This window comes from Rhodococcus sp. NPDC003318 (assembly GCF_042879035.1).
Lineage (GTDB): Bacteria > Actinomycetota > Actinomycetes > Mycobacteriales > Mycobacteriaceae > Rhodococcus_G.
In genome coordinates this window covers 119,066-171,071 of the sequence record NZ_JBIAOU010000002.1, presented here as the reverse complement: position 1 = coordinate 171,071, position 52,006 = coordinate 119,066, and the positions used below count along the sequence as shown (strand labels likewise).

56 protein-coding genes (1 of these 56 only partly in view) are annotated in these 52,006 nt (G+C 68.1%); 33 read left to right on the top strand and 23 right to left on the bottom strand.

The genetic code is table 11. The features are described 5' to 3' along the window. Positions 1-127: 127 nt before the first annotated feature. Both ACFYVR_RS06075 and ACFYVR_RS06070 read right to left on the bottom strand, forming a co-directional pair. Entirely contained in the window at positions 128-1,069 is a 942-nt protein-coding gene (locus ACFYVR_RS06075) for an SDR family oxidoreductase (RefSeq protein WP_387470724.1), read from the bottom strand. Then, complete coding sequence (locus ACFYVR_RS06070) at positions 1,066-1,842, bottom strand: SDR family oxidoreductase (RefSeq protein ID WP_387470722.1); 777 nt, start codon at positions 1,840-1,842, stop codon at positions 1,066-1,068. Before ACFYVR_RS06070 ends, ACFYVR_RS06075 begins: the two co-directional genes overlap by 4 nt. Positions 1,843-1,979: 137 nt before the next feature. On the opposite strand from ACFYVR_RS06070, the gene echA20 reads away from it, so the two are divergent. The 4 genes from echA20 to ACFYVR_RS06050 are packed head-to-tail and all read left to right on the top strand — an operon-like array spanning position 1,980 to position 5,467. After that, complete coding sequence (echA20, locus tag ACFYVR_RS06065; protein WP_387470720.1) at positions 1,980-2,759, top strand: (7aS)-7a-methyl-1,5-dioxo-2,3,5,6,7,7a-hexahydro-1H-indene-carboxyl-CoA hydrolase; 780 nt, start codon at positions 1,980-1,982, stop codon at positions 2,757-2,759. A gap of 7 nt (positions 2,760-2,766) precedes the next feature. Beyond that, positions 2,767-3,651, top strand: a complete 885-nt coding sequence (locus tag ACFYVR_RS06060; RefSeq protein ID WP_387471182.1) for a CoA transferase subunit A — start codon at positions 2,767-2,769, stop codon at positions 3,649-3,651. Beyond that, positions 3,648-4,406: a CoA-transferase subunit beta gene (locus ACFYVR_RS06055; RefSeq protein WP_387470718.1), complete on the top strand. Its 759-nt coding sequence runs from the start codon at positions 3,648-3,650 to the stop codon at positions 4,404-4,406. Before ACFYVR_RS06060 ends, ACFYVR_RS06055 begins: the two co-directional genes overlap by 4 nt. Next, positions 4,403-5,467: an NAD(P)H-dependent flavin oxidoreductase gene (locus ACFYVR_RS06050; RefSeq protein WP_387470716.1), complete on the top strand. Its 1,065-nt coding sequence runs from the start codon at positions 4,403-4,405 to the stop codon at positions 5,465-5,467. Before ACFYVR_RS06055 ends, ACFYVR_RS06050 begins: the two co-directional genes overlap by 4 nt. A gap of 54 nt (positions 5,468-5,521) precedes the next feature. On the opposite strand, the gene ACFYVR_RS06045 is transcribed toward ACFYVR_RS06050, so the two are convergent. Continuing rightward, a complete protein-coding gene (locus tag ACFYVR_RS06045; protein WP_387470714.1) occupies positions 5,522-5,800 on the bottom strand; it encodes a DUF2277 family protein in 279 nt (92 codons plus the stop codon). 85 nt (positions 5,801-5,885) lie between these two features. Between ACFYVR_RS06045 and ACFYVR_RS06040 the strand changes: the two genes are divergently transcribed. Continuing rightward, the gene (locus ACFYVR_RS06040) at positions 5,886-6,482 is read left to right on the top strand and encodes a TetR/AcrR family transcriptional regulator (protein ID WP_387470712.1); all 597 of its coding nucleotides are present in this window, start codon (positions 5,886-5,888) and stop codon (positions 6,480-6,482) included. A 19-nt stretch (positions 6,483-6,501) separates the two neighbouring features. On the opposite strand, the gene ACFYVR_RS06035 is transcribed toward ACFYVR_RS06040, so the two are convergent. Together ACFYVR_RS06035 and ACFYVR_RS06030 are read right to left on the bottom strand one after the other, a co-directional pair. After that, complete coding sequence (locus ACFYVR_RS06035) at positions 6,502-7,656, bottom strand: acetyl-CoA C-acetyltransferase (RefSeq protein ID WP_387470710.1); 1,155 nt, start codon at positions 7,654-7,656, stop codon at positions 6,502-6,504. A 19-nt stretch (positions 7,657-7,675) separates the two neighbouring features. Then, complete coding sequence (locus ACFYVR_RS06030; RefSeq protein WP_387470708.1) at positions 7,676-8,302, bottom strand: TetR/AcrR family transcriptional regulator; 627 nt, start codon at positions 8,300-8,302, stop codon at positions 7,676-7,678. A 41-nt stretch (positions 8,303-8,343) separates the two neighbouring features. Between ACFYVR_RS06030 and ACFYVR_RS06025 the strand changes: the two genes are divergently transcribed. Further along, positions 8,344-9,105, top strand: a complete 762-nt coding sequence (locus ACFYVR_RS06025; protein WP_387470706.1) for an SDR family NAD(P)-dependent oxidoreductase — start codon at positions 8,344-8,346, stop codon at positions 9,103-9,105. Here the strand turns inward: ACFYVR_RS06025 and ACFYVR_RS06020 are convergent. The 3 genes from ACFYVR_RS06020 to ACFYVR_RS06010 form a co-directional block, all read right to left on the bottom strand. Further along, positions 9,093-10,118 (bottom strand): hypothetical protein, encoded by a 1,026-nt coding sequence (locus tag ACFYVR_RS06020; RefSeq protein WP_387470703.1) that lies wholly within the window; start codon positions 10,116-10,118, stop codon positions 9,093-9,095. The genes ACFYVR_RS06025 and ACFYVR_RS06020 overlap by 13 nt on opposite strands. Before the next feature lie 195 nt (positions 10,119-10,313). Then, entirely contained in the window at positions 10,314-11,123 is an 810-nt protein-coding gene (locus tag ACFYVR_RS06015) for an SDR family oxidoreductase (protein ID WP_387470701.1), read from the bottom strand. Further along, positions 11,120-12,325, bottom strand: a complete 1,206-nt coding sequence (locus tag ACFYVR_RS06010; RefSeq protein ID WP_387470698.1) for an acyl-CoA dehydrogenase family protein — start codon at positions 12,323-12,325, stop codon at positions 11,120-11,122. Before ACFYVR_RS06010 ends, ACFYVR_RS06015 begins: the two co-directional genes overlap by 4 nt. Positions 12,326-12,370: 45 nt before the next feature. Here ACFYVR_RS06010 and ACFYVR_RS06005 point away from each other — a divergent pair, with 45 nt between their 5' ends. From ACFYVR_RS06005 to ACFYVR_RS05980, 6 genes are all read left to right on the top strand, one after another. After that, positions 12,371-13,924 carry a FadD3 family acyl-CoA ligase gene (locus ACFYVR_RS06005; protein WP_387470695.1) on the top strand — a complete coding sequence of 518 codons (1,554 nt, stop codon included), beginning with the start codon at positions 12,371-12,373 and terminating at the stop codon, positions 13,922-13,924. After that, positions 13,921-14,880: an enoyl-CoA hydratase gene (locus ACFYVR_RS06000; RefSeq protein ID WP_387470692.1), complete on the top strand. Its 960-nt coding sequence runs from the start codon at positions 13,921-13,923 to the stop codon at positions 14,878-14,880. The genes ACFYVR_RS06005 and ACFYVR_RS06000 overlap by 4 nt, the downstream gene beginning before the upstream one ends. Next, a complete protein-coding gene (locus ACFYVR_RS05995) occupies positions 14,880-16,043 on the top strand; it encodes an acyl-CoA dehydrogenase family protein (RefSeq protein WP_387470689.1) in 1,164 nt (387 codons plus the stop codon). The genes ACFYVR_RS06000 and ACFYVR_RS05995 overlap by 1 nt, the downstream gene beginning before the upstream one ends. After that, on the top strand, positions 16,040-16,996 hold the full coding sequence (locus ACFYVR_RS05990; protein WP_387470687.1) for an acyl-CoA dehydrogenase family protein: 957 nt from the start codon (positions 16,040-16,042) through the stop codon (positions 16,994-16,996). Before ACFYVR_RS05995 ends, ACFYVR_RS05990 begins: the two co-directional genes overlap by 4 nt. After that, on the top strand, positions 16,993-18,108 hold the full coding sequence (locus ACFYVR_RS05985) for an acyl-CoA dehydrogenase family protein (protein WP_387470683.1): 1,116 nt from the start codon (positions 16,993-16,995) through the stop codon (positions 18,106-18,108). The genes ACFYVR_RS05990 and ACFYVR_RS05985 overlap by 4 nt, the downstream gene beginning before the upstream one ends. A 108-nt stretch (positions 18,109-18,216) precedes the next feature. Beyond that, the gene (locus tag ACFYVR_RS05980) at positions 18,217-18,705 is read left to right on the top strand and encodes a nuclear transport factor 2 family protein (RefSeq protein WP_387470680.1); all 489 of its coding nucleotides are present in this window, start codon (positions 18,217-18,219) and stop codon (positions 18,703-18,705) included. A 4-nt stretch (positions 18,706-18,709) separates the two neighbouring features. On the opposite strand, the gene ACFYVR_RS05975 is transcribed toward ACFYVR_RS05980, so the two are convergent. Continuing rightward, positions 18,710-19,525, bottom strand: coding sequence for an HAD family hydrolase (locus ACFYVR_RS05975; protein WP_387470678.1), 816 nt, complete (start codon positions 19,523-19,525; stop codon positions 18,710-18,712). A gap of 37 nt (positions 19,526-19,562) precedes the next feature. After that, on the bottom strand, positions 19,563-19,901 hold the full coding sequence (locus ACFYVR_RS05970) for a winged helix-turn-helix transcriptional regulator (protein WP_387470676.1): 339 nt from the start codon (positions 19,899-19,901) through the stop codon (positions 19,563-19,565). 125 nt (positions 19,902-20,026) lie between these two features. Here ACFYVR_RS05970 and ACFYVR_RS05965 point away from each other — a divergent pair, with 125 nt between their 5' ends. Continuing rightward, the gene (locus ACFYVR_RS05965; RefSeq protein ID WP_387470674.1) at positions 20,027-20,374 is read left to right on the top strand and encodes a DoxX family protein; all 348 of its coding nucleotides are present in this window, start codon (positions 20,027-20,029) and stop codon (positions 20,372-20,374) included. A 32-nt stretch (positions 20,375-20,406) separates the two neighbouring features. Here the strand turns inward: ACFYVR_RS05965 and ACFYVR_RS05960 are convergent, their stop codons facing one another. After that, positions 20,407-21,579 (bottom strand): cytochrome P450, encoded by a 1,173-nt coding sequence (locus tag ACFYVR_RS05960; protein WP_387470671.1) that lies wholly within the window; start codon positions 21,577-21,579, stop codon positions 20,407-20,409. A 130-nt stretch (positions 21,580-21,709) separates the two neighbouring features. Here ACFYVR_RS05960 and ACFYVR_RS05955 point away from each other — a divergent pair, with 130 nt between their 5' ends. Both ACFYVR_RS05955 and ACFYVR_RS05950 read left to right on the top strand, forming a co-directional pair. Then, positions 21,710-21,865 (top strand): hypothetical protein, encoded by a 156-nt coding sequence (locus ACFYVR_RS05955; RefSeq protein ID WP_387470669.1) that lies wholly within the window; start codon positions 21,710-21,712, stop codon positions 21,863-21,865. Continuing rightward, positions 21,862-22,590, top strand: coding sequence for an acetoacetate decarboxylase family protein (locus ACFYVR_RS05950; protein ID WP_387470667.1), 729 nt, complete (start codon positions 21,862-21,864; stop codon positions 22,588-22,590). The genes ACFYVR_RS05955 and ACFYVR_RS05950 overlap by 4 nt, the downstream gene beginning before the upstream one ends. A gap of 75 nt (positions 22,591-22,665) precedes the next feature. Here the strand turns inward: ACFYVR_RS05950 and ACFYVR_RS05945 are convergent, their stop codons facing one another. The 5 genes from ACFYVR_RS05945 to hsaA all read right to left on the bottom strand — a co-directional run bounded on the left by ACFYVR_RS05945 (position 22,666) and on the right by hsaA (position 27,387). Continuing rightward, complete coding sequence (locus ACFYVR_RS05945) at positions 22,666-23,109, bottom strand: SRPBCC family protein (RefSeq protein WP_387470665.1); 444 nt, start codon at positions 23,107-23,109, stop codon at positions 22,666-22,668. Positions 23,110-23,840: 731 nt separating this feature from the next. Then, complete coding sequence (hsaB, locus tag ACFYVR_RS05940) at positions 23,841-24,419, bottom strand: 3-hydroxy-9,10-secoandrosta-1,3,5(10)-triene-9,17-dione monooxygenase reductase subunit (protein WP_387470663.1); 579 nt, start codon at positions 24,417-24,419, stop codon at positions 23,841-23,843. 2 nt (positions 24,420-24,421) lie between these two features. Next, positions 24,422-25,321: an iron-dependent extradiol dioxygenase HsaC gene (hsaC, locus tag ACFYVR_RS05935; RefSeq protein WP_387470661.1), complete on the bottom strand. Its 900-nt coding sequence runs from the start codon at positions 25,319-25,321 to the stop codon at positions 24,422-24,424. Further along, the gene (gene hsaD / locus ACFYVR_RS05930) at positions 25,321-26,202 is read right to left on the bottom strand and encodes a 4,5:9,10-diseco-3-hydroxy-5,9,17-trioxoandrosta-1(10),2-diene-4-oate hydrolase (protein ID WP_387470659.1); all 882 of its coding nucleotides are present in this window, start codon (positions 26,200-26,202) and stop codon (positions 25,321-25,323) included. Before hsaD ends, hsaC begins: the two co-directional genes overlap by 1 nt. Positions 26,203-26,211: 9 nt before the next feature. After that, positions 26,212-27,387: a 3-hydroxy-9,10-secoandrosta-1,3,5(10)-triene-9,17-dione monooxygenase oxygenase subunit gene (gene hsaA, locus ACFYVR_RS05925; RefSeq protein ID WP_387470657.1), complete on the bottom strand. Its 1,176-nt coding sequence runs from the start codon at positions 27,385-27,387 to the stop codon at positions 26,212-26,214. Positions 27,388-27,604: 217 nt separating this feature from the next. On the opposite strand from hsaA, the gene ACFYVR_RS05920 reads away from it, so the two are divergent. The 6 genes from ACFYVR_RS05920 (at position 27,605) to ACFYVR_RS05895 (ending at position 34,928) form a co-directional block, all read left to right on the top strand. Next, a complete protein-coding gene (locus tag ACFYVR_RS05920) occupies positions 27,605-28,798 on the top strand; it encodes a Rieske 2Fe-2S domain-containing protein (RefSeq protein ID WP_387470655.1) in 1,194 nt (397 codons plus the stop codon). A gap of 2 nt (positions 28,799-28,800) precedes the next feature. After that, positions 28,801-29,127 (top strand): hypothetical protein, encoded by a 327-nt coding sequence (locus tag ACFYVR_RS05915; protein WP_387470653.1) that lies wholly within the window; start codon positions 28,801-28,803, stop codon positions 29,125-29,127. Between the two features lie 182 nt (positions 29,128-29,309). Further along, positions 29,310-31,016 (top strand): 3-oxosteroid 1-dehydrogenase, encoded by a 1,707-nt coding sequence (gene kstD, locus ACFYVR_RS05910; protein ID WP_387470651.1) that lies wholly within the window; start codon positions 29,310-29,312, stop codon positions 31,014-31,016. A gap of 13 nt (positions 31,017-31,029) precedes the next feature. Further along, positions 31,030-31,890 (top strand): MaoC/PaaZ C-terminal domain-containing protein, encoded by an 861-nt coding sequence (locus tag ACFYVR_RS05905; protein WP_387470649.1) that lies wholly within the window; start codon positions 31,030-31,032, stop codon positions 31,888-31,890. A 90-nt stretch (positions 31,891-31,980) separates the two neighbouring features. Further along, complete coding sequence (locus ACFYVR_RS05900; RefSeq protein WP_387470646.1) at positions 31,981-33,747, top strand: cholesterol oxidase substrate-binding domain-containing protein; 1,767 nt, start codon at positions 31,981-31,983, stop codon at positions 33,745-33,747. Between the two features lie 329 nt (positions 33,748-34,076). Beyond that, a complete protein-coding gene (locus tag ACFYVR_RS05895; RefSeq protein ID WP_387470644.1) occupies positions 34,077-34,928 on the top strand; it encodes an IclR family transcriptional regulator in 852 nt (283 codons plus the stop codon). A gap of 104 nt (positions 34,929-35,032) precedes the next feature. On the opposite strand, the gene ACFYVR_RS05890 is transcribed toward ACFYVR_RS05895, so the two are convergent. Then, positions 35,033-35,449, bottom strand: coding sequence for a hypothetical protein (locus ACFYVR_RS05890; protein WP_387470642.1), 417 nt, complete (start codon positions 35,447-35,449; stop codon positions 35,033-35,035). A 187-nt stretch (positions 35,450-35,636) separates the two neighbouring features. Between ACFYVR_RS05890 and ACFYVR_RS05885 the strand changes: the two genes are divergently transcribed. Further along, positions 35,637-36,122: a cupin domain-containing protein gene (locus ACFYVR_RS05885; RefSeq protein WP_387470639.1), complete on the top strand. Its 486-nt coding sequence runs from the start codon at positions 35,637-35,639 to the stop codon at positions 36,120-36,122. 455 nt (positions 36,123-36,577) lie between these two features. On the opposite strand, the gene ACFYVR_RS05880 is transcribed toward ACFYVR_RS05885, so the two are convergent. Continuing rightward, positions 36,578-37,111, bottom strand: a complete 534-nt coding sequence (locus tag ACFYVR_RS05880) for a hypothetical protein (RefSeq protein WP_387470637.1) — start codon at positions 37,109-37,111, stop codon at positions 36,578-36,580. A gap of 250 nt (positions 37,112-37,361) precedes the next feature. Here ACFYVR_RS05880 and ACFYVR_RS05875 point away from each other — a divergent pair, with 250 nt between their 5' ends. From ACFYVR_RS05875 to ACFYVR_RS05865, 3 genes are all read left to right on the top strand, one after another. Further along, a complete protein-coding gene (locus tag ACFYVR_RS05875; protein ID WP_387470635.1) occupies positions 37,362-37,931 on the top strand; it encodes a VOC family protein in 570 nt (189 codons plus the stop codon). Between the two features lie 52 nt (positions 37,932-37,983). Further along, positions 37,984-39,573 carry an FAD-dependent oxidoreductase gene (locus tag ACFYVR_RS05870; RefSeq protein WP_387470633.1) on the top strand — a complete coding sequence of 530 codons (1,590 nt, stop codon included), beginning with the start codon at positions 37,984-37,986 and terminating at the stop codon, positions 39,571-39,573. A 165-nt stretch (positions 39,574-39,738) separates the two neighbouring features. Then, positions 39,739-40,269, top strand: a complete 531-nt coding sequence (locus tag ACFYVR_RS05865) for a hypothetical protein (RefSeq protein WP_387470631.1) — start codon at positions 39,739-39,741, stop codon at positions 40,267-40,269. Positions 40,270-40,348: 79 nt separating this feature from the next. Here ACFYVR_RS05865 and ACFYVR_RS05860 read toward each other — a convergent pair whose 3' ends face one another. Together ACFYVR_RS05860 and ACFYVR_RS05855 are read right to left on the bottom strand one after the other, a co-directional pair. Next, positions 40,349-40,858: a nuclear transport factor 2 family protein gene (locus tag ACFYVR_RS05860; protein ID WP_387470629.1), complete on the bottom strand. Its 510-nt coding sequence runs from the start codon at positions 40,856-40,858 to the stop codon at positions 40,349-40,351. A 51-nt stretch (positions 40,859-40,909) separates the two neighbouring features. After that, positions 40,910-41,893 (bottom strand): NAD(P)/FAD-dependent oxidoreductase, encoded by a 984-nt coding sequence (locus tag ACFYVR_RS05855; RefSeq protein WP_387470627.1) that lies wholly within the window; start codon positions 41,891-41,893, stop codon positions 40,910-40,912. A 483-nt stretch (positions 41,894-42,376) separates the two neighbouring features. Here ACFYVR_RS05855 and ACFYVR_RS05850 point away from each other — a divergent pair, with 483 nt between their 5' ends. The 4 genes from ACFYVR_RS05850 (at position 42,377) to ACFYVR_RS05835 (ending at position 46,670) form a co-directional block, all read left to right on the top strand. After that, complete coding sequence (locus tag ACFYVR_RS05850) at positions 42,377-42,658, top strand: ferredoxin (RefSeq protein ID WP_387470625.1); 282 nt, start codon at positions 42,377-42,379, stop codon at positions 42,656-42,658. A 53-nt stretch (positions 42,659-42,711) separates the two neighbouring features. Further along, positions 42,712-44,145, top strand: a complete 1,434-nt coding sequence (locus ACFYVR_RS05845; protein ID WP_387470623.1) for an SRPBCC family protein — start codon at positions 42,712-42,714, stop codon at positions 44,143-44,145. Between the two features lie 71 nt (positions 44,146-44,216). Further along, positions 44,217-45,068, top strand: a complete 852-nt coding sequence (locus ACFYVR_RS05840; protein WP_387470621.1) for a VOC family protein — start codon at positions 44,217-44,219, stop codon at positions 45,066-45,068. A gap of 180 nt (positions 45,069-45,248) precedes the next feature. Next, a complete protein-coding gene (locus ACFYVR_RS05835) occupies positions 45,249-46,670 on the top strand; it encodes a FadR/GntR family transcriptional regulator (protein WP_387470619.1) in 1,422 nt (473 codons plus the stop codon). A 70-nt stretch (positions 46,671-46,740) separates the two neighbouring features. Here ACFYVR_RS05835 and ACFYVR_RS05830 read toward each other — a convergent pair whose 3' ends face one another. Both ACFYVR_RS05830 and ACFYVR_RS05825 read right to left on the bottom strand, forming a co-directional pair. Then, complete coding sequence (locus ACFYVR_RS05830; RefSeq protein ID WP_387470617.1) at positions 46,741-47,577, bottom strand: mycofactocin-coupled SDR family oxidoreductase; 837 nt, start codon at positions 47,575-47,577, stop codon at positions 46,741-46,743. Between the two features lie 91 nt (positions 47,578-47,668). Beyond that, entirely contained in the window at positions 47,669-48,472 is an 804-nt protein-coding gene (locus ACFYVR_RS05825) for a helix-turn-helix domain-containing protein (protein ID WP_387470615.1), read from the bottom strand. 83 nt (positions 48,473-48,555) lie between these two features. Between ACFYVR_RS05825 and ACFYVR_RS05820 the strand changes: the two genes are divergently transcribed. After that, entirely contained in the window at positions 48,556-49,077 is a 522-nt protein-coding gene (locus ACFYVR_RS05820; RefSeq protein WP_387470613.1) for a VOC family protein, read from the top strand. A gap of 2 nt (positions 49,078-49,079) precedes the next feature. Here ACFYVR_RS05820 and zapE read toward each other — a convergent pair whose 3' ends face one another. Further along, positions 49,080-50,027: a cell division protein ZapE gene (zapE, locus tag ACFYVR_RS05815; RefSeq protein ID WP_387470611.1), complete on the bottom strand. Its 948-nt coding sequence runs from the start codon at positions 50,025-50,027 to the stop codon at positions 49,080-49,082. 63 nt (positions 50,028-50,090) lie between these two features. Here zapE and ACFYVR_RS05810 point away from each other — a divergent pair, with 63 nt between their 5' ends. From ACFYVR_RS05810 to ACFYVR_RS05800, 3 genes are all read left to right on the top strand, one after another. Further along, on the top strand, positions 50,091-50,678 hold the full coding sequence (locus ACFYVR_RS05810; RefSeq protein WP_387470609.1) for a TetR/AcrR family transcriptional regulator: 588 nt from the start codon (positions 50,091-50,093) through the stop codon (positions 50,676-50,678). Between the two features lie 65 nt (positions 50,679-50,743). Then, entirely contained in the window at positions 50,744-51,679 is a 936-nt protein-coding gene (locus ACFYVR_RS05805) for an ABC transporter ATP-binding protein (RefSeq protein ID WP_387470607.1), read from the top strand. Further along, positions 51,669-52,006, top strand: the beginning of a protein-coding gene (locus ACFYVR_RS05800; RefSeq protein ID WP_387470605.1) for an ABC transporter permease. It continues 475 nt past the right edge of the window; 338 of the gene's 813 nt are visible here — the first part of the coding sequence; its start codon is at positions 51,669-51,671; its stop codon lies off the right edge, out of view. Before ACFYVR_RS05805 ends, ACFYVR_RS05800 begins: the two co-directional genes overlap by 11 nt.

The window sequence follows — 52,006 nt, the reverse complement described above, 5'->3', positions numbered from 1 at the left end:
TCCGCTGCCGCCTCGGCTGTGGCGCTTCTCGCCCGGCCACGTTTTCGCGCCCCCCCCGCCCCCGGGGGGGGGGGGGCGGGGGTGGGGGGGCGGGGGGGGGGGGCCCCCCCCCCCCCCCACCACTGCGCTACGCGCCGTAGACGGGCGTGGGGGGCTCCGCCTTGGCCAGCAGATCGGCGACCACGGGGCCGATCTCCTTCGGATCCCAGCGCTCGCCCTTGTCCTGGGTGGGTCCGTGCCGCCAGCCCTCGGCGACGGTGATCCGACCGCCCTCGACCTCGAACACCCGGCCCGTGACGTCCTTCGACTCCGCCGATCCGAGCCACACCACCAGCGGCGAGATGTTCTCCGGAGCCATCGCGTCGAAACCACTGTCGGGCGCGGCCATGTTCTCGGCCATCGCACCGCCCGCGCCGAGCGTCATGCGGGTGCGTGCGGCGGGGGCGATGGCGTTGACGGTGACCCCGTAGTTCTTCAGCTCTGCCGCCGCCTGGATGGTCATCTCCGCGATACCGGCCTTCGCCGCGGCGTAGTTGCCCTGGCCGATGCTGCCCATCAGGCCCGCACCCGAACTGGTGTTCACGATCCGGGCATCGACCCGGCGTCCGGCCTTCGACTCGGCCCGCCAGTACGCGGCGGCGTGACGCAGCGGGGCGAAGTGACCCTTGAGGTGCACGCGGATCACCGCGTCCCACTCCTGCTCGCTCATCCCGACGAGCATCCGGTCCCGCAGGAAGCCCGCGTTGTTGACCAGGACGTCGAGGCCGCCGAAATTGTCGACGGCGGTCCTCACCAGGTTCTGTGCACCGTCCCAGTCCGCGACGTCGTCGCCGTTGACGACGGCGGTTCCGCCGGCCGCGACGATCTCGGCGACGACCTGCTCGCCGGGGCTCTCGCCGGTGGCGGAGCCGTCGCTACCCACACCGACGGCGGTGCCGTCCTTTGCGACACCGATGTCGTTGACGACGACCTTGGCGCCCTGCGCCGCGAACGCCAGCGCGTGCGCCCGTCCGATGCCGCGGCCCGCGCCCGTCACGATGACGACGCGGCCGTCCACCAATCCGCTCACTTGCTCTCCTCCGTTGTTGCCGCCGCCAGGAAGGCGGGACGTTCGCCGCCGCCGTGGGCGGTCAGGGTGGATCCGCTGACGTACGACGACAGCGGCGATGCCAGGAATACTGCACAGTTCCCGATCTCCTCGGGACGGGCGAGTCTGCCCAGTGGGACGGTGTCGCCGACCGCGGCGACACCGTCGGCTCCGCCGTAGTGGAGGTGGCTCAGCTCGGTCTCCACCATGCCGACGACGACCGAGTTGACCCGGACCTTCGGCGCCCACTCGACGGCGAGACTGCGGGTGAGGCTGTCGACGCCGGCCTTCGCGGCGCCGTAGGCCGCGGTGCCGGGTGACGGCCGGGCGCCGCTGACGCTCGAGATCATCACGATCGAGCCACCCGAGTCCTGTTGCTGCATCACCGCGTTCGCGGCCTGCGAGACATGCAGCGGCGCAAGAAGGTTCAGTTCGATGATCTTCGAGTGATAGCGCGGGCTCGCGTCGGCGGCGAGCGCGAAGGGCGCACCGCCCGCGTTGTTGACGACGGTGTCGAGCCGGCCGTGCCGTGCGACGATCCGCTCCACCATCTCGTGTATCTGTTCGGCGTCGCGCACGTCGCACGCGAGGAAGTCGACACCGCGACCGGCCTCCTCGATCGGCTCGTCCGCGGGACGCCGCGCGCAGGTCACCACCGTCGCGCCCGCCCGCAGGAACGCGCGGCTGATGCCCGCCCCCACGCCGCGAACTCCGCCGGTCACGAGCACGACGCTTCCGTCCAGACCCAGATCCACCACGTACCTCCGATGTGAGCCACCCGTCCGGGTGCCCGAGTTCCACTGCGGTCCGGGCGACGGACTCCAGCTCGACCCGCAGATGTGCTAACTTACCAAGCAATCGCTTGGTTTGGCGACCTACCTAAGGAAACACCATGGGAATCACCTCCACTTCCGACGGGGCCGGCATCACCACGGTCACCGTCGACTACCCGCCCGTGAACGCGATCCCTGCGCGCGGCTGGTTCGAACTGGCCGACGCAATCCGCGAGGCAGGCAGGGATCCGAGCACCCACGTGGTGATCCTGCGAGCCGAGGGGCGCGGCTTCAACGCCGGCGTGGACATCAAGGAGATGCAGGCCACCGAGGGACACGGCGCCCTGATCGAGGCCAACCACGGCTGCGCGGCCGCGTTCTCAGCCGTGTACGACTGCGAGGTCCCGGTCGTCGTCGCCGTGGGCGGCTTCTGCGTCGGCGGCGGCATCGGCCTGGTCGGCAACGCCGACGTCATCGTCGCGTCCGACGACGCGGTCTTCGGGCTGCCCGAGGTCGATCGCGGGGCACTCGGCGCCGCGACCCACCTGGCCCGCCTCGTCCCGCAGCACATGTTGCGGACGCTGTACTACACCGCCCGCAACGTCGACGCCCAGACGCTCAAGCAGTTCGGTTCCGTCTGGGACGTCGTCCCGCGCGGCGAACTCGACGCCGCGGCGATCAAGATCGCCGGCGAGATCGCCGCCAAGGACACTCGGGTGATCCGGCGCGCGAAGGAGGCGATCAACCGGATCGACGTCCAGGACGTGCACACCAGCTACCGACTCGAGCAGGGCTTCACGTTCGAGTTGAACCTCGCCGGCGTCGCCGACGAGCACCGCGACGAGTTCGTCGCCACCGGCAAGCCGCGTGCGAACAAGGGAGTGAAAGACAGTGCGTGACAAGAGGATGACGCTCGACGAGGCGGTCGGCGAGCTGCGCAGCGGCATGACGATCGGCCTCGGCGGCTGGGGTTCGCGGCGCAAGCCGATGGCGTTCGTGCGGGCGATCCTGCGCTCGGACGTCAAGGATCTGACCGTCGTCACCTACGGCGGACCGGACCTCGGACTGCTGTGCTCGGCGGGCAAGGTCCGCAAGGCGTACTACGGGTTCGTGTCGCTGGACTCGGCGCCGTTCTACGATCCGTGGTTCGCCAAGGCCCGCACCTCCGGTGAACTCGTCGCCCGCGAGATGGACGAGGGCATGGTCAAGTGCGGGCTCGAAGCCGCGGCCGCGCGCCTGCCGTTCCTCCCGATCCGCGCCGGCCTCGGCTCGGACGTGCAGAACTTCTGGGGCGACGAACTGAAGACCGTCACGTCGCCCTACCCCGACGAGTCCGGACGGCCCGAGACGCTGATCGCGATTCCGGCGCTGAACCTCGACGCGGCGTTCGTGCACCTGAACATCGGCGACGCGCACGGCAACGCCGGTTACCAGGGAGTCGACCCGTACTTCGACGATCTCTACTGCCTGGCGGCCGAGAAGCGGTACCTGTCGGTGGAGAAGATCGTCGACACCGAACAGCTCGTCAAGGAGGTTCCGCTGCAGCAGCTGATCCTCAACCGCATGATGGTCGACGGTGTCGTGGAGGCCCCGAACGGCGCGCACTTCACCGTCGCCGGCGACTCGTACGGCCGCGACGAGAAGTTCCAGCGGCACTACGCCGAGGCCGCGAAGACCCCCGAATCGTGGCAGGCGTTCGTCGACCGGTTCCTGTCCGGGTCCGAGGAGGACTACCAGGCCGCCGTCACACAGTTCCACGCCGATGCCGAGAAGACCGGGGAGCAGGCATGACCGCCACCGAGACCGTCACGCGCGCCGAGTACTGCGCGATCGCCTGCGCCGAGATCTTCTCCGGCGCAGGAGAAATCATGGCCAGCCCGATGTCGACGATGTCGCAGCTCGGTGCCCGGCTCGCCCGGCTGACCACCGAACCGGACCTGCTGATCACCGACGGCGAGGCACTGATTCTCGCGGACACCCCCGCCCTCGGCGGGACGGGTGCCGTCGAGGGGTGGATGCCGTTCCGGAAGGTGTTCGACGTCGTCGCGTCCGGTCGCCGGCACGTGGTCATGGGCGCCAACCAGATCGACCGGCACGGCAACCAGAACCTCTCCGCGTTCGGTCCCCTGCAGCAGCCGAAGCGGCAGATGTTCGGGGTCCGCGGCGCGCCGGGCAACACGATCAACCACGCCACCAGCTACTGGGTCGGCAAGCACAGCACCCGGGTTTTCTGCGACGGGGTCGACGTCGTCTCCGGAGTCGGCTACGACAAGGTCGACCCGCAGAACCCGGCGTTCAAGTACCTGAACGTGTATCGCGTCGTCACCAACCTCGGATCGTTCGACTTCGGCGGCCCCGACCGCACGTTCCGCGCCCTGAGCCTGCACCCCGGCGTCACCGCCGACGAGGTCACCGAGAACACCTCGTTCGAGGTCGCCGGACTCGCCGACGCCGGCGTCACCCGCGAGCCGACGAGCGAGGAACTGCGGCTGATCCGTGAGGTTCTCGATCCGAAGGGGCTGCGCAACCTCGAGGTTCCGGCATGACCGGTCGGCTGCGCACCCCGCTGACCGAACTGGTCGGCATCGATCACCCGATCGTGCAGACCGGAATGGGCTGGGTGTCGGGTCCGCGCCTGACCGCGGCCACCTGCAACGCCGGCGGTCTCGGCATCCTCGCGTCCGCGACGATGACCTACGACGAGCTCGAGGCGGCGGTCGCGAAGACGAAGTCGTTGACGGACAAGCCCTTCGGGGTCAACATCCGCGCCGACGCGTCCGACGCACCGCAGCGCATCGACCTGCTGATCCGCGAGCAGGTCAAGGTCGCGTCGTTCGCACTCGCGCCGAAGAAGGACCTGATCGCCAAGCTCAAGGACAACGGCGTCGTCGTGGTCCCGTCGATCGGGGCCGCCAAGCACGCCGTGAAGGTGGCGTCGTGGGGCGCCGACGCGGTGATCGTGCAGGGCGGTGAGGGCGGCGGCCACACCGGCGGTGTCGCGACGACGCTGCTGCTGCCGAGCGTCCTGGACGCCGTGGACATCCCGGTGATCGCCGGTGGCGGATTCTTCGACGGTCGCGGCCTGGCCGCGGCACTGTCCTACGGCGCCGCCGGTGTCGCGATGGGCACCCGCTTCCTGCTCACCAGCGACTCCGCGGTGCCGGATTCGGTGAAGCAGGAGTACCTGAAACGGGGCCTGACCGACACCACGGTGTCCGTGAAGGTCGACGGCATGCCGCATCGCGTCCTCAACACCGACCTGGTCAACAGCCTCGAGAAGTCCAGCTACGCAAAGGGACTCGTCGCCGCGACGAGGAACGCCATGAAGTTCAGGTCGATGACCGGCATGAAGTGGTCGACGCTGGTCCGGGACGGCCTGGCGATGAAGAAGTCCGGCGACCGCACCTGGCAGCAGATCATCATGGCCGCCAACACCCCGATGCTGCTCAAGGCCGGCCTGGTCGAGGGCAACACCGAGGCCGGCGTACTCGCGTCCGGTCAGGTGGTCGGCATGATCGACGACCTGCCCAGCTGCCGGGAACTGATCGAGCGCATCGTCGCCGACGCCGTCACCCGCATCGACGCCCTCGGCGCACTGAAGGCCTGACCTCCCCGCGGCCGAAGGCGGCCTTCGTTCGGATCAACCGGACGAAGGCCGCCTTCAGCCGTTCGCGGCGGCGGCTTCGATGCGGGCGCGGACTTCGGGGCGGCGCAGCGGCGGCACGGTCTGCGGCGGCTGGCGACGCTCGGGCAACTCCGCGAGCAATCGCGCGGTGACCGCGGCGACCTCGGCCACCGCCCGCTCGAACGGCTCCCTGGTGTTGTCGGACAGTTTGTGCAGTCCACTGACCTTCCGGACGTACTGGACCGCGGCGGCCTCGATCTCCTCCGCGGTCGCGGCAGGTTCCAGCCCGCGCAGCTCGGTGATGTTTCGGCACATGCCCCGAGCGTAGCCCCGGGCCTGGAGGGAACGCCCAGCTTCTCGGGTATTGTCCCGCCCTGTGAATGGGTCACAGGATCGTCGTGTGGAGACCGCGGGGCCGGGTCGTCCGCGGGACCCGCAGGTCGATCGCGCGGTACTCCAGGCGACGGTGGAGTTGCTCGTCGAAACCGGATACCAGAAGACGACCATCCAGGCCATCGCCCGCCGCGCCCAGGTCAGCGCCCCGGCGATCTACCGACGTTGGGCGACCCGCGAGATGATCATCGAGGACGCGATCTTCGGTCTCCAGGAGGGCGACCAGGTGCCGCTGCCGCCGCCGACCGACGACCTCCGCGCCGATCTGCTCGCCTGGACCCGAACCTTCCTGGATCGCACGGCTCATCCGGCGGCACGGTCCGCGATACCCGGGCTGTTGTCGGCCTACCACCACCACGCCGGCGTCCACGAGCGGCTCGTGCAGCGGGCCGAGGTGCCGACCCGCGCCGCGCTGGTCGAACGCGTACTCGCCGCGGTACCGAATCCCGACGCGCAGGCGGAGGCCACCGCGGCCGTCGTGTTCGACATGCTGGTGGCGTCGACGATGATCCGCGGGGTGTCCCTCGGCTACGACGGCGCCGACGAGTGGTGCGAACACATCGCCGACGCCCTCCACGCCCTGATCGGCACCCTGGGCCGCTGATCCACCCGGCGCCGGACGCTCACTCTCCGATGCGCTCGACGATCGTGACGTTGGCGGTGCCACCGCCCTCGCAGATGGTGAGCAGGCCGTAGCGTCCGCCGGTCCGTTCGAGCTCACCCAGCAGGGTCGCCATCAGCTTGGTGCCGGTGGCACCGAGGGGATGCCCCAGCGCGATGGCGCCGCCGTTGACGTTGACCTTCGCCGGGTCCGCGCCGATCTCCTTGATCCACGCCAGCACGACCGGCGCGAAGGCCTCGTTGATCTCGATCACGTCGATGTCGTCGACGGTAAGGCCGGTCTTCGCGAGGGCGTGCCGGGTGGCCGGAATCGGGGCGGACAGCATGAAGATCGGGTCGTCGCCGCGGGCACTCATGTGGTGGATGCGGGCGCGGGGCTTCAGCCCGTGCTTCGCGACGGCGTCCTCCGACGCGAGCAGCAGGGCGCTGGCACCGTCGGAGATCTGGCTCGCGACAGCGGCGGTCATCTTGCCGCCCTCGACGAGGACGTTGAGCCCGGCCATCTTCTCGAGGCTGGTCTCGCGCGGTCCCTCGTCGACGGTCGCGTCGCCGAGCGGGACGATCTCGTTGTCGAAACGCCCCTCCGCGATCGCGGCGCGGGCCCGCTCGTGGCTCTGCAGCGCCCACTTCTCGAGGTCCTCGCGGCTGATGTCCCACTTGTCGGCGATCATCTCGGCGCCCTTGAACTGGGACACATCCTGGTCGCCGTAGCGCTCGGTCCAGCCCGTCGACTCCGCGGTCGGCGTGGTGAACCCGTACTGCTGGCCGACGAGCATCGCGGCCGAGATCGGGATCTGGCTCATGTTCTGCACGCCGCCGGCGATGACCAGGTCGGCGGTGCCCGACAGGATCGCCTGCGCACCGAACTGGATGGCCTGCTGACTCGACCCGCACTGGCGGTCGACGGTCACACCGGGGACGTGCTGCGGCAGACCGGCCGCGAGCCAGGACATCCGGGCGATGTTGCCCGCCTGGCCGCCGATCGCGTCGACGCAGCCGAACACGACGTCGTCGATGTCGGACGGGTCGATACCGGTGCGGTCGACGAGGGCCTTGACGATGTGCGCGCCGAGGTCGATCGGGTGCACGGCGGACAGTGCGCCGCCGCGCTTGCCGATCGGGGTGCGGATGGCGTCGATGATGTATGCCTCGGGCATGGAGGTACTCCCTGGAGGGTCAGGATCGGGACTCCGGGCTGGTCAGCCCGTCGAGAACGATGGCGAGGTACTGCTTGGCGACGGCTTCTGCGGTCATCGGTCCGCCGGGCCGGTACCACCGGACCGCGACCCAGACCGTGTCCCGCATGAACCGGAAAACGAGCTCGATGTCGATGTCGGGGCGGAAACTGCCGTCCGCGATGCCGGATTCGAGGACGTTCACCCACAGCGCCCGGAACTCGCGGTTGAGCTCGTCGATGTAGGAGAACCGCTCGTTGCCGACGAGGTGCTTGGCCTCGTCCTGGTAGATCGCGACGGCGGAGTGCGAGCGATCGATCGCCTCGAACGAGGCGACGACGAGTGCTTCGAGGGTGGCGCGGGCCCCGAGGCCGGCGTCGGTGATGGCCCGGTACCGTCCGAAGAGGTCGTCCAGGAAGCCGCGGAGGATCTCGTCGACCATCGACTCCTTGGAGTCGAAGTGGTGGTAGAGGCTGCCGGAGAGAATTCCGGCGGCATCGGCGATGTCGCGGACGGTGGTCGCCCGCATGCCCCGCTCGGCGAACAACGACGCAGCAAGGTCGAGCAGTTCGGCGCGGCGGCCGGTCTTGGTGGCAGTGTCGTCGGCGGCGCGGGGCGGTGGGGTCACGGGTGTCAGCATACCAACCAAGCAATTGCTAGGGTCAATGGATGGTCGAGTCAACACGCTGCGCCGTCGTCACCGGCGGGACCGGCGGCATCGGATCCGAGATCGTCCGACGCCTCGCGGCCGACGGACACGCCGTCGCCCTCGCCTACCGCGCCAACACCGGACACGCCGACGCGCTCGTCGGCGAGACGCTCGGGGCGGGCGGCCGGGCCCGCGCCGACCGCGTCGAGCTGACCGACACCGGCGCCGTCGCCCACTGGGCGGACCTCGTGCGCTCCGAGTTCGGCGACCCCGCCGTCCTCGTGCACGCCGCCGGGCCCCACGTCCCGATGGTGCACCTGTCGAAGGTCTCCCCCGGCGACTACGCGCAACAGTTGAACGCCGAGGCGACGGCGTTCTTCACCGTCGTGCACGCCTTCCTGCCCGCGCTCCGCGCCACGGCGGGGTCGGTGGTCGCGGTGACCACCGCCGCGACCGACCGCTTCCCGGTCCGCGACGGTCTGTCGTCCGGCACCAAGGGCGCGGTCGAGGCGCTCGTGCGGGCGTTCGCGGTCGAGGAGGGCCGCTTCGGCGTCCGCTTCAACGCCGTCGGTCCCGGCATGCTCACCGACGGCATGGCGGAGCGGCTGATCGGCAGCGACGACCTCGACGAGCGCGCGCTGTCGGTCGCGCGCAGCCGGATCCCGTTGAACCGCTTCGGCTCCGCCGTCGACATCGCGGAGGCGGTGTGCTTCCTCTCGAGCAGCAGGGCCGGCTTCGTCACCGGTCAGAAGCTCAACGTCGACGGTGGCTACACGGCGTAGGCGGCTCCTCCCGTGAGTCCTTTCGGCCCCCAGGCGGACCGAAAGGACTCACAGGCGGGGCATGGGTTCTCCTCCCGCCTCACCCAGCCCTCTCGCCGCAACACGGCCTCGACCTCCCGAGCCACGGCACACGAATCGCCCTCGACCTCCTCGAACCCGTACACCAGCCGCGGTCGGTCCTCGAGCTCCGCGGCGTTGTCCCGTCGGCGGTCCCGGAATGCCACCTCCCTCGACGAGTGCGTGGCACGGCCGTCCAGTCGAACGATCAGCGGGACTCCGCTCGCGGAGTAGTCGCAGTCTTCCCACAGGGTGCGGCCGTCGACGACGACGGGGCTCTGCCTGTCCGCCGAGGGAAGACGATGTGCCGCCTCCACGTCGACGGCGTAGCGGTACTCGAGTACCGACTGGACACCGTCCGCGAGAAGCCGAACCGCGGACTGGAGCGCCGCCGCGTATCGATACGGCCTGCGTTCGCCGAGGCGCCGATGCACGTCCGCGAGTCTGATCCGCCGATTCGTGACGGATGCGACGAGGCTGACGTAGGCCTCGTGCGCATCCGGCTTCCCGACCGCGAGGTCTACGGCCGTGTCGGCGAGCCCGGTTCGCGGGAACGCCCCGTCCACACCGATGTACTCGTGTGCGCGCGAGCGGTGCACCACAACCCCGGGATGCAGGACCGTTCCCGCGAACGGCTTGGGACACCCGGGTGTTCCCGCGCGAATCCGCGTCGCGGACTGCCCCTTCGCGGACAGGCGGTAGGGCACCGTGACGTGCACCGGTGCGGTCGGATCGACAGGCAGGATTCCCCACTCCTCGGCGGCGGTGCGATGGCTGAGCATCGCGGATCCGCCGCCGTAGACCAGTGCGGCCATGAGGGTCATCGGGCGGTCGAGGGGACCCGTCGTCACGCAGTACACACCTCTGAGCACCCGCTGCCAGTGTCCCGAGTCGAGGCGGTTGCGCACACGGGTGCGCGGAAAGCCCACGGCCGTCAGTTGGCTCTGAGTGACCATCCCGTGCTGAGAGTCGATCAGGGTTCGCAGTTCGCGTGGCTCCGATGTCGAGGGCACCACTCCAGCGTGGCCCTACGCGACGGCGCCGTACCGACCGGAATACGAACTGTGGATCGTCGGCGAAACCATCCACAGCGCCCGTGAGTCCTTGTGGCCCGCGTGCGGACCGAAAGGACTCACGGGCGGCGGAGCCGCCTACGCCCGCTGGCTGGAGACGGAGACGATCTCGCCGGTCAGGTAGGTGGTGTAGTCGCTGGCGAGCATCGCTATGGTCGCGGCGATCTCCCACACCTCGGCGGCGCGGCCGTACGCCTCCCGGGAGGCGAGGGTGTCGAGCAGTTCGTCGCTGGTGACCTTCGCGAGGAAGGGGTGCTTGGCGATGGACGGGGCGACCGCGTTGATCCGAACGCCGTACTCGGCGGCCTCGATCGCCGAGCAGCGCGTCAACGCCATGACGCCGGCTTTCGCGGCGGCGTAGTGCGACTGCGAGTGCTGGGCACGCCAGCCGAGGACGGACGCGTTGTTGACCAGGACACCGCCGTGGTCGGCGGTCTTGAAGTACCGCAGTGCCGCTCGGGTCGCCCGGAAGGTGCTCGTGAGGGTGATGTCGACGACGCGGTCCCACTGCTCGTCGGTCATGTCGACGATCGGCGTCTCGCCGCCGAGGCCCGCGTTGTTGACGAGAACGTCGATGCGGCCGAGTTTCTCGACCGCGCCGGAGATCAACGCGTCGACCTGCTCGGTGCTCGAGACGTCGCACACGAACGACTCGACCTGCTGTGCCCCGAACTCGGCGGACAGCTTCTCCACGGTCTCGCCGAGGCGCCGCTCGTGGAAGTCGGAGACCAGGACGTCGGCGCCTTCGAGCAGTGCGCGCCGGGCGGTGGCGAAGCCGATGCCGGTGCCCGCGGCCGCGGTGACGACGACCTTCTTGCCCTTCAGCAGGTTGTGACCTTCGATCTCCGCGGGGGCTACGGACAGTGGGGACGCGGTGGAAGTGGTCACGGACGTGCCTCTCGGGGTAGGCCGAGCACGCGCTCGGCGATGATGTTGCGCTGGATCTCGTTGGATCCGCCGTAGATGGTGTCGGCGCGGCTGAACAGGAACAGTCGTTGCTCGTCGCTGAGGTGGGCGTCGGCACCGAAGGGTCCGTCGCCGGCGAGCAGGCCGTCGGCGCCCGCGACCTCCATCGCGAGTTCACCGAGTCCGCGATGCCAGTTGGCCCACAACAGCTTTGCGACGGACGCCTCGCCGCCGTTCCCGGTGGCGTCGACCGACGACAGGGTGCGCATGGCGTGGGCGCGCATCACCTGCAGGCCCATCCAGGCGCGGGTGAGCTTGTCCTTGACGACGGGATCCTGTGCGGCACCGTTGCGTTCGGCGTGTTCGACGATCGCGGCGAGTTCCTTCGCGAAACCGACCTGCTGGCTGAGGGTGGAGATGCCGCGCTCGAAGGTGAGGGTGCCCATCGCGACCGCCCAGCCCTGCCCGGGCTCGCCGACGACGAGGTCGGCGTCGGTGCGGGCGTCGTCGAAGAACACCTCGTTGAACTCGGACGTCCCGGTCAGCTGCAGGATCGGCCGGATCTCGATCCCCGGCTGATCCATCGGCACCAGCAGGTAGGACAGGCCCTTGTGGCGCTGCGATCCGGGTTCGGTGCGGGCGACGACGAAGCACCACTGCGCGACGTGCGCCAGCGACGTCCACACCTTCTGCCCGTTGATCCGCCACTGGTCGCCGTCGAGCCGCGCGGAGGTGGTGACGCCCGCGAGGTCGGAGCCGGCGTTCGGCTCCGAGTAGCCCTGGCACCACAGTTCGGTGACGGTGTTGATGCCGGGCAGGAAGCGCCGCTTCTGCTCCTCGGTGCCGAACGCGATGAGCGTGGGACCGAGCAGCTCCTCACCGAGGTGACTGACCCGGGCGGGCGCCCCGGCGCGGGCGTACTCCTCGTGGAAGATCACCTGCTGGCTGATCGTGGCTTCCTTGCCGCCGTACTCCTTCGGCCAGCCGAGGCAGGTCCACCCCGCGGCGGCGAGGTGACGGTCCCAGGCGAGCCGCTCCTCGAATGCCTCGTGCTCGCGTCCCGGTCCGCCCAGTCCGCGAAGTCCGGCGAATTCGCCGGTCAGATTGTCGGTGAGCCACTCCCGAACGGTGGCGGCGAACGTCTCGTCGTCTACTGCTGTTGCCAGCCCCTGGATTGCATCCACATCGGTAGAGTAACCTACCAAGCACTTGCTAGGTAGAGGAGTCCAGTGACCACTGATGTGCAGACAACCCCCGCGGCGCTCGCGCGGGCCGCTCGTGAATTCGGTGACAACGAGGCCATCGCCGACGGCGACGTCCGGATCGACTACCGGGACCTCCTCGACCGGGTGCGCACCACGGCGCGTGCCCTGATCGCCCGCGGTGTCGAGGCCGGCGACCGGGTCGCCGTCTGGGCACCGAACACCCACCACTGGGTGGTCGCCGCGCTCGGTGCGCAGTACGCGGGCGCGGTCATCGTGCCGATCAACACCCGGTACACCGGCGCCGAGGCGCTCGACCTGGTCCGGCGCACCCGGGCCACCGCACTGTTCGTCGTCGGGCCGTTCCTCAAGTCGGACCGGTACGCCGACCTCGTGCGCGCCGCCTCCCCCGGCGACCTCGACAGCCTGCACACCGTCGTCCGGATTCCGTTCGACGAGGGCGAACCCGTAGAGGGCGTGATCGACTGGTCCGAACTCGACGCGCTCGCCGAATCGGTGCCCGCCGAGGTCGCCGACGCCCGCGCGCAGGCCGTGCGGCCGGACGATCTCGCCGACATCCTGTTCACCTCCGGGACCACCGGCAGGAGCAAGGGCGTGATGACCGCCCACCGGCAGACGATCGGCGTAGCGCAGTCGTGGGCGGAGTGCGCCGAGGTGACCGCGACGGACCGTTACCTGATCATCAACCCCTTCTTCCACACCTTCGGATACAAGGCCGGCTTCGTGGTGTGCGTGCTGCGCGGCGCGACGATCGTGCCGATGGCGATCTTCGACGTCCCGAAGGTCGCGGCCAGGATCGCCGACGAGAAGATCAGCATCCTGCCCGGCGCCCCGACGATCCATCAGTCGATACTCGACCTCCCGGGCCGCGACGGCCACGACCTGTCGAGCCTGCGTGTCGCGGTCACCGGCGCCGCCGCGGTGCCGGTGACGCTGGTCGAGCGACTGCAGAGCGAGCTGTCGTACCGGGCCGTGCTCACCGCGTACGGCCAGACCGAGGCGGTCGTGGTCACGATGTGCCGCACCGACGACGACCCGGTCACCGTGTCGACGACGTCGGGGCGTGCGGTCCCCGGCATGGAGGTCCGGATCGGCGAGCAGGGCGAGATCCTGGTCCGCGGCGACAACGTGATGCTCGGCTATCTCGACGACCCGGAGGCCACCGCGAAGACGATCGACGCCGACGGCTGGCTGCACACCGGCGACGTCGGGGTCATGGACGAGCGCGGCTACATCGACATCACCGACCGGCTCAAGGACATGTACATCTCCGGCGGGTTCAACGTGTACCCCGCGGAGATCGAGAACGCCCTCGCCCGGATCGACTCGGTCGCCGAGTCCGCGGTGATCGGTGTTCCGGACACCCGGATGGGCGAGGTGGGCCGGGCCTACGTGGTCGCGAAGCCCGGGCGCACCGTCTTTCCCGACGAGGTCGTCGCCTTCTGCAAGGACAACCTGGCGAATTTCAAGGTGCCGCGGGAGATCCGCGTCGTCGATTCCCTGCCGCGCAATCCGTCCGGCAAGGTGCTCAAGAACGAACTGCGAGAGGACAAGTCGTGACCGCATCCCCCGATCACGCCACGGACGCCACCGTCCCCGACGATGCCAATGCATCGGTTCCCGACGAGGGCGAGGTCGTCACCTACGAGGTGCGCGGACGCGTCGCGATCGTGACGATGAACCGCCCGGCGTACCGCAACGCCCAGAACTCCGTGATGACATACGCGCTGGACGCCGCGTTCACCCGGGCCGTCGAGGACCCCGACGTCGGCGCGATCGTGCTGGCGGGCAACGGGGCCCACTTCAGCGCCGGGCACGACATCGGCACGGTCGGCCGTGACCACCACGTCTCGTACGAGAACAAGGCCGTGGTGTGGTGGGACCACGTGGACCGGCCGGGCGGCGACCAGCGGTTCGCCCGCGAGATGGAGGTCTACCTGGGGATGTGCCGGCGGTGGCGCGAGCTACCGAAGCCGATGATCGCGATGGTGCAGGGTGCGTGCATCGCGGGCGGTCTCATGCTCTCGTGGGTGTGCGACCTGATCGTCGCGTCCGACGACGCATTCTTCGCCGATCCCGTTGTCCGGATGGGCATTCCGGGTGTGGAGTACTTCGCGCATCCGTGGGTGCTCGGTACCCGCGCGGCGAAGGAGATCCTGTACACCGGGGACCGGTTCTCCGCGCAGCGTGCCTACGAGTGGGGCATGGTCAGCCGGGTGGTGCCGCGCGCCGAACTGGAGGCCACCACGATGGACCTGGCCGATCGCATCGCGACGATGCCGCAGTTCGGGCTGGCGCTGACGAAGAAGGCCGTCAACCAGTGCGAGGACCTGATGGGCATCCGCGCCGGCATGGACTCGGTGTTCGGACTGCACCACTTCGCGCACGCACACAACGCCGAGATCGGCACGGGCCCCCTCGGCGGCATGGACGCCGCGGCGATGAAACGCAGCTCGGCCGCGGCCACACCGACAGAGCACGGCTCGGCCGTGGCGACGAAGGCTGGAGAGAAGTAGTGGATCTCGAATTCGACGAGGGCACGGTCGCGTTCCGCGACGAGGTGCGCGCCTTTCTCGCGGCGAACGTGCCGGCGCAACCGTTGCCGCACATGGACACCGCGGAGGGCTTCGAAGCTCATCGGCAGTGGGAGCACACGCTCGCCGACGCGCGTCTGTCGGTGGTGTCGTGGCCGGTGGAGTACGGCGGACGCGACGCGACTCTCGAGCAGTGGGTGATCTTCGAGGAGGAGTACTACCGGTCCGGGGCGCCGGCCCGGGTGAGCCAGAACGGTATCTTCCTGCTGGCGCCCACCCTGTTCGAGCACGCGACGCCGCAGCAGCTGGCCCGGATCATGCCGCGGATGGCACGCGCGGACGACATCTGGGCGCAGGCCTGGTCCGAGCCCGAGTCCGGCTCCGACCTGGCCAGCCTGCGCGCCACCGCCACCAGGGTGGACGGCGGCTGGCTCCTCAACGGTCAGAAGACCTGGAGCTCGCGAGCCGCGTTCGCCGACTGGGGTTTCGGCCTGTTCCGGTCCGATCCGGATGCACAGCGCCACAAGGGCATCACCTACTACATGTTCGACCTGCGGTCGAAGGGCGTCACCGTCCGGCCGATCGACCAGCTCGACGGCCTGCCCGGGTTCGCCGAGGTCTTCCTCGAGGACGTCTTCGTCCCCGACGACCCGGCCAACCCCGGTGAGTCCGGCGTGATCGGCGCCGTGAACGAGGGCTGGCGGGTCGCGATGAGCACCGCCAGCAACGAACGCGGACTGTCGCTGCGCTCCCCGGGACGTTTCCTCGCCGCCACCGACCGGCTCGTCCGGCTGTGGAAGGACCGCGCGGACCCGTCCGACACCGCGTTGCGCGATCGGGTGGTCGACGCCTGGATCGGTTCCCGCGCCTACGAACTGAGCACGTGGGGCACCGTGACCCGATTGAACGACGGCGGTCAGCTCGGCGCGGAGTCGTCGATCAACAAGGTCTTCTGGTCCGAATGGGACGTCGCCGCCCACGAGACGGCACTCGACATCCTCGGCCCCGAGTCCGAGCTCGCCGACAGCGCCTGGATGGACGGGTACCTGTTCTCCCTCTCCGGCCCGATCTACGCCGGTACCAACGAGATCCAGAAGAACGTCATCGCCGAGCGCCTGCTCGGCCTACCGAAGGCAGACCGTTGAGATTCGCACTCGATTCCTCGCACACCGACTTCGCAGACAGCATCGACTCCCTGCTGACCAAGTCCGACCTGCCTGCCGTGATCCGGGCCTGGAACACCGGGGACACCGAGCCCGGGACGAAGGTGTGGCAGCGCCTCGCCGAGACCGGGGTGAACGCCCTTCTCGTCGGCGAGGAGCACGGCGGTATCGGTGCGGACGCGATCGACCTGGTGGTCGCGGTCGAGCAGCTGGGCCGCCACGCGGTGCCCGGGCCGGTGGCGGAAACGGTCGCGGTCGCACCGATTCTGCTGGCCGGCGCGGCGCCGGATCGCCTGCCCGCACTGGCCGAGGGCGCGCTGGCCACCGTCGCCGCGCCGCCACGGGTGCCGTTCGCCGTCGACGCGCACTGCGCCGACCTGGTGCTGGTCGCCGACGGGACCACGGTGTCCACCGCCACGGTCGGCGACGCCCGGACGTCCGTCGACCGGTCCCGGACGCTGTACACCGCGTCCGCCGCCGAGACGCTCGGCACCGCCGACACCGAACACGCCTTCGACCTCGGCGCGCTCGCCACCGCGGCCCAGCTGCTCGGGCTGGGTACGGCGATGCTCGAGATGACCACCGAGTACGCCAAGCAGCGCAAGCAGTTCGGGAAGGCGATCGGCAGCCAGCAGTCGATCAAGCACCACCTGGCGGGTGTCGCGGTGGGGCTGGAGATGGCCCGACCCCTGCTCCACGGTGCCGCCATGTCGGTGCGTGAGGCATCCCCGACGGCCCGCCGCGACGTCTCGGCGGCCAAGGTCGCGTGTGGCGACGCCGCGTACCGGGCGTCGCGCGTCGCCCTCCAGGTGCACGGCGCGATCGGCTACACCCAGGAACACGATCTGTCGCTGTGGCTGACCAGGACCCGCGCCCTGCGGTCGGCGTGGGGCACGCCAGCCGAGCACCGCGGTCGAGTGATGGAGGCGCTGTGAGTGTCACGGCGGTCGGTGCGTTCACCGACGAACAGCTCGAGCTCCGCAAGACGGTCCGCGCGCTGCTGGCGAAGCACGCCGACCCCGCCGCGGTGCGCAAGGCCACCGAGTCCGAGCACGGCTTCGACTCGGCGCTGTGGTACCTGCTGTGCCAGCAGGTCGGCGTCGCGGCGCTGGCCATCCCCGAGGAGTTCGGCGGCATCGGTGCCACCGTCGTCGAGACCCACCTCGTGCTCGAGGAACTCGGCCGCACCCTCGCCCCGACACCCATGCTCGGATCGGTTGTCCTTGCCGCTCAATCGATCCTGGCGTCCGGCGACGGCGAAGCCGGCGAGCGGTTGCTGCCCGGTATCGCCGAGGGCACCTCGATCGCGGCGCTGTGCTGGACCGGCGCCGACGGCAGCTGGGACACCACCCGTGTCGGCGTCACCGCGACCGGTGACGCACTGACCGGCAGCAGCCATTTTGTGCTCGACGGCTCGTACGCCGACGTGCTGATCGTGGCCGCCGACGTCGACGGCGCCGTTGCGCTGTTCGAGGTCGACCCCGCGCAGCCGGGGGTGACCCGGCGCCGGGTGCCGACCATGGACCCGACCCGCAGCCTCGCGGTCGTCGAGTTCGACGGGGCGACGGGTCGCCTGCTCACCACCGACGGCACCGCGGCACTCGACCGGGTGCGCGAGATCGCGTGTGTCGCACTGTCCGCCGAGCAGGTCGGCGCGGCCGAGCAGTCGTTGGCGAGCACGGTGGAGTACAGCAAGTCGCGGGTGCAGTTCGGGCGGGCGATCGGCAGCTTCCAGGCCCTCAAGCACCGGATGGCCGACCTGTACTTCCTGGTCGAGACGGCACGGTCGGCGTCCTACGCGGCGGTCGCCGCACTGGCCGAGGGGTCGGCGACCGCGGCGTCGGACGCCACCGTCGCCAAGGTGTACTGCTCCGAAGCGCTGCAGGCGGTCACCGCGGATGCCATCCAGCTGCACGGTGGTATCGCGATCACGTGGGAGCACGACGCCCAGCTGTTCTTCAAGCGGGCGCACGGCAGTGCTCAGCTGTTCGGGCAGCCGCGCGCACACCTTCGGGCACTGGCGGCGGATGCCGGACTGGGCGAGTGACCGGGCCGGGCTCGCGGACCACGATCCGCGAGCCCGGACCCCTCGTCGGCGTCGGTGGAATCGGCGAAACCACCACGCGCCGAGCGCCCGGGCTGCCATGCTCCGCGGATGGACCTGGCAGCGCTCGAGGAGATCCGTCAGCTCAAGTACCGGTACTTCCGGACGCTCGACCTCAAGCAGTGGGACGCGTTCGCGGACACCCTCGCCCACGACGTCGTCGCCGAGTACGGCACCCACGCGCTCACCGACCCGCTGGTGTTCGAGGGTCGCGAGGCACTGGCCGGGTTCATGGGCTCGACCCTCGGCCCCGGCATCACCACGGTGCACGTCGCCAGCCACCCGGAGATCGCCGTGGACGGGGACATCGCGACCGGCTCGTGGTGTTTCGAGGACACCGTCATCGTCCCGGAAGGCAAGAGCCTGATCCGCGGCGCCGGGTACTACAACGATGCCTACCGCCGCGACGAGGACGGTCGCTGGCGGATCACCCGCACCTCGTACCAGCGCATCTACGAGTCGATGATCTCGCTCGACGACGTCCCGAGCCACCGGTTCCTCTCCCACATGTGGGCGTCGCGCCCCGCCGGTGACGCGTGACCGCTCACCGTCCGGCGATCTCCTCGAGGTAGGCGGCCACACCGTCGTCGTCGTTGGACGGCAGCGTCCGGTGCGCGATTGCGAGCACCTCCGGCACCGCGTTGGCGGGGGCCAGCGCGGTACCCGCCCAGAGCAGCATCGGCACGTCGTTGATCGCGTCACCGACGACCGCCACCTCGTCCGCGCCGAGACCCCGCGCCGCGCAGAGCCGTTCGAGTGCGCTGGCCTTCGACACACCCGACGCCGCCATCTCCACGTACGGGGCACCCGAGTGCGTGAGTTCGACGCCGTCCACGCCGGCCCCGACCGCGAGCCGGTACAGGTCGCCGCTCGCCAGCTCGGGGTGACGGGCGACGATCTTGACCATTCGCTCCCCGACGAGCGGTAGCCGCTCCGCGAGTTCCATCTCGTGGGGATGCCGGTGGTGGTCGGCGTAGTCGCACAACGCGGCGTACTCGGGTTCGGCCACGAACGTCGTCGCCCCGACGTTGGCGAACACCACTCCCGGAGCCAGGCACCGGAACCGGTCCATCGCGGCGAGCGCTTCCGCGACCTCGATGGCCACCGTCCCGGTGATCACGGGCGTGCCGTCGGCCAGGTCGAGGGTGACGGCACCGTTCGCACAGATCGCCTCTCCGCGGAACCCACAGGACCGGGCCAGTTCGTCCACCGAGTGCCGGGCCCGGGCGGTCGCCCACACCACCTCGACACCCGCGTCGCGGGCCGCGGCCATCGCCCGCGCGGTGCGCGCGGAGACGGTCCGGTCCGATCGGAGGAGGGTGCCGTCGAGGTCGGACGCCAGGAGTTTGATGCGGGGCACCCGTCGATGATCCCAGCGCACCCTCGCGCAGGGATCGTCAGGTGTCGGCGAGGTTGTCCCGTGCCCAGGTCGCGATGGCGTCGAGGGCCGGAATCAGCGCCTCGCCCGCGGCGGTGACGCGGTAGACGACGGCGACCGGCGGGCCCTCGTCGACCGTGCGCTGGACGAGTCCGGCGGCGGTCAGTTCGGTCAGCCGCTCCGACAGCACGGAGTCGCTGATGCCGGCGACCGCCCGCTTGAGCTCGGAGAAGCCGGAAGGGCCCTGCACCAGGGTGGCGATGAGGACACCGTTCCAGCGCTTGCCGAGGAACTGGAAGGCGCGACTGAGCCCCGCGTCGCACGCCCGGGGTTCGTGGTGGTCGGCGTCCCTGCTCATGAGCCCAGACTACCAACTGCTCCAGTGGAGATAGTTGCTAGCAATTTCGAAGTGAACTACATTCTTCGTTGCTACTTGCTTTTTCGAAGCCGCTACTGAATTGCGGCCACACCGAGGAGTCCGTCATGTTCATCGCCGCCGCAGTCGTCTCCGTGCTGCTCGCCCTCGTCCTGCTCGCCTCCGCGGCAGGGAAGCTCAGCAAGAATCCTCAGCAGGTCGAGAACATGAGGAAGCTGAACTTCCCGGCCGACAAGGTCTGGCTGCTCGCGGCCGCCGAGATCGCCGGAGCCGTCGGTCTCGTCGTGGGCCTGTTCTGGTGGCCGATCGGTGTCGCCGCCGCCATCGGCGTCATCGCCTACTTCGTCGGCGCCGTCGTCGTGCACCTGCGGGCCAACGACAAGGAGATCGCGCCCGCAAGCGTCCTGCTGCTCGTTGCGGCGGCCGCAGCCGTCCTGGTGCCGCTCGCCGCCTAGGTCGTCGAGGACCGGCACCGAGGACCCGCCCGTCACCAGCGGACTGGCATCTCCTCGATCCCGGTGACGAAGTTCGCCGGCCGGCGCGGCAACGGCGCGTCGGTGGCAAGTTCCATCCCCGGAAGCCGCTCGAGCAGACGCTCGAACATCAGTCTGCCCTCGAGCCTGGCCAGCTGGTTGCCGAGGCAGAAGTGGGATCCGAACCCGAACGCGATGTGCGGGTTCGGGTTTCGGGTGATGTCGAAGACCTCGGGATTGCCGAACACCGCCTCGTCGAAGTTGGCGGCCTCGAACAGCAACATCACCTTCTCCCCCTCACGGAGCGCGGCGCCCTGGAATTCGGCGTCCCTGGTCAGCGTGCGGCACATGTTCTTCACCGGCGACGCCCACCGCAGCATCTCCTCGAGCGCCTGCGGAACCAGCGCCGGTTCGGCCGCCAACTTGTCGCGCTGCTCCGGGTGACGCAGCAGCTGCTCCATGCCACCGCTGAGGACGTGCCGCGTGGTCTCGTCTCCGCCGATCAGGATGAGCAACGTCTCGGCCACGATGTCCTCGTCGGTGAGCCGGTGACCGTCGATCTCGGCGTGCACGAGAACGCTGGTGAGGTCCCCGGTCGGGTTCCGGCGCCGCTCCGCGATCGTGCGCATGGTGAAGTCGACGAACGAGACGTAGGCCGACATCATCGTGGCGATCATGCCCTCGGTTGCGTTGCTGCCCTGCGCCTTCACCAGGTCGTCGCTCCACTGCAGGAACATCTCACGCTCCTCGGGGCGGACACCGAGCATGTCGCCGATGACGGCCATCGGCAGCGGTGCCGCGAGGTCGCGGACGAAATCGCACTCGCCCCGATCGGCAACCGCGTCGATGAGGTCGTCACAGATCCGGCCGATGTCGTCGGTCTTCGCCTCCACCCGCTTGCGGGTGAAACCGATGTTCACGAGCTTGCGCCGGTGCAGGTGTTCGGGGTCGTCCATGTCGATCATGTGCGGCAACGGGCCGACGTCGGGACGGATCCCACCGGTGTTGGAGAACAGCCCCGGATCCCGTTCGGCTTCGACCACGGCGGCGTGACTCGCCACACCGACCATGCCTTCCCGGTCCCGGAACACCGGTTCGTTCGCCCGCATCCATGCGTACGCCGCACGCACGTCGCCGAGCTCGCCGGCGTGGAACCGTCCGTCCACCAGGTCGACATCGGGTCGCATCCACCCGCTCCTCACTCTGACACACGTTCGGGACAGGGATCGATCCGAGACTATGCCTTTTCACTGCATTGCATAACCAAATGCAACCCGCAATGGTAGAACAAGTTCCACAACCGGAGGGAGTGTGCGGGTGAACACCAACGGGTCGGGAACCTTCACGGGCAAGTCGATACCGGTGACCGGGGGCAGCTGCGGGATCGGCGTCGCCGATCTGCCCGTCCGATCGGGCGCCCACGGCACGATCATCGGACGCACCGCGGGACTGCGCGGGGTGGTCGCGCCGTGACCTCCCACGTCGTTCTCGGACAGCGCGTCGAGACGCCGGTACAGATCCGGCAGGCGACCGCGTTCATGGCGATGTACTCCGTCCCGGCCGACACGGCGCAGCGGTTGATCGACGACACCGGACTCGCGATCCTGCGGTACCGACCCGGTCGCGGCCTGTGCGGACTGGTCTTCGTCGACTACGTGGACGGAGATCTCGGTCCGTACAACGAGTTCGGCGTGGTGTTCCTGGTTCGCAACCACCGCACTCGCGGCGGCTCCGTGCTCGGCGACCTGCGTGCGCTGGCCACGGGCCGCTCCGGCGCACTGATCCGCCACCTCCCCGTGGACGGAGACTTCACCCTCGCCGCGGGCCGCGGAATATGGGGATTCCCCAAAGTCCTGGCGGACTTCACCGCAGACCACGTCTCCGACGTCAAGCATGCCTCGGTGAGTCAGAACGGGCGGCTGATCGTCGATCTGACCGTCCAGAAGGGCCTGGCACTTCCGGGCGGTGCGGCGAGCACCACGATGCAGGCGTACTCGTGCCTCGACGGCGTCACCCGCGTCACCTCGTGGGACTGGAACCCCGACGGGGCGCGGACCCGCCTCGGCGGCGCCGAACTGACCCTCGGATCGCACCCGATCGCCGACGAACTCCGCTCACTGGGGTTACCCCGCGGCGCCCTGATGACCACCTCCATCCCCGACCTGGGGATGACGTTCGGCGACGCGACGGCCCTGTGACGTCGACACCCCCAGCGGCGTCGACACCCCCAGCGACGTCGACACCCCCAGTGACGCCGACATCCCCTGCCCTGCTCAGGATTCGAGGATCGTCTTGGCGTTCTCGAGGTTGCCTCGGACATCGTGCGCGTACAGCCGCGCCACGATGGGGTCGGCGAATTTGAACAGCCCGGTTCCCGCCTCCGACTCCTGGCGGTACTCCACACGAGTGCCCGCACCGTCCGCGGAGAAGTCGAGGTCGCGCCGGTAACCGATCTTGGAGTCCTTCGAACGGAAGCCGATGTGTTTGTTCGGCTCGAAGTCGACGATCTCCTCCGACGCCTCGAGTCGCAGTCCGGCGACCTTGACGGCAAACGAGATCACCGCGCCCACCTCGTCCGGCTTCCCGGAATCCACCGAGTAGTCGACGAGGTTGCTGTTCCACGCCGGTGCGTTCTCCGGATTCGACAAGAACTCGAAAACTTCGGCGACCGGGCGTGCGATAACGACTGATTCGTCCGTCTTCATTGTCTTGGCCATGACAGTTCCTGCCTCGCGATGTGATTCGAAGGACGGCCGGGCCACGCGTACCGGCACGTCGGAGATCGAGGGAACCCGATGGCGGACACCGGAAGTCGCGTCCTCGGCGCGGCACGACACCCGTGACCCCAGCACGGCGCACACCCGACGGTTCCTTCGACCACGGACATTCCTGGCAGCCCCATGGTAGTCCCGACCACGCCGTGACGGAAATGCCCGACACCCGCCTCAGCTCGGGTCGCCGGCGAGAACTCGGCTCTGCTTGAGGGTTTCGAGGATGAGGCAGCTCTCCATGCTGTCGACGTGCTCGAGCCACCGCGCGTCGAGCATCAGTGACCGAAGCGCCTCCTTCGACGGAGCCGGAAGTCGGCGACCGAGTCGCTTTCGGCCCCAAGCGTCGACCCACGGTGAGGCTTTTCGCGGCGGTGATCGAGATCGTCGCGGACGACGCCCCGACGGCGGAGAGGCCGCACGGCAGGGCGACGAGTCCCGGCCGCCGATCGCAGCGCCCGTGGCGGCGTCACCTTCATTTACTCGGCACTGCTCGGGCTGTGCATCCCGTCCGGCGATGGGAAGTGGATCATCGAGGCCCCGTGCGTGATGCAGGCGTCCAACGAACTGCGGCACACGTCGGCTGGACCGGCCAGATCTGCAACGCCGCCGAGGCACTGCCCAACCTGATCAACCCGTCTGGACGCTGCCGCTCCTCGGAATCCTCGGCCTGCGGGCCTCTAGAGCCAGGTGTCCTCGGTGGTCGCGGTGAGGAACGCCTCGAGGTCGTCACGCCACGGCGCGGGCACCGTCTTCTCCGGTTCGATGGCGGTGTACTGGCCTCGGTAGAACAGCAGTGGCCGTTCGGTTCTCACCTCGCTCATCGACGACACCCGACCGAACACCACGTAGTGGTCGCCGCCGTCGTGCACGGTCTCCACGGTGCAGTCGATGTGCGCGAGGGACTCGTCGATGATCGGCGACCCGAGCGGCGACGGGGTCCACCCGATCCCGGCGAACTTGTCGGGTTCACGTGATCCGAACCGGGCGCACACCGCCTGCTGGTCCTCGGCGAGGACGTTCACGCAGAACCGCCCCGTCCGCTCGATCGCCGCCCAGGACCGCGACTCCTTCGTGGGGCAGAAGAGCACCAGAGGAGGGTCCAGCGAGAGCGCGGCGAACGACTGACAGGCGAACCCGACCGGTACCCCGTCGTCACGGGTCGTGATGATGGTGACGCCGGTGCAGAACTGCCCCAGCACGGTCCGGAACTGTCTCGGATCGACGTGCACACCGGCAGCCGTGTCGTCGGAGGACATCGTCACTTCATTCCGACGGTGAAGTCGTGACCCCACAGGCTCACGGCGGTGCTCTCCCGGGCGATCCAGCTACTGTCCTCGACTTCCCTTCCTTCGCAACCGAACTCGACATCGAATCCGCCCGGCGTCTTCATGTAGAAGGACAGCATCAGGTCGTTGACGTGCCTGCCGAGGCTGGCGGACATCCTGACGTTCCTGCGCAACGCGCGATCCAGGCACAGACCGACGTCGTCGGAGTTCTCCACCTCGACCATCAGGTGCACGATGCCGGTCGGGTTCGGCAGCGGCAGGAAGGCGAGGCTGTGGTGGCGCGGGTTGCAGCCGAGGAATCGCAGCCACGCCGGCTCGCCGTCGGCGGGTCGTCCCACCATCTGCGGAGGCAGCCGCATCGAGTCGCGCAGCCTGAATCCGAGCACGTCGCGGTAGAACCGCAGTGACGCCTCGTCGTCGTCGGTGGTCAGCACCACGTGTCCGAGGCCCTGCTCGCCGGTGACGAACCTGTGCCCGTAGGGGCTGACGACGCGACGGTGCTCGAGCGCGAGACCGTGGAACACCTCGAGGGTGTTGCCGGAGACGTCGTCGAAGGTGATCAGCTCGACGACGCGGCGATCGGCCAACTGCTCGGCAGTGCCCTCCTTGAAGGGGACTCCCGCCGCGGACAGCCGATCCCGGACGTCCTGCAGTTCCGCGGCATCGGCGGTCTCCCACCCGCAGACCTGCAGCCGGTCCTTCTCCCCCGGCACGATCACCAGGCGGGCCGGGAAGTCGTCCATCCGCAGGTACAGGGCCTCGGGGTCGGCGCCCTTGCCTTCGATCATGCCGAGCACCTTGAGGCCGTAGTCGCGCCAGGCTTCCATGTCGGTGGCCTCGATGCGCATGTACGCCAGCGAACGGATGCCCATCAGTTGTCCCCCTCCAGAAGGAAGTCGGCGGCGAGCCGGTTGAACTCGTCGAACTTCTCGAGCTGCGCCCAGTGGCCACAGCCGCCGAACACGTGCAGCTGCACTCGCGGAATCATCTTGAGCGCCACCAGCGCTCCGTCGAGCGGGTTGACGCGGTCCTCGCGGCCCCAGATCAGCAGCACCCGCTGACGCAGCCGGTAGGCCTCCCGCCAGAGCATCCCCTTCTCGAACTCGCCGCTGGAGAACGACCTTCCCATCGCCTTCGCGGCGGCGAGCGACTCCGGTGTGCTCGCGGCGGCGAACCGCTCCTCCACCAGTTCCGGGGTGATCAGCGACTGGTCGAAGACCATGATCCGCAGGAACGCCTCGAGGTTCTCGCGGGTCGGCTGGTAGCTGAATCTGCCGAGGTTCTTCACGCCCTCCGTCGGGTCGGGGGCGAACAGGTTGACGCTCAGGCCACCGGGTCCCATCAGCACGAGTCGGCCGGCGCGGTCCGGGTGGTCGAGCGCGAACCGGACGGCGGCGCCGCCGCCGAGCGAATTGCCCAGCAGGTGGACACGATCGGTGATCCCGAGAGTGTCGAGCAGATCCTTCAGCGCGGACGCACTGTGCACGAAGTACTGCGGATGCTCGGTCGGCTTGTCCGACTTGCCGTAGCCGGGCTGGTCGACCGCGAGCACGTGGAACCGCTCGGCCAGCACCGGAATGTTCTTGGCGAAGTTCGACCAGGAGGACGCCCCGGGCCCGCCGCCGTGCAGCAGCACGATCGTCGGGCCGTTGCCGACACCGGCCTCGTGGTAGTGCAGTGTCAGACCCGGCCGGACCTCGGCGTGGCGGGAGGTCGACTCGTAGGTGTACTCGCTCCGTTCGGTCGTCGTCACGGTGCCCCCTCAGACCATCGTGTCGCCGAGCGGCAACCCGAACTCGGCGCCACCGAACATCACGTAGGCGCGCTCCGGATCGTTGGCGGCGTGCACGCGGCCGGCGTGGGCGTCACGCCAGAAACGTTGGATGGGCGTGCCGTTCTGCAGCGCCGTGGCACCGGAGTTCTCGAAGAGCAGGTCGATCGACGCGATGGCGCGTCCGGTGGCCCGCACCTGGTCGCGGCGGGCCCGCAGCCGCAGCTCCATCGGAACCTCCTCACCCGCAACGAGGTACGCGTACTCGTCGGCGACATTGCCCGACAGCTGCCGCCAGGCGGCGTCGATGTCGCTGGACGCCTGGGCGATCCGGATCTTCGCGAACGGATCGTCCTTGGCCTTCTCCCCCGCGTAGGCGGCGCGCACCCGCTTGCCCTGATGTTCGACGTGGGCCTCGTACGCTCCGTATGCCATTCCCACGATCGGGGTGGAGATCGTCGTGGGATGAATTGTGCCCCACGGCATCCTGTAGACCGGTGCGGTGTTCTGCCCGAGGCCGGGAGCGGCCAGGTCGCTCATCGCCTTGAAGCTGAGGAAGCGGTGGCGCGGCACGAACACGTCCTTGACGACGACGGTGTTCGAACCGGTGCCGCGCAGACCGACCACGTTCCACACGTCGTCGATCTCGTAGTCCTGCCGTGGAATCAGGAAGCTGCCGAAGTCCACCGGTCGGCCGTCCTTGATCACCGGGCCGCCGACGACGACCCAGGTCGCATGATCACAACCCGACGACCAGGCCCAGGCACCGTTGACCCGGTACCCGCCGTCGACCACCTCGCCGGCACCCATCGGCGCGTACGACGACGAGATGCGGACGTCGGTGTCCTGCCCCCACACGTCGTCCTGCGCCTGCTGGTCGAACAGCGCCAGGTGCCAGTTGTGCACGCCGATGATGCCGGACACCCACCCGGTGGAACCACAGGCACCGGCGATGTTGCGGACCGCGGTGTAGAAGGTGACCGGATCCGCCTCGTAACCGCCCCACTGCTTCGGCTGGAGCAGACGGAAGAATCCGGCTTCCTGCAACGACTTGATCGACTCGTCCGGGATGCGGCGCAGATCCTCGGTTTCCTGTGCACGCTCGCGGAAGGTCGGCAGTAGCTCGGTCAGCTTCTCGATCACCACGTGACTGTCGTGCTCACCCACTGGTCGCTCCCTTGTTGTCGATCGGGCTGTGCCGATCGGTGTTTCACGGTCCACTCGTTCCTGAGACTAGAACAGGTTCCCATTTGTGTCGAGAGTCGACCCGACAGGCAGGTCAGAGGCTCGATTCAGCAACAACCCGCCCGTGGATCTGGCAGAATTCCGTCAACTTCTATAACGTGTTCTAGCAATAGGGCAATGAAGGGATGTGAGGGCACAGATGACGCAGACGAGCGGCGCATCCGGCAACCGCAAGGTCCGCGAGATCGACGTGGGCACCACGCCGACACGGTTCGCGCGCGGGTGGCACTGCATCGGTCTCGAGCGGGAATTCGCCGACGGCACGCCGCACGCGGTCGAGGCATTCGGCACCAAGCTCGTCGTCTTCGCCGACAGCGAGGGCAAGCTCAACGTCCTCGACGCCTACTGCAGGCACATGGGCGGCGACCTGAGCCAGGGCTCGGTCAAGGGCGACTCGGTCGCATGTCCGTTCCACGACTGGCGCTGGGGTGGCAACGGCAAGTGCACCGGCATACCCTACGCCCGCCGGGTTCCGCCGCTGGCACGCACCCACGCGTGGACCACCATGCAGCGCAACGGACAGTTGTTCGTCTGGAACGACCCCGAGGGCAATCCCCCTCCCGACGACGTCACGATCCCGGAGCTGCCCGACGTCCTCACCGACGCGTGGACCGACTGGGAGTGGCACCGCCTCGAGGTCAAGGGATCCAACTGCCGCGAGATCATCGACAACGTCGTCGACATGGCGCACTTCTTCTACGTGCACTTCGGGTTTCCGAAGTACTTCAAGAACGTCTTCGAGGGGCACATCGCGACCCAGTACCTGCAGAACCACGGCCGCCCCGACGTCGGGAACATGGGAACGCAGTACGGCCGGTCGATCCTCGACTCGGAGGCCTCGTACTTCGGGCCGTCGTACATGATCAACTGGCTGCACAACGACTACAGCGGCTACAAGGTCGAGAGCATCCTGATCAACTGCCACTATCCGATCACGCACGATTCGTTCATGTTGATGTACGGCGTGAGCGTCGAGAAGCCGAAGGGCCTCGACGAGGCGACCACCGACAAGCTGGCACGCAAGTTCACCCAGGGCGTCACGATGGGCTTCGAGCAGGACGTCGAGATCTGGAAGAACAAGACGAAGATCGAGAACCCGCTGCTGTGCGAGGAGGACGGCCCGGTCTACCAGCTGCGCCGCTGGTATCAGCAGTTCTACGTCGACGTCGCCGACATCGACCCGAAGATGACGCAGCGCTTCGAGTTCGAGATCGACACCGGCAAGGCGATCGAGGCCTGGCAGCGGGAAGTCGACGAGAACCTCGCACGCCAGGCCGCGGAGAAGGCCGCAGCCGAGGCGAACGAGAGCTCCGGCAGCAGGACGGGCGTGTAGCCATGACCTCGACCTGGTCCAAGGCACCGGATTTCGCCGACAGCCCGGCCCGGGTCGAGGCCGTTCGCGCGCAGACCGAGGTCGACCTGCAGACCTACCTCGAGGGCGGGCTGCAGAGGGTGGAGTGCCGCTCGTGCCACGCCTGTGTGCTGGTCCGCAAGAACAGCTACAAGCACACCAGCATCCAGTGGCAGGCCGATCCCGCCGCGGTGTGCCCGGAGTTCTCCGACGCCACGCCGGCATCGCGTCGGAGCTGTTCGCGACTCGCTGCGTCCATCGACCACGCCGTGCTGGAGGGCATCGTCGAGGTCCGCGACACCGAGTCGTAGAGCCCCTCACCACCCTGGCTGAAGGTCACCTTCACTCGGTTGAACCGAGTGAAGGTGACCTTCAGCCGTTTCGGGGATGCTGAACGTGTTGCCATTCGGGGCCGAGCAGTTCACTGACGCTGCCGGTACTTCCTGGCAGAAAGCATGGACCTGAAGCCGCCTAGTTCTATAACGTGTTCTACATGAGCAAGCAGGAATACGACGTCGTCGTCGTCGGCAGCGGCGCCGCAGGCATGACCGCCGCCCTCACCGCCGCCCACCAGGGGCTCAGCGTGGTCCTCGTCGAGAAGGCCCCCCACTACGGCGGTTCCACCGCCCGGTCCGGCGGTGGCGTCTGGATTCCGGGCAACAAGGCACTTCGGGCGGCGGGGCGGCCGGACGACCGCGAAGCGGCACGGACGTACCTGCACTCGATCATCGGCACAGCCGCGCCGAAGGAGAAGATCGACACGTACATCGACCGCGGCGCCGAGGCGTTCGACTTCATCCTCGACCACAGCGCGCTGAAGATGAAGTGGGTTCCCGGCTATTCCGACTACTACCCCGAGGCGCCGGGCGGGCTGGCCGCGGGGCGTTCCTGCGAGCCGGCGCCGTTCAACGCCAAGATCCTCGGCGAGGAGCGCTTCAAGCTCGAACCTCCGTACAGCAAGGCTCCGCTGAACGTCGTCGTCACGCAGGCGGACTTCAAGCAGCTCAACCTGATCAAGCGGCACCCGCGCGGCATGCTCCGGGCGATGCGGGTCGGCGCGCGCACCACGTGGGCGCGACTGACCGGCAAGCACCTCCTCGGCATGGGACAGGCGCTGATCGCGGGGGTTCGGAAGGGACTGCTGGACGCCGACGTGCCCCTGCTGCTCGACACCCCGCTCACCCGACTGATCGTGGAGGACGACCGGGTCGTCGGAATCGTGGCCGAGCACAAGGGCGAACAGGTCGAGTTCCGCGCCCGGTACGGGGTGGTCCTCGGCACCGGCGGTTTCGAGCACAACGCCGAGATGCGGCGGCAGTACCAGCGCCAGCCGATCGGCACCGAGTGGACCACCGGCGCACCGGCCAACACCGGCGACGGCATCCGCGCCGGACGCGATCTCGGTGCGGCACTGGACATCATGGCCGACGCGTGGTGGGGACCGACGATCTTCAAGAACGGCAAGCCGTGGTTCTGCCTCGCCGAGCGGAACCTGCCCGGCTGCATCATCGTCAACACCGACGGCAAGCGGTTCGGCAACGAGTCCGCGCCGTACGTGGAGGCCGTGCACACGATGTACGGCGGGGAGAACGGCCAGGGCGAGGGCCCCGGCGAGAACGTGCCGGCGTGGCTGGTGTTCGACCAGCGTTACCGGGACCGCTACCTGTTCGCGGGCCTGCAGCCCGGTCAGAAGTTCCCGTCCCGGTGGATGGAGAACGGTCTGATCGTCTCGGCTCCGACCCTTGCCGATCTCGCGGCGAAGATCGGTGTGCCGGAGAAGAATCTGGCGTCGAGCGTGGAACGGTTCAACGGCTTCGCGGCGAGCGGCGTGGACGAGGACTTCCACCGCGGCGACAGCGCGTACGACAGGTACTACGGCGACCCGACCGTCAAGCCGAACCCGTGCCTGGCGGGCCTGGTGCAGGGTCCCTACCACGCGGCGAAGCTCGTCCCCGGCGACCTCGGCACCAAGGGCGGCCTCGTCACCGACGTCGCGGGCCGCGTCCTGCGCGAGGACGGGACCGTGATCGAGGGTCTCTACGCGGCCGGCAACACCAGCGCTCCGGTCATGGGCCACACGTACGCGGGACCCGGCGCGACCATCGGACCGGCGATCACGTTCGGCTACCTGGCCGCGCTCGACATCGCCGATCGGGCAGAGAACACCGAAACCGATTCCGCCGCAGCAACATCGAACTGAGAAGGAACCGACCTTGCCCATCGATCCCGCGATCGCGATCGGCGCAGAACTGCCGGCCGTCAACTTCACCTGGACCGCCTCGGACGTTCAGCTCTACCACCTCGGTGTCGGTGCGGGCGCCCGCCCGCTCGAGCCGCGGGAACTGCGCTACCTGGACGACGCCACGCCGCAGGTGCTCCCCACGTTCGCCACCGTCGTCGCGAGCATCCACGCCACCGAAGCCCCCCGGGTCTCGTTCCCCGGAGTTGAGATCGACCTGGCGAAGGTCGTCCACGGAAGCCAGGAAGTCGCCGTGCACCAACCGATTCCGGCGCAGGGTAGCGGAACGACCATCACCCGGATCGCCGAGGTGTGGGACAAGGGCAAGGCCGCGGTGATCGTGCAGGAGTCGGTGACCACCGACTCCGACGGAGCTCCGCTGTGGACGGCGCGCTCGTCGATCTTCGCTCGCGGCGAGGGTGGTTTCGGCGGTGAGCGTGGGCCGTCCGCGTCGATTCCGCTCCCGGACCGCGCACCGGACCACGAGGTCGACGTTCCGACGCTGCCGCAGCAGGCCCTGCTGTACCGGATGTGCGGGGACCGCAATCCCCTGCACTCCGATCCCGAGTTCGCCTCCGCGGCGGGATTCCGGGCGCCGATCCTGCACGGACTGTGCACCTACGGCATCGTCTGCAAGGCAGCGGTCGACGCCGCCCTCGACGGGGACGCCACCCGGGTCGGGCGGTTCGGGGCACGATTCGCCGGCATCGTCCAGCCCGGCGAGACGCTGCGCGTCCTGATCTGGGAAGACGAAGGGCGCCTGCTGATTTCGGCATCCGTTCCGGCACGCGACGATTCGCCCGCTTTGGCTGACGTGGTGCTCACCCTCGCCTAACCTTTCCGGACATTCGTTCAATTCGGCTGCACACTGCGGCCGACTCCCTCCCCGACACCTCTGTCTCCCCGACACATCTGGAGTACACGCATGCCCTCATCGGTTGGTTCGGCAGCATTCTCACGACGCGGGTTCCTCGCGGCAGGGGCCGGCACTCTCGCCGTCACCGCGGTCGGCGGATGGACGCCCGTCCACGCTCTGCCCCTCGGATCCTCGGACTCCGGATCCCTCGGTGGCGGCGCCACACTTCCCGCGCCGCCGGACTTCCCCTCGGACATCGATCTCGCCCAGCAGGCGTACCAGAACTGGTCCAAGGAGATCATGCTGGACTCCACCTGGACCGCCACCCCGAAGAACTCCGGTGACGTGGTCCGGCTGACCAACTGGGCGCACGCCCAGGGATACACGCTGCGCCCGCGCGGCGCGATGCACGGCTGGACTCCGCTGACCGTGGTCAACGGTGCGTCCGTGGACAAGGTCATCCTGGTCGACACCACGAAGTACCTCAACGGCGTCGTGGTCGATGCGGGCGGATCCCCCGCCACCGTGACGGCCGGTCCCGGGGCGACGCTCGACGCCATCACCTCCGCGCTGCAGGAGCAGGGCCTCGGCTGGGCGAACCTGCCTGCGCCCGGTGTGCTCACGATCGCGGGCACCCTGGCCGTCGACGCACACGGGGCCGCGCTTCCCGCCGACGGCGGGTCCGCGCTGCCGGGCCACACCTACGGGTCGCTGTCGAATCTCGTCACCTCCCTGACGGCGGTCGTGTGGAACGGCACCGAGTACGCCGAGCGGACCTTCTCGCGCAACGATCCGAAGATCAAGCCCCTCCTGACGAACCTCGGCCGCACCTTCGTCACCTCGGTGACGATGCAGGCCGGACCGAACTTCCGGATGCGGTGCCAGAGCTACACCGACATCGACTGGCAGGAGTTGTTCGGTCCGGGCGGAGCCTCCGGACGCACGTTCGAGAGTTACGTCGCGGCCAACGGCGGCGTGGAGGCGATCTGGTACCCCTTCACCGACAAGCCCTGGCTGAAGGTGTGGTCGATCGCGCCGACGAAGCCCGCGGGGGCACGGGAGGTCACCGGCCCGTACAACTACCCCTTCTCCGACAACGTCCCCGAACCGGTCACCGACCTGCTCGGGCAGATGAACGCAGGCAACCCAGGCATCGCGCCGCTGTTCGGCCAGACGATGTACTCGGTGACCAAGGCCGGTCTCACCGCCACCGGTTCGTCCGACATCTGGGGCTGGTCGAAGGACGTCCAGTTCTACATCAAGGCGACGACGCTCCGGCTGACCGAGGGCGGGGGTGCGGTCATCACCAGCCGGGCCAACATCGGCCGAGTGATCCACGACTTCGCGGTCTGGTTCGACGAGCGCATCGAGTTCTACCGCGCGAAGGGGCAGTACCCGCTCAACGGCCCGGTCGAGATCCGCTGCTGCGGCCTCGACGAGGTGGCGGACGTGGCGGTCCCGTCGGCGGGCGCCCCGACGATCTCGGCGATGCGCCCGCGTCCCGACCACCCCGACTGGGACACCGCCATCTGGCTGAACGTGCTCGGCGTCCCGGGCACTCCGGGCATGTTCGCCTTCTACCGCGAGATGGAGCAGTGGATGCGCTCGCACTACACCGGGGCCGACTACACGTTCCGACCCGAGTGGTCGAAGGGCTGGGCGTTCGGACCGGACCAGCCGTACACCGACGGGGCGATCATCACCGGCGCGCTGCCGCAGAGCTACCGCGTCGGGCTCCCGTCGAACGACAACTGGGACACGGCGGTGGCCACGTTCAACGAGTTCGATCCGCACAAGGTCTACAGCAACACCTTCATGGATCAACTCCTGCCCTGACGATCGACAAGCGAGGAAGGTCCGGTTCCCCTCCGGGGCGCCGGACCTTCCTCGTTTTCCGTTCCGCGGACGCCGGCGTCCCGGCCGGGTCCGCGACACCGACGGCGACGGACCGCCCCGGACGGCGCATTTGCCGAGATCGGCTCGGCTGCGGCCACTCGCGGACTCAGCCCGGCTTGACACACTGCACCGTTCGATGTGATCCTGCTAACAGCAACGTTAAACAGTGCACTTAGTTAGGGAGGATCGGGGCAGCCCGAACTAAGTCGCACACGGCAATCCGGTCGTTCAGAAGCAAACAGTGCCCCCATTGGAAGGCGGTAGTCGGGATGAGCGTCGACGTAGCCCCGGCGGACACGTACATCGAGTCACTGATCGAGACGGTGGAGCCGACCTTCGATGCATCCCCCAGCTCGCGAGGTCGGCGTTCCGGCTCCGAGCGAACCGTCCTCGGCCGCGCCGCGGTGATCATGGACGCCTTCAACAGCACGCACCGGGTCCTGAGCCTGATCGAACTCAGCCACCGCACCGGGCTCCCGAAGTCGACCCTGCACCGGCTCGCGGAGCAGCTCTGCCAGGTCGGTTGGATCAGGAGGGTTCCGGGCGGCTACCGCATCGGCATGCGCATGTTCGAGCTCGGCAGTCTCGCACTCGAAGCCGACCGCCTGCAGGAAGCGGCCTACCCCCACCTACGCTCACTCGCCGCCCGGACCGGGATGTATGTGCACCTCTCGATCCCCAACGAGGCCGAGGTCGTGCACCTCGAACGTATCGCCGCGGGCCCCCTGCGGTTGGCAACCCGCCGTGGGGAGCGCGCCCCCGCCTACTGCACGGCGCTGGGCAAGGCGATGGCCGCGTCCGACGACGACCTCACGCAGGCGGTACTCGACGCCCCGATGCCCCGCCGGACCGACAACACGATCACGGACGAGCGCGCACTGCTCGACGAGTTCCGAAGGGTTCGCCACTCCGGGATCGCCGTCGACCGGTCCGAGTACTGCCCGCAGATCGTGTGTGTGGCGGCACCGATCCGACAGGGCCACACGGTGGTCGGGGCGATCTCGGTGACGGGGACGGCCGGGCAGATCCGCGGCGACGTGGCTTCGGCCTCCGTGCTCGATACCGCCGCCTCGATCATGAACTCCATCTCGACTCACGGCAAGAAGCCCCGCCGGCTCTAGACCGCGCCCTTTCGATTCCACTCGCGTTCGTGTGCGGGGGTCGCCGACACCGGCGGCCCCCTACGCGGTTGTGAGGCGGAACCGACCCCACAACCGCGTCACTGTCAGCGGTGGACCCAGCCGGCGTCGTGCCAGTAGGTCTCGAGCTTCTCCATCGGCTCGGGCCAGGTCTCCATGTAGGTGACGCCCTCCGGACCGGCGGTCATCAGGTAGGGCGTTCCCGCCTTGCTGATCCAGAACTCACCGGGGCCGATCGTGCGACTTCCCTCCTCCTCCCCGTCCAGACCCCACGTCACGTGGAACTCGCCTTCGAACACGACGATCAGCTCGTCCAGGTTGTGGTGGTGCCGCGGCACGGAGAAGTTCGGTGCACAGCGCAGCCCGTTCAGATTGAACGAGCGGTCGATTCTGGATGCGACCCACATGTTTCCGTCGAAGGTCTTGGCCATGTCGACAGGAGCGTCGGCGAGGGGACCACCCTCAGCCCAGAAGTAGGTGGGGAAGGCCTGATCGACGGTCATGTCCCGCCAACCATCCTCGGACAGAAGTTCAATCAATTCGGTTGCCACCATCTGATGATGCAACGCCGACCATCGATCAGCCACCGGATGGTTCCATCCAACGGAACCGAAGTCACTGCCCCGCACTACATTCCATCGAGCGGAACCGACTCGAGACATGCCACGACACCTCTACTACGCTGAGGTGATGACACTCGTATTCGGCGATCTTCTCGACGACTTCGATTGGGCACCAATGAGTCTCGACCAGCAGACCAACCCGAGCTATTACTGGAACGAAGGCGGACTGCTCGCGGATGCGCCGGTGGACTTCCGCGCAACCTTCGACGGCCACATGTTCGTCACCACCAAGCCCATCGACATGCCTCGCTTCAACCGCAATCCGCTGCGCGTGACTCCGGGATTCACGGTTCCTCGCCATCATCACAACGTGGACGAGATGTTGTTCGTGCTCGAGGGCGAGTACCACATCGAGCACTACGACAACGAGGAGCCCGAGACGGTCGTCGTGCGTGCCGGCCAGGTCTTCGTGAGCCGGGCCGGAACTGCGTACACCATGACCGCGGGCAGCGAGGGCGTCACCTACATCGAAACGTGGCCGAGGCCGGTGACCGAGCTGGAAACCTACTGGCACAACTACGGCTGGGCCGAACGCAACGGAGACGACCAGTGACCACGACGCTGCAGGACTGACCCACGACGGAACCCGGCGCACCCTCGAGACGGAAAAGGTGTGCTGCACTACCACGAGGCGAGAGACGGTCCCCTGCTCCTCCTCGACGGTCTTTACCGGACCGCGTTCCGGTCGTCGGAAACTCCCTGGGCGGCAACATCGCTGCCCGCCTCGTGACCGGACACCCCGGAGCGGGTCAGTCGGTTGGTCACGATCGGCGGCATCGGCACCCCGGTGTACAGACCGTCGCCTCCCGAGGGACCGGCATGCAGGTGCGCCACGGTGCCGCGGCGGCAACATGATCGAGCGCAAGAACGAGTTCGAGAACATCGTCCTGGCATACCTGCTCCGCGACGTGGAGCACCGACACCACGAGCCACTGTGCCCAGTGAGCGCCTGCGAGAGAATGGGACTCACCGGGCACAGTCGTTTCGTGGTGGCGGGTGGATCCTCGGTCAGGTCCCGGTGGCGCCCTCGGCGCGGTCGCGCCTCCACTGCTGTGCGCGCCGTTCGAACTCCTGGAAGGCGGACAGTGCGTCGCCGACGACGGCCTCGACCTTGACGGGTTCGCGGTCCAGATACAGCTGCATGGCCACGTGGTACGGCCCTTCGGCAGGCATCAGTGCCGACGCGAGTTCCGCGTCGATGAGACCGAATTCTACCGCAGCCTCACATGATTCGGCGAAGGTCTCCGGTGCGGTACCGGACATCGCCCGGGAGACGTGACAGTTGATGTCGAACGCCATGTCCCCGAGATTGGCGAGCACTCGCTCGATCACCAGGCCGGCGGTCGGGTTCACCTCGAGAAGCTCGAGGTCCACCGGCCCGATGCCCTCCAACTGTGCGAGGGTTCGACGCATCGTGATCAGGATGTGGTCGATGCGCTCGGCGTCCGACCGCGGTGTCGTCGCTCGCGGGGCAGCCCCGAAGTCGGTATAACCCGCACCGGTATCCGGCCGTCCGGCCGACATGGCCTCCGGAGTGTTCATGCCACCATCGTGTCGCCATCGCGCAGGGCAAGTCAACACACGGCCGTCGGTCGCGACAGACAGGGGCCGGGGAGGGTCCGCCGGGTTTGTCGCGGAATCTCGAACCAGGTTCCGTCTGACGGTATGAGCAGTGGACGGGGGCGATCGACGAAGCAACAGTGAAACAGGATGTGGACATCGGCGACCTACTCACGCGTCGGCGAGGGATCCACTTGATGCCACGAAGTCGAAATCGAAGCGAGGATTCGAAATGAAGTCGTTGAGTGACCTGATGCGGAACTGCATTCAGCTGGGGTACGTGGCCGGCGACATCGACACCGCGGCGAATTTCCTGGAGTCGACGCTCGGGACCGTCCAGTGCGTCAGGCACTACCGGTCGACGCTGGGCCGTACGCTCCACGAGAGCACCCGCACATCGCTCACGAATCCTGCCGATCTCGAGGGTCCGTTCGTCGTCGTCGACGGAGCGGTGGCCGACGAGTGGGTGATCGACGTGGCGCTGGTCAACGCCGGCCCCACCAACATCGAGATCATCCGACCGGTGAGCGGTTCGGTGGACCTCTATCGCCGTGCGGTGCGTGACGACGCTCCGGCAACGTTCCACCACGCCGGGTTCCGAATCGACGACTTCGACGAGGCCACGGCGCTCGTCGAGGCGAGCGGACGCACGTGGGCGCAGTACGGCGTGACCGGTGGCATCCGGTTCGGATACCTGGATCTGACTGCGGAACTCGGACACTTCATCGAGGTGATGGAGCTCGACGAGGCGAGCGCAGAGACGTTCACGAAGCTGGAAGCGGCTTCCAACGCGGTCAACTGAGGCCGTCGACAGATCGTGACGTGTTTTCCGGGACGCACTGAAAGGGTTGAAATTGCAGACTAATGAGGCAGGCGACGTCTACGACGTCATCGTCGTCGGTTCGGGCGCGGGGCTGGTGGGTGCACTCGCCGCCGCGTCACGCGGTCTCCGGACGCTGGTCATCGAGAAGACCGAGTTCATCGGCGGCACAACCGCCTACTCGGGTTCGGGACTGTGGTTGCCGGGCAACGCCGCCGAACTCCGTGCCGGGGTGGACTCGGGACCGGACGAGGCCCGGCCGTACCTCGACGCCATCGTCGGCGACGACGCACCGTCGGCGCTGCGGGAGATCTTCCTGCAGACCGGTGCCCCGATGATCGACGAGCTCGAGAGCCACTCGTGGCTCGGGCAGTTCTACTGGCAGGGCGTGCCGGACTACTTCGAGAACGCCCCGAACAGCCTGCCCGGTGGGCGCACGATCTTCCCGCAGCCCCTGGATCGATCGGAGCTCGGGAACCTCGAACCGCTGGTGCGTCGCCCGCAGTGGGCGGAGAGGTCCGGTGCGCATCCGGGCGATGTGATGACCGGTGGGCAGGCGCTGATCGCGCGGCTGCTGCTCGCGTTCGTCGAGACCGGCAACGGCGAGATTCGGACGAACACGCCGTTGACGCGGCTCGCCGTCGAGGACGGTCGGGTCGCGGGGGTCGAGGCGACGTCGGAGGGCGAGTCGATCGTGCTGCGGGCACGTCGCGGTGTGCTGCTCGCGGCCGGTGGCTACGAGCGCAACCTCGAACTGCGCCAGAAGTACCAGCCGGAGGTGACCGGCGAATGGTCGCAGGGTGCGCCCGGCAACACCGGTGACGCCCTGGTCGCCGGCATGGATATCGGTGCCGCGACGGATCTGCTCGAGGAGGCGTGGTTCGCTCCGGGTCTCGTGATTCCCGACGAGCGTCCGGTGTTCTACACCTCGGTGTGGAGCGGGATCTGGGTGAACGACGCCGGCGAGCGGTTCATGAACGAGCGGTTGCCGTACGACCGGTCCGGTCACGAAATCCTTCGTGCCCAGCAGAACTCGGACGTCTCGCACATCCCGGTCCACTGGGTGTTCGACCAGAAGCAGTTCGACAACGAGCGGGCGTTCGCCTCGCCGCCGGTGGCCCCGCAGTCCCCGGGCTGGTTCGATGCCGACAGGTTCCTCGCAGCCGGCCTCCTGCAGAAGGCCGACACCCTCGAGGAACTCGCCGAGAAGATCGGCGTCCCCGCCGAGGCGCTCGTCGCGAGCATCGAGAAGTTCAACGAGTACGCGCTCAGCGGCAAGGACGAGGAGTTCGGCCGCGGCGACGCACCGTGGGACAAGATCATCGTTCCCATGTGTGGAGCCCACGAGGACGGACCTAACCCGTGCCTCGGCGTGATCAGCAAGCCGCCGTACTACGCCGCGCAGATCGTGCTGTCGGACCTCGGGACGAAGGGCGGTCTCAAGACCGACGACCACTCCCGTGTTCTGAAGGAGGACGGCTCGGTCATCGCCGGCCTCTACGCCTCGGGTAACACGATGGCGCCGATGACCGGTCGGATCTACCCCGGTGCGGGTGGCCCGGTCGGATCGTCGATGGTCTTCTCGTACCTGGCCGCGCTGGACATGGCGGACCAGAACGCCTGATCCGACAGCTCGTCCCCGAAAATGCCGGGCTCCCCGTAGATTTCAATCCACGGGGAGTCTCGGCGTATTTCGTCGAATCACGGGCGGGATGCGACGAGAAGCCCGTTCCGACCAGCGGAATCGACAAGCATTGCACGACATGTGACCCGAATAGCATCAACCGGCATGGAGACGAAGATGGACAACCTCGAGGACCTGTCACGCTACAAGCTCTCCGAGAGCGAGCGCGAGAGACTGTTCGAACTGCAGGACGAGTGCACGATCTCATGGACGAACAAGGCCGGATGGCCGGTGGCGATGCCGCATTCGTTCGTGTGGTCGGGAGGCAAGTTCTGGGTACATGCCACGACCAACCGAAAGCGGGTCCAGGCCTTTCGGACCCGTCCACAGACCTGCGTCACCGTGTCCGGTTTCGGAACCGAGATGTACGGGTGCATGGTCACGACCAAGACGTTGGCGACCGTTCACGACGGCGATCGGGATCTGGTCCGTTGGCTTCTCCCGCTGTTCCTGAAGCGGGTCGGCAAGGGCACCGACGAAGAAGCTCTGAACCAGCAGTTGGCACTGCTCGATTCGCCCGGTCGCGTGGTGATCGAGTTCGATCCCGTCGAGTCGTTCACCTACAACTCGCAGGCCCTGCGAAAGGCCATCGCGGAGAACGGCTACAACCGCTGGGACGCGTCAGCGAACTCGTGATCCGCCGGCGCCCGCGCGCGACGATGCCCCCGAAGGCCTGGCCTTCGGGGGCATCGGTGTCTTCACGGACGGCGCGCCGTCAGTTGCCGAGAACCTGGTAGCTCAGGTCCTCGGTGTCCCGGCGCCCCCACGTCTCGGGCCCCGCCGGATTCGACGTCTCGTGCATCAGGTCACCGACGTAGATCCGGTGGTCGATCGCCCACCGGTCGTCGCGGAAGGACCACCTGTCGAGGTATCGACCCCGGTGGTGCTTGTCGATGACCGTGCCGTTCGAGGGTGCCGACCTCAGCCACACCGAGACGTACGTTTCACTCGTCGCGGTACCAGCGCTCACGTCGACCGAGATGATCGTGTTGCTCACCATGTGCGAGTGCTTCTCCAGCTTCAGGTGGAAGTCCCACACGAAATCGAGGAACCCGGAGCCGGTTCCCCGGTATCCGGGGCCGTAGTCGGCCGTTCCGTCGGAGTGCCACACACGATCGGCCAACGGTCGATCCATTCGATCGAGTCCACGGCAGTACGAGTGGAGGACCTCGGTGATCTGCTGTCGGGCCACCAGCTCGGCGACGACACGCGATTCGGTGTTCATTGTGTCAGCTCTCATTCTGTCGGACGGAAAGCAAGGAAGCGCAGGTGAAGATCAGGCAGCGTCGGTCGAGTGTCCGGGGAAGAGCGAGAGCTCGGGGTCCAGGGCGACGGCCGCGTTGTTGACGGCAGTGGCGACCTCACCGAAGCCGACGGACATGAGCCGGACCTTCCCGGTGTACGAGGTGATGTCGCCGGCGGCGTAGACGTGTGCGGCAGTGGTCTGCATGCGGCTGTCGACGACGATGGTGCGGCGGTCGAGCTCCATGCCCCATTCGGTCAGCGGTCCGAGGTTGCTGATGAACCCGAGCGCGGCGACCACTGCATCGACCGCGATGATCCGTGGTTCCTCCTGGCCGTCGATCACGATGTGGGCCTTCTCGACGGTCTCGCCACCGTGCAGCGAGTCGACCTGAGCATCGGTGATGATCTCGATACCGCTGTCGTGCAGTTCCTGAACGCTCGCGGCGTGGGCGCGGAACGCACTGCGCCGATGGACCAGCGTCACCGAACGAGCGATCTTCCGTAGCGCGAGCGCCCAGTCCACGGCACTGTCGCCGCCACCCACGACCAGAACGTCGCGGTCGAAGTGCTCCTGCGGATCCGGGACGAAGTAGCTCAGACCGCGATCGAGGAACTCCTCGCCGGCCGGGAGCGTGCGGGGGGTGAAGGTGCCGATTCCGGCGGTGACGATCACAGCCCCGGCGTCGACGACCGTACCGTCGGAGAGGGTGACCACCGGTCGACCCTCGGACGAGTACTCCAGGGTGACCGCCTGGCGTCCCAGCAGGTAGGTCGGGTCGAACGCGTCTGCCTGCGCCTTCAGCGCGGCGACCACCTCCCTGCCGAGCGCGCCCGGCACGGCCGCGATGTCGCGGATCTCCTTCTCCGGGTACAGCGCCGCGATCTGTCCGCCGCACTGCGGCAGCGCGTCGACGAGCACGGTGGACAGGCCGCGGAAGCCCGCGGTGTACGCACCGAACAGTCCGACAGGACCTGCGCCGACGATGAGGATGTCTGTGGTAACGGTCTCGGCCATGCCGACCTCCTGAGTGTGTCAAACGATGCGCGGGGCACCGACCGATCGACCGGCACACCCGCAGGTGGAAATTCCGAGCTTGTCGTTCTGCAGTCCGGCTACACGCGGCACGACTTCGGTCGACGAGCGCCACTGTGCACAGTGCGGCCGAGGCAGGGCTCTCCGCCGGACGTCGACGCGGGAAGTGACATTGTGTCCTTTCCGAAGGCCGACAAACCGGTGACTGCCATCAGCCTAAATCGCGGCCCAGCCGGATTCGCAGCGCCGATCCCGTTTGATGGAATGCGAGATGGACAATGTGAAACCACTGATGGAGAGTGGTTTTCACACAGGATCGCGGACACCGCCGGATCGCAGCATGGCGGTGACTCACAGCGCCCGACAGGGGTTTCCGGGACCGCTCAGCCGTTGCGCTTCGCACGCCGTAGAGCACCGTCCGGTCAACGAAGTCCATCACGTTCGTGGACAAGAAAGGCAGTTCTCATGAGTGACGAAGTCAAGGTGTGGATCGAACACGATCTTTGCACGGGAGACGGCCTCTGCGTCCAGTACGCGCCCGACATCTTCGAGTTCGACGACGCCGGCGTCGCGCACGTCAAGAACGACCCGGCCGGTCCGCTGCTGACCGCGGAAGGGGCGTCCGCCAACGTGCCGGAGAGCCTGCGCATCGATGTCATCGACGCCGCCGACGGATGCCCCGGAAACTGCATCCACGTCGCCCGGGTCTCCGACGGCGTCGAGATTGCCGGTCCGAACGCCAGCTAGTTTTCGCGTGCACAACGCACGATTGAGCGCCAGTTACAGGAGTGTGGTTTGCAATGACAGCCGTTGAAGATCCGCGGATCAACAGGCCCATCTGGTTCGAAGGCGACATCCCTCCGGAGCAGGTACCCGAGAAGTACCGTCTGGAACGGGCTTTCATCCCGAAGGGTCGCTTCCTCGACCAGGAGTTCCTGGACCTCGAACTCGGCAAGATGTTCACGAAGACCTGGCAGATCGCCTGCCGGGTCGAGGAGCTTCCCGACGTCGGCTGCTTCGTCGAGTACGAGGTCGGCAAGTACTCGATCCTGGTCGTCCGCGAGTCGAAGACGGAGATCCGGGCCTACCACAACGCCTGCCGCCACCGGGGCACGCGCCTGGCGCGCGGTCGCGGTCGCGTCGGGTCGCTGATCTGCCCGTTCCACGGCTGGCGCTGGAACCTGGACGGCTCGATCCGTCTGGTGCTCGATCGTGAGGAGTTCGTTCCCCGCTCGGACGACGACCTGGGTCTGGTCCGGGTTCGCACCGAGGAGTGGGCCGGGTTCGTCTTCATCAACATGGACCCCAACGCCCAGCCGCTGCTCGAGTACCTCGACCCGATCGCGCGGATCTTCGCCCCGTTCCAGCTCCAGAACTACCGGTTCCGTTGGGGCAAGGGCGTCGTCGTGCCGTGCAACTGGAAGACGGCACTGGACGCCTTCCTCGAGGCCTACCACGTCGCCGGCACCCACCCCCAGCTCTTCCGCCTCGAGCGCACCAACGACAAGATCGCCTCGCTGCGGGAACTCGACCTTCGCCCGTGGGCACCGACGACGGTGTACGAACGGCACGCTCACTACTCCGCGCTCGGCCCCAAGTCGACGGCCTCGAAGGACGCCGGCAAGGATCCGTCGAGGCGCAGCACCGACGGCAAGTCCGACGAGCGACTGACCGTCGCGAATGCGGTGCAGTACCTCCACGAGGACATGCGCGGCCTGGAGAACGAGCGCAGCTGGCGCGTGGCCGAGAAGCTGAAGACGGCCGAGGTTCCCGACGGCATGTCGGCGGGCAAGTACTTCCTGCAGATGTACCGGGAGCAGTCCCTCGCCGAGGGCTACGACTGGCCGGTCATCACCCCCGAGCAGTGGACCGAAGCCGGCAGCGCGTGGAACGTGTTCCCGAACAGCATCATCCTGCCCGGCCAGGGTTCGGTGTTCTGGTACCGCTCGCGGCCGATCGACAACGACCCGAACAAGGCCCTGTTCGAGGTCTTCAGCCTCGATCAGATCCCGGTCGCCGACTACGACAAGAAGCGCGAGTTCGAGCCGCAGTACTTCGACGACTACCGCGATGCCGACATGGGCCAGGTCTTCTCCCAGGACTTCGCGAACATGAAGGAAGTCACCGTCGGCATGCACTCGCCGAGCTTCGACGGTCACCGGCTCAGCGAAGAGCAGGAAATGACGATCTGGAACCACCACCGGGTCGCCGACCGGTACATCTGGGGCGACTGAACCGGATTCCTGCGGTCCGGTAGCGGATTCGTGAGGACGACTGTGCTCACAGCACTCGATTGGAGTTGACCATGGGGGTTCATTCCCTTGGCTATGTCAGGCTGAACTCGTCGGACATCGACGCGTGGAGGCGGTTCGGCGAGGAGTTCGCCGGCCTCATGCGCGTCGACGGCGCCGACCCGGACTCCCTGTACTTCCGCATGGACCACTACCCCGCCCGCCTGGTGGTGACTCCCGCCGAGGAGTCGTCCTGTGGGGCGGTCGGGTTCGAGGTGATGAACCGGCGTGAGCTCGACCAGCTCGTGCGCGCCGTCACGGCGGAAGGCATCGAGGTGTCCGCCGGCTCCGCGGAGGAGTGCAAGGAACGACGGGTGACCGGATTCGTCCGCTTCGCCGATCCCGGCGGAAACCCGGTCGAGCTGTTCTACGGACCGATCCTCGATCACGTGCCGGTGCGCACACCGCTGGTGTCGAAGTTCGTCACCGGCGACATGGGGCTGGGTCACGTGATCGTCACCGCCGAGGACGTCGAGAAAACCTTCGACTTCTACAACCGGATTCTCGGATTCGTCGAGCGGAACACGGCCGGACCGACCTATTTCATGGGCTGCAACGCGCGGCACCACAGTTTCGGCATCGCACCGAGGCCGGGCCCGGGTCGGCTCGTCCACCTCATGGTCGAGGCGGCGACCCTCGACGACGTCGGGCTCGCACTCGACCGCGCGTACAACATGGAACTGCCCATGATGCACACCCTGGGCAAGCACACCAACGACAAGATGGTGTCGTTCTACGTGTACTCCCCGGACACGTACGCGTTCGAGTTCGGTTGGGACGGATTGCAGGTCACCGAAGAGGTGCCGACCTACAACATCACCGACGGCGCCCTGTGGGGCCACCGCTTCACCCCGCCGCCGCAGTGAGCACCAGCTGCCCCCGACGACTGCACGTCGGGGGCAGCTCCCGCTCGCCGGGGAATACCCATTCTCCGGCGAGTACGAGTAAGCTACGCGCGTGCAAATCCGCTTCGAGCGGCGCGGGCCCTGTCATCGAACCGCGCGACGTACACGCTCGAATCCACGGAGGATAGGAGTTCCTGGCAGATGCGACTTCTGGACGGGGACCCGACCGCGGTTGCACCCGAAAAGCTCGCCGTCCAGGTTGCGCGGCGCATCGAACACGAGATCATCGAGCGACACTGGCCGATCGGTGAGGTCCTCGGCTCCGAAACGGCGCTACGCGAGCAGTTCGGGGTGTCCCGGTCGATCCTGCGTGAAGCGGTCCGCCTACTCGAACTGCATCGAGTGGCGCACATGCGCCAGGGTCCCGGCGGTGGACTCGTCGTCTCGTCACCCGACCCGAGGTCGGCCATTCGCGCTCTCGTCATCTACCTGGAGTACATCGGCGTCAGCGTGGAGCAACTCGTCCGCGCCCGTTCGATCGTGGAACCAACCGCCGTCTCCACGGTTTCGGATTCGCTGACCGAACGCGGAATTCGCGAGCTGAGATCGGTGGCGTCGAAGCCGCACCGCGGCCATCTCGACACCTTTCACCTCGAGATGGGCCGTCTCACCGGGAACCCCGCGCTCGAGCTGTTCGTCGAGATCCTGACCAGGTTGACCGCGACATACACCCACCGTGCCCTCCAGCTTTCCCCCGACGCCGACCGGGCGCACCTCGAGGAGCCGCAGAGACGACACCAGGCGATCACCGACGCCGTGGTTGCCGGCGACGTCAGCCGAGCACAGAACGAACTGTCCGAGGACCTGGGCGAGATCGCCGCGTGGTTGAGCCGGTTCGTCGACCCCGTTCCGGGAGACCGGACGGCGACCAGGCCGACGGACCCCGACCCCGACGAGAGGCCGAGCGGGAAGCTGGCCGAATCCCTGGCAGGCCGCATCCACGACGACATCGTCGCCGAGAGCAGGAACGTCGGCGAGGTCCTGGGGACGGAAGCCGACTTCGTTACGCGGTACGGAGTGAGCCGCTCCATCTTCCGCGAGGCGGTTCGCATTCTCGAGCACTACAGCGTGGCTCGCATGCGCCGCGGCCAGGGCGGCGGACTCGTCGTCCTCGAGCCCGACCCGACATCGAGTATCCGAATGGTCGTGCTGTACCTGGGATTCCGCGGAGTGACGGCCGAGCACCTGCGTGCTGTGCGCGACGTGATCGAACTGGGTTGCCTCACGGTGGTCATGCGGGCCGGCACCGTCGACCGGGCAGATCTGACGACCGATCGACCGGGCGGCGGTTCTGCGACGCTGTGCCGGTGCAGCGTCGGCCTTCGCGATCGAATCGAGATGCTGACCGGCGACGGTGTCCTGATGCTGCTGCGGTCCATCCTCGCCGTACTGTGGGACGAGTTCGGTAGCGAGCCAAGCCATGTCGAATCCTGCCGTCCGGAAGCAGGGGAACCCGACGTGCAGAAGGAGCTCGACGCGATCGTCGACGCGATGGTCGCCGGCGACGAGGTGCTCGCCCGTCATCGCATGCGGCGACACCTCCGCGCCCATGTGGGCTTGTGACCCTCGCTGAAATATTGCCGCACAACAGGATTCCTTCGACATCCTGAGTGCGCCCGAGTCGACGGCAGGGTCACCCCGTCACACGGGCGGCGTTCCCGGCGTCGATCGGCAACACGGTCCCGCTGATGTGCGCACTCGCCTCCGCGGCGAGGAACAGTACCGCTCGCGTGATCTCCGCCGGCTCGAGCCACGGCACCGGCTGCGCGTGCAACGACGCGAACACCGGTGCGACATCCTCGGCGGTCGGCGCGTCCAGGTCGGGTCGCATCATGGAGTACAGCGCGTCGTTGTGAATCATCGGCGTCGAGATGTTGCCCGGCGCAATGGCGTTGACCGTGATTCCGTGGTCCGCGAGGTCGAGCGCGGCGCTCTTCGTCAAGCCGATAACACCCCACTTCGACGCGGCGTAGGCGGCCATGTTGGTGTTGCCGGCCCGACCGAGCATCGACGAGATCGTCACGATCCGGCCGTATCCTCGCTCGATCATGCCGGGCGCGACGGCACCGACGGTGTTGAAGACTCCGGTCAGATTGCTGGCGATGGCCTCGTCCCACTGCCCCGGCGTCATCGACTGCACCGGCGCGGCCACCGAGACCCCGGCGTTGGCGACGGCAATGTCGACGCGACCGAAGTCCGCTTCCGCGCGAGCGACGAGGGCATCCATCGCGTCCCGGTCGGCGGTGTCGGCCCGGACCGCGATGCAGCGGCGGCCGGTTGCCTCGACCAGCCGCGCGGTCTCGGCGAGATCGTCCTCGGTGGCGAGCGGGTAGAACACTGCCGGGGAGTCCGCGCACCGGTCACAGATCACCACGTCGGCACCCTGCTCCGCGAACGCGACCGCATGGGAACGTCCCTGTCCGCGCGCCCCACCGGTGACCAGCGCGACCTTGCCGTCGAATTCACCCATGCAGTCCTCCATGCCTCGTCGTCATTCCCGCCATCCCTACCGGTTCCGCGCACTCGACGGTCGCCGCGTCCCGATCAGCGGTACCCGCGGCCTACTCACCGGCGTCGTCACCTCTCGTGCGCCTGCGGTACGTCGTCGGGGTGAAACCGAGCACGGACCGGAAGTCGGCACACAGATGGGCCTGGTCCGAGTAGCCCATCTCGACCGCGACTGCGCCGACGGTGACCGCGGGATCCTCACGCAGCCGCTGCGCGGTCTCCTGGAGCCGGTACCGCCGGATCATCGCGTGCGGCGTGACCCCGACGTAGCGCCGGGCGAGCCGCTGTACACCCCGCACGGAGACGCCCAGGTGCCTCGCGACGTGTTCGACGCGGGTGACGGATCGGTCGGCGGCGACGAGGTCCTCCATGTCGTTCGCCAACGCACCGTCCGGGTCCGGCGGATCGATGTGTTCGGCGATCCACGCCGCGTACCCCTCGGTGGCCCGCTGCCTGCGGGTCACCGGATCGCCCTCCGTCATCGCCGCACGGACGAGGTCGAGCAGTCCCCTTGCCTCGACATCGATCTCGCGGTCCCGAACGCTCCGCGGGTCGGTCGTCAACGACGCGACCGCTGCGGGTCGCAGCAGCGCTCCGACCGCCCATCCGCGTCCGGTGAGGTCGCGGTGCGACCGTGTGGTCGTCGGCCCCGACAGGGTGATCCCGGCCGGCTGGACGACGAGATTCGACGCGGGGAACGCCAGCACCTCCTGGCGCGACGTCCGGCCGGCCCCCAGATCCCACTCCGGGATCCAGAACCAGCGGACGAGGCCGGCGAGGTCGGGCGGCGCCGGCTCGCGATGGAACGTGGGAAGGCGCACCGGGTAGAGCACCCCGCGCCGGTCGCCGTCCGTCATCGCTCCCGCCCGCCTCCTCGTCGTCGACCTCCTGTCGCGAATCTACAAGCGATCACCGACGCCGCGGGCCTAGCGTCGTCGTCATGAGCGACGACACGACCACCGCACACGGCGTCACCGGAGCCCACACGACCGCGGGCATTCCCCACGGTGCCACCAGCCTGACGCCGTTCCTCGCCGTCCCGAACGCACGAGAGGCCATCGAGTTCTACCGCGACGTGTTCGGCGCCCGCGTTGTCGACGTCACCGACATCGGCGGCACCGTGGTGCACGCAGACCTGGACTTCGGGCACGGACGGCTCCAGCTCGGTGAACCGAACCCCGACTACGGCCTCGTCGCCGCCCCTGCGGGCGACGCGGACTGCTACTCGATGGGCCTGTACTGCGCCGACGCCGACGAGGTTGTCGCACGCGCCGAACAGGCGGGGGCCACCGTCCGCGAGCCCCTCGCCACCTTCGTCTCCGGCGACCGGTTCGCCTCGATCCGCGACCCCTTCGGCGTGCGCTGGACGGTGATGACCCGCGTCGAGGACCTGTCCGAGGAGGACAGCGCCCGCCGCGTCGCGGAATGGGCTGCGACACAGGCTCCGCCCGCCGGGGAGTGACATCAACTCACCGACGCGAGCAAGGACAGGCGACTCGCAGCCCTGCGGACGTCCGGTACGCCCAACCGGCTGCCGGTCCTCCAGTCCGCGCCGATGACGGTGAGCGGGACGTCGCGATCGTGAAGTACGTCGACGAGGGTGCAGAAACGCTGCACACCGAATTCCGACGCGTCCTCGATGGCGGGCAGACCACTGACGATCCAGCATCGCCGGTCGGCGGCGAGTGCCAAGTAGTCGGCAGCACCGCTGGGGACCTCGCAGAGGTCCGCGAAGTCGAACCAGACCGTGCCGCCCTGATCTGCCAGCGCCCGCAGCGGTCGACCACAGGGTGACAGCGTCACCGCAGCTGCGCCGTCCGGCAGCTCGTACGGGCCGGTTCGGTACTCACCGGACGCGAATCCCGCCCCACCGGAGAGTGTTCCGAGGCGGTGGTCCCGCGCACCGGTCAGGTTGAGGACCGCCAGTCGGCGCTCCAGGCGAGCGATCGTGGGTAGGAATCCGTCGTGGTACAAGGGATTCGGCATGAGGCCGTGCGGCGGATAGTTCGAGGTCACGACCAGTGTCACGCCACGGGTGTCGAGGGCGTCGAGCAGCCGGGCGAGGAGTCTGCCGTCCGCGACGTCGTGCACGTGGAACTCGTCGAAGAACAGGACGTCACAGTCCTCGAGCATCCGGTCCAGTGCCCCGGTGACGCCGTCCGTGTGCGCGAGCGTGTGCAGTCGGCGGAAGAACTCGTGGAAGTGAACTCGGCGGGTTCGCACCTCCGGCAGGGCGCCGCGCAGGGTGTCGACCATCCAGGTCTTGCCCCGACCGACCCGACCCCACAGGTAGATCCCGCGCCCGCCGCGCGGGTCCAGTTCGGCGAGAACCCCTGCGGCGGTCCGCTGGTCGGCGTCCAGGGTGAACCCGGCGCGCCGGGCAGCGGTGTCGAAGACGTCCGGGGTGAGCACGGATCGACTCTACAAATGTAGAGTCGATCCGAACAAGGCCGGAGGTATCGATGAGGAGACAACGTGACCGTGGCGGCCGACCGTCGGGAGCTGATCGCGGACACCGCACTCGACGTCATTGCGTCCGACGGCATCCGTGCCCTGACTCACCGAGCCGTGGACCGACGGCTCGACCTCCCCCTGGGATCGACGTCGTACTACTTCCGCACCAGGAGGGACCTCCTCACAGCCGCGGTCACACACCTCACTGCGTGCTCCCGCACCCGTTTCGACAGCATGGGCAGCGGCCCGGTAGTGGAACCATCCGCAGCCGCTCGTTCGATCGCCCATTACCTGGACCGGCTGATCGCGGAACGCGAACGAGACGTACGAGCCCGGCTCGCCCTCGCCACCGAGTTCACCCACGACGACGAAATGCGTACCGCGCTCGCGTCGAGCCTCTTCTCACACACCGACGCACTCTCGCTGATGCGCACGCTGGCCACGGACGATCCCGAACGAAACGCCGCCGGCCTGGTGATGCTGTGCGAGGGCGTGGTCTTCGACCGCACAGTGGGCGCCCGCACCGGTCCACCGCCAGGCACACCGGCCAGCGTGGCGACACTGTCGGCGACGATCGAGACCTTCCTGCGAGGCGCTGCGCGCCTGTGAGCGAGTTTGATTGCCCTGCCTACCAAAACCGCTCACGGGCGGCGACGCCGCTCTACCCTCGACGTGTGGACTCCGCCACGACGTCGATTGTCGAGGTCGACCGACTCACCCGCCGCTTCGGGCCGCGGCGGGGCGTCACCGACGTCTCGTTCACGATCTCGCCCGGCGAGGTGTTCGGATTCCTCGGCCCCAACGGCGCCGGCAAGTCCACGACGATCCGCCTGCTCCTCGGGCTGTACCGGCCCACATCCGGACGGATGCGGGTGTTCGACCGGGATCCCACCCGCGACGGGGTCGAGATCAACCGCCGCATCGGATACCTGCCCGGTGAGCTGGCGCTCTACCCCAAACTGACCGGCGCCCAGCACCTCGACCGGTTCGCCCGGATCCGCGGGCTCTCCGACCGGTCCTACCGCGGCGAGCTCGTACGACGGTTCGGCGCCGAGCTCGACCAGCCCGTCCGGACGCTGTCGAAGGGCAACCGGCAGAAGCTCGGGATCGTGCTCGCCTTCATGCACCGCCCCGAACTGCTCGTCCTGGACGAGCCGACGTCGGGACTCGATCCGCTGATGCAGGACGAGTTCGCCCGGCTCGTCCGCGACACCGTCGACGAGGGGCGCACGGTTCTGCTGTCCTCACACGATCTCGACGAGGTGCAGCGCCTCGCCGATCGAGTCGCGATCATCAAGGAGGGCCGGATCATCGTCACCGACACCGTCGACGGCCTGCGGCGCAGTGCACCCCGGACGGTGGAGCTGTGGTTCGACCGGCCCGTCGACCTGACGGATTTCGACCGGCTCGACGGGGTCGCGGTGCGGGGCCGTGAGGACGGCCATCTGACGCTGTCCGTGACCGGCCCTGTCAGCGAACTGCTCTCGACCGCGGGGCGTCTCGGCGCCGTCGACGTCTCGGCCAGACGGGCGGATCTCGACGAACTGTTCCTCGGTTTCTATCGCGACGACCACGTCCCCGACCAGGCGGCGCCGACCGATGCGCGCTGACCTCGCGACGACCGGATCACTGCAGGTGGCCGGGATCGACCTGCTGCTGCGACGACGGTCCCTGGTCTGGTACACGGTCGGGATGGGCCTGTACGCACTGGTCGTGATCGCCCTCTACCCCACGTTCAAGGACGACACGGGCCTCGACGACTTCGCCTCGAGCAGCGAGACGATGGCCGCGCTGTTCGGGATCAGCGGTTCCCTCACGTCACCGGTCGGATGGTTGAACGCGAACATCTACAGCAACTTCCTGCCCCTGGTCGTGCTGTTGGTGACGGTCGGCTACGGCGGCGCGAGCCTGGCCGGGCAGAACGAGGACGGCACCCT

Coding starts and splice junctions, on each gene's coding strand:
- ACFYVR_RS05960 (WP_387470671.1), bottom strand. CDS start 21,579: ATGCGACCCGATGTCGACCTGGTGGACGGACGGTTCCACGCCGGCGAG.
- hsaC (WP_387470661.1), bottom strand. CDS start 25,321: ATGGGCATCCGTTCGCTGGCGTACATGCGCATCGAGGCCACCGACATG.
- ACFYVR_RS06020 (WP_387470703.1), bottom strand. CDS start 10,118: ATGGTCACTCAGAGCCAACTGACGGCCGTGGGCTTTCCGCGCACCCGT.
- ACFYVR_RS05880 (WP_387470637.1), bottom strand. CDS start 37,111: ATGAACACTCCGGAGGCCATGTCGGCCGGACGGCCGGATACCGGTGCG.
- ACFYVR_RS05970 (WP_387470676.1), bottom strand. CDS start 19,901: ATGAGCAGGGACGCCGACCACCACGAACCCCGGGCGTGCGACGCGGGG.
- ACFYVR_RS05980 (WP_387470680.1), top strand. CDS start 18,217: ATGGACCTGGCAGCGCTCGAGGAGATCCGTCAGCTCAAGTACCGGTAC.
- ACFYVR_RS06025 (WP_387470706.1), top strand. CDS start 8,344: ATGGTCGAGTCAACACGCTGCGCCGTCGTCACCGGCGGGACCGGCGGC.
- ACFYVR_RS06050 (WP_387470716.1), top strand. CDS start 4,403: ATGACCGGTCGGCTGCGCACCCCGCTGACCGAACTGGTCGGCATCGAT.
- ACFYVR_RS05845 (WP_387470623.1), top strand. CDS start 42,712: ATGACAGCCGTTGAAGATCCGCGGATCAACAGGCCCATCTGGTTCGAA.
- hsaB (WP_387470663.1), bottom strand. CDS start 24,419: ATGTCCTCCGACGACACGGCTGCCGGTGTGCACGTCGATCCGAGACAG.
- ACFYVR_RS05860 (WP_387470629.1), bottom strand. CDS start 40,858: ATGAACACCGAATCGCGTGTCGTCGCCGAGCTGGTGGCCCGACAGCAG.
- ACFYVR_RS05855 (WP_387470627.1), bottom strand. CDS start 41,893: ATGGCCGAGACCGTTACCACAGACATCCTCATCGTCGGCGCAGGTCCT.
- ACFYVR_RS05875 (WP_387470635.1), top strand. CDS start 37,362: ATGAAGTCGTTGAGTGACCTGATGCGGAACTGCATTCAGCTGGGGTAC.
- ACFYVR_RS05965 (WP_387470674.1), top strand. CDS start 20,027: ATGTTCATCGCCGCCGCAGTCGTCTCCGTGCTGCTCGCCCTCGTCCTG.
- kstD (WP_387470651.1), top strand. CDS start 29,310: ATGAGCAAGCAGGAATACGACGTCGTCGTCGTCGGCAGCGGCGCCGCA.
- ACFYVR_RS05885 (WP_387470639.1), top strand. CDS start 35,637: ATGACACTCGTATTCGGCGATCTTCTCGACGACTTCGATTGGGCACCA.
- ACFYVR_RS05890 (WP_387470642.1), bottom strand. CDS start 35,449: ATGACCGTCGATCAGGCCTTCCCCACCTACTTCTGGGCTGAGGGTGGT.
- echA20 (WP_387470720.1), top strand. CDS start 1,980: ATGGGAATCACCTCCACTTCCGACGGGGCCGGCATCACCACGGTCACC.
- ACFYVR_RS05915 (WP_387470653.1), top strand. CDS start 28,801: ATGACCTCGACCTGGTCCAAGGCACCGGATTTCGCCGACAGCCCGGCC.
- ACFYVR_RS06055 (WP_387470718.1), top strand. CDS start 3,648: ATGACCGCCACCGAGACCGTCACGCGCGCCGAGTACTGCGCGATCGCC.
- ACFYVR_RS05850 (WP_387470625.1), top strand. CDS start 42,377: ATGAGTGACGAAGTCAAGGTGTGGATCGAACACGATCTTTGCACGGGA.
- ACFYVR_RS05840 (WP_387470621.1), top strand. CDS start 44,217: ATGGGGGTTCATTCCCTTGGCTATGTCAGGCTGAACTCGTCGGACATC.
- ACFYVR_RS05895 (WP_387470644.1), top strand. CDS start 34,077: ATGAGCGTCGACGTAGCCCCGGCGGACACGTACATCGAGTCACTGATC.
- ACFYVR_RS05865 (WP_387470631.1), top strand. CDS start 39,739: ATGGAGACGAAGATGGACAACCTCGAGGACCTGTCACGCTACAAGCTC.
- ACFYVR_RS05920 (WP_387470655.1), top strand. CDS start 27,605: ATGACGCAGACGAGCGGCGCATCCGGCAACCGCAAGGTCCGCGAGATC.
- ACFYVR_RS05900 (WP_387470646.1), top strand. CDS start 31,981: ATGCCCTCATCGGTTGGTTCGGCAGCATTCTCACGACGCGGGTTCCTC.
- ACFYVR_RS06045 (WP_387470714.1), bottom strand. CDS start 5,800: ATGTGCCGAAACATCACCGAGCTGCGCGGGCTGGAACCTGCCGCGACC.
- ACFYVR_RS05830 (WP_387470617.1), bottom strand. CDS start 47,577: ATGGGTGAATTCGACGGCAAGGTCGCGCTGGTCACCGGTGGGGCGCGC.
- ACFYVR_RS05945 (WP_387470665.1), bottom strand. CDS start 23,109: ATGGCCAAGACAATGAAGACGGACGAATCAGTCGTTATCGCACGCCCG.
- ACFYVR_RS05835 (WP_387470619.1), top strand. CDS start 45,249: ATGCGACTTCTGGACGGGGACCCGACCGCGGTTGCACCCGAAAAGCTC.
- ACFYVR_RS06060 (WP_387471182.1), top strand. CDS start 2,767: ATGACGCTCGACGAGGCGGTCGGCGAGCTGCGCAGCGGCATGACGATC.
- ACFYVR_RS06035 (WP_387470710.1), bottom strand. CDS start 7,656: ATGCCCGAGGCATACATCATCGACGCCATCCGCACCCCGATCGGCAAG.
- ACFYVR_RS05825 (WP_387470615.1), bottom strand. CDS start 48,472: ATGACGGACGGCGACCGGCGCGGGGTGCTCTACCCGGTGCGCCTTCCC.
- ACFYVR_RS05820 (WP_387470613.1), top strand. CDS start 48,556: ATGAGCGACGACACGACCACCGCACACGGCGTCACCGGAGCCCACACG.